Here is a 56,996-nt window from a genome sequence, read left to right as displayed (position 1 = left end):
GTTCCTGCAAAAAGGCAGTCTGCTGGAGATCGCACGCCGCGACCTGTACGAACGCCGCCCCCAGGCCATCGTGCGCACCTTCCTGCGCTACCAGAGCACGCCGGGCATCACCGGCCTGTCGGTGCAGACGCTGCGCGCGCTGTACAACGCGCGCCCGCTGATGAAGCGGGCGTTTCGCGAGGATGAGGCCAATCGCGCCTGCTTCATGCAGATCCTGCGCCAGGGCTCGGGCGTGACGCACGCGCTGCGCCTGATGAACCAGACCTCGGTGCTGGGGCGCCTGCTCGCGCCGTTTCGGCGCATCGTGGGGCAGATGCAGCACGACCTGTTCCACGCCTACACCGTGGACCAGCACATCCTCATGGTGGTGCGCAACCTGCGGCGCTTCTTCATGCCCGAGCATGCCCACGAATATCCGCTGTGCTCGCAACTGGCCACGGGCTGGGACAAGCCCTGGCTGCTGACCATCGCCGCGCTGTTTCACGACATCGGCAAGGGGCGCGGTGGCAACCATTCGCAGATCGGCGCACGCGAGGTGGCGCGCTTTTGCCGGCGCTACGCCGCGCACGGCATCACCGGCGAGGACGCGGCGCTGGTGGAGTTTCTCGTGGCCGAGCATCTCCTGATGAGCCAGGTGGCGCAAAAGCAGGACTTGAGCGAGCCGGCCGTCGTCGCCGCCTTTGCCCGGCGCGTGGGCAACGAACGGGCACTCACCGGCCTGTACCTGCTCACCGTGGCCGATATCCGCGGCACCGGCCCACGCGTGTGGACGGCCTGGAAGGGCAAGCTGCTCGAAGACCTCTACCACGCCACGCTTGCGGTGCTGGGCGGGCGCACCCCCGAGCCCGCCACCGAGATCGAGGAGCGCAAGCGCGACGCCCGCGTGGTGCTGGCGCTGCACGCGCTGCCCCCGCTGGCCCACGAGCGGCTGTGGCGCACGCTGGACGTGGGCTACTTCCTGCGCCATGACGCGGGCGACATCGCCTGGCATGCGCGCCAGCTCTGGAGCCTGGTGGGCGGGGCGCAGCCGGTGGTGCGCGCGCGCAAGTCGCTGGCCGGCGAGGGCCTGCAGGTGCTGGTGTACACGCCCGACCAGAGCGAGCTGTTCCTGCGCATCTGCGGCTACTTTGACCGCGCCGACTTCTCCATCCTGGCCGCGCGCATCCACACCACGCTGGACGGCCATGCGCTCGACACCTTCCAGGTGATCGCGCGCCACGGCAACACCGGTGTGCGCGAGCTGATGGCGCTGGTGCAGGACGGGCTGCCCCGGGCGCTGGACCCGCGCACCGCCCTGCCCGAGCCACGCCCCCGGCGCCTGTCGCGGCGCGCGCGCAGCTTTCCGATCACGCCGCGCGTGACGCTGCGCCCCGACGAACGCGGCGAACGCTGGATCCTGACCCTCTCCGCCACCGACCGCGCCGGCCTGCTCTACCTGGTGGCCCAGGTGCTGGCGCGCCACGGCCTGAGCGTGCAACTGGCCAAGGTCAGCACCCTGGGCGAACGCGTGGAAGACACCTTCGTGGTGAGCGGCGAGGCGCTGCAAAGCGCCGAGCGACAGCTGCGCATCGAACAGCAATTGCTGCAGGCCCTGGCCCAGCCCTGAGCGGGCGCTGCCCGCACACGGGCCGGCTGACGCCCACCCAATAACCCTTGGCTCCGTGCCAGTATCGTTTTGCCTGGCGCTCCGGCTGGGCTACGGTGGTCCCGTCCGATTCACCCCGCACGCAAGGAGGCCGCGCATGCCCGCAGAGAAATCCACCGCATCCCTCAAGCCGGAGGCCGGCATGCAGCGGCGCGCCCTGATCACGGGTTGCGTCATTGCAGCCATCGCTCTGGCCGCAGGCAAGGTCGAAGCCCAGCCGCGACATGACCGGCACGACCGGCGCGGCCACGGCAGGCCCGCGCCCCACCGTCCGCCGCGCGGGCCCGCCGTCAGGCACCATGGCAACGCCTACCGCCGCTGGCGCAGGGGCGAGCGCCTGCCGTCGCAATACCGCTCGCGCCACTATGTGGTCAACAACTGGCGCGCCCACCGCCTGAGCCGCCCGCCGCGCGGCTACCACTGGGTGCAGTACGGCGCGGACTACGTGCTGGTGGCCATCGCCACGGGCGTGATCGCCCAGGTCATCCTGAACCAGTGAGCTGAACGTGCCGATGCCCACAGGCCTGGCCCGCGCCGTCGGCGCGGGCACGCTGCTCGTCTGCCTGACTGCTTCGGCCCACGCAGCCTTCGACGCGGAATTTGCCAAGGGTCCCTGCCCGCTGATTGCCGACTCCGCCGTCGCCAGGACCTTCGGCTTGCCGGCAAACGCCACCATCGGCCACACCAACGTCAAGCTGGCCGGCCTCAGTTGCAGTTTCGACTGGGACGACAAGCACCAGCTGCTTGTGGCCAAGGTCCGCTTGCAGGAAAAAAAGTCCGTCAAGCAAGCCGCCGACGCCTTCGAACGCTCCACCCGCTCGATGACGAAAGAAGACATGGCCCGGGCCGCCGAGGTGCTGCGCCAGCGCATGGAGAAGTCGGGACAGAACAGCTCGACCAAGGCCGCCGGCAATGCGCTGATCGGCGCCGCGACACGCGAGCCCATCGTCTTCGAGGACGTTCGCAGCGTGGGTGACGAAGCCCGCTACGACGCAAGCGACGAAGGCACGCTGGTGGTGCGCAAAGGCAAGAACATCTACCGCATCACGGCCTACTACGGCGCGCAGATGTCGGGGTCCCGGGACCTCAAGCACCACAAGCAGTGGCTGCAGGACACCCGGGTGCAGCGCAAGCAGCAGGCCGTCGAGCTGGCCAGAGCGGTGCTGAAGGCCGCACGCTGAGGGGCGCGGCGCGGCGCGGCCGGCGCGCGCCTGAACCGCCGAAGCAGCCCCGCGGGCGGGCGCCAACCGGCCAGCCAGCGGGCGACCACGCAGGATATGCTAGGTGGCACCGGCGGCGGGCCCGCCATGCCCAGGCCAGGCAGCCCGCCGCCTTCCCGTCCACCCTGCAGTGGAGCAAGCACCATGGCTCTCGTTCAAGGCCGTCCGGCCCGTCTGCCACCCCGCACCTTACTGGCGATGCTGGGCCTCGCCCTGGCCGTCGCGCTGTGCTGGTGGCCGCGGTTCAACACCGTGGCGGACGAAGCGGTGGACGCCGGCTTCAAGCGCGCGCTGGTGAGTTTCGCCACCGCCCGCACGCTGCACGGCGTGATCGCGGTGGTGCAGGGCACGGAGGTGGCGGTGCAGCCCATGGGCATGGGCGTGACGCTCACGCCCGGTCAGATGCTGGCACCGATCAACGACCTGGCAGCCCAGGTGGCCGACTGGATGCTCTGGGCCAGCGTGGCCTTTGGCCTGCAAAAGCTGCTGCTGGCCATGGGCGGCAGCCTCTGGGTGTCGGGCGCGGTCAGCTTGCTGGCCCTGCTGTGGCTGGCGGCCCGACTCCGCGGGCATGGCCCGCCCTGGCTCACGCGGCTGCTCGTCGTGCTGCTGTTTGCCCGGCTGGTGATGCCGGTGACGATACTGGGCAGCGAACAGCTCTTTGCCCACTTTCTCGCCCAGCCCTACGAACAAAGCCAGCTGGCCAGCGACGCTGCCGCGCAAACGCTGCAGGCGGCGCAGGCGCCCCAGGCTCCGGGCGCCGTGCCGCCCGCCCCCGATGCCCAGGGCCAGGGCCTGCTGGAGCGCCTGAAGCAATGGGGCAGCGACGCGCGCGAGGCCGTGGCCAGCCCCGTGCAGACCGCGCAGGCGCAGCTGCAGCGCATCTCTGCGGCGGTCGACCAGCTGGTGCAGCAGCTGGTCACGCTGATCGTGGTGTTCGCGCTGCAGACCCTCGTGCTGCCGCTGCTGCTGGCCTGGGGCCTGCTGCAGCTCTTTCGCGGCCTGCTTCAGGCGACGTCCGGCGCGATCGCCTCGGCCCAGTCGTAGATCGCCTCCAGCAGCGCCTGGCCGCGCTCGTCGGCCTGCTCACCCAGCGCATCGAGCTGGGCAAACAGCGCGTCGAAGGTGCGCGCACCGCCCTCGCCGTCCACCAGCGTGGCGATGCGATGCTGCTGCCAGCGCTGCTGTTCTTCTTCGCTCAGCGTGTCGGGGAAGTTGCGCGCGCGGTAGCGAAACAGCAGTTCGGCCAGGCGCGCATCGTCAAAGCCCGCGCGCGCCTGGGCCAGTTCGGCCGGCGGCAGGCGGCGCAGACGCTCCAGGCGGCGGCGGTCTTCGTTGCCGAGAAAGCCGCCATACAAATCCTGGTCCACGTCCAGCGCCGCCGCCTGCGGGCGCTGGTACACCGCGGGCCAGATGGCGCTCATGTCGGGCAGGTCGCGCGCGATGGCCGCATGGCGCTCGGCGCGGGCCAGATCAATGCCCCAGCGCTCGGCCATGGCCGGCGTCAGGGTCTTGAGCTTGCCCACCACCATGGGCGACTTGTTCAGGTGCACGCCCTTGAGCGGCAGGCGGCCCGCTCCTTCAGGGAGATCTTCAGCGCGGGTAAACAGGCGCAGACGCAGCTCATCCACCGAAAGACCCGCCAGCTCCGCAGGGTCGTGCGCCAGGTCCCAGGCCAGCAGTTCGTTCTTGTTCGCCGGGTGCATGGCCAGCGGCCACATCACCGCCAGGCAGCCCTGCTGCACCGGGAACATGCCCGAGACATGCAAGAATGGCTTTGCCATGTCTTGTGTCGTTGGCAGGCACAGCTCCTGCGCCACACGCTCCTTTTTATGGAGCGAAAACGCGAAATCGAACAGCCTGGGCTGGCGCTTGCGGATGAGCCGCGCCAGCGCGATGGTGGCGCGCACGTCCGACAGCGCATCGTGCGCCGCCTCGTGCGCAATGCCGTTGGCGCGCGTCAGGTGCTCCAGCCGGAAGCTGGTCTTGCCGTCCACCTGCGGCCAGTGGATGCCCTCGGGGCGCAAGGCATGCGTCATGCGCACGACGTCCAGCAAGTCCCAGCGGCCGCACTGGTTCTGCCATTCGCGCGCATAGGGGTCGATGAGGTTGCGCCAGAACATGAAGCGCGTGATCTCGTCGTCGAAGCGGATGGTGTTGTAGCCCACGCCCACGGTGCCGGGCTGGGCCAGCTCGGCCTCGATGCGCGCGGCAAAGGCGTGCTCGGGCAGGCCTTTTTGCAGGCACTCCTGCGGCGTGATGCCGGTGATCAGGCTGGCGAGCGGGTCGGGCAGGTAGTCGTCGCCCGGGCGGCAGTACAGCATCACGGGTTCGCCGATTTCGTTGAGCCCGGCATCGGTGCGTATCCCGGCGAACTGCGCCGGGCGGTCGCGCCGGGTGTCGGTGCCGAAGGTTTCGTAGTCGTGCCAGAGGAAGGTGTGTGCGGCCATGGCGCGCAGCATACCCAAGCCCTGGGTCAGGCCAGGGCGCGTGCCAGCGCATCGAACACCGCACGCAGCCGGGGCGTGCCGCGCAGCTCGCGGTGCACCACCAGCCAGCAGGGCATGGGGCTGATCGCCAGCTCGGGCAGCACGCGCCGCACCTGCGGGGTGCGCTCGCCCACGCACAGCGGCGCGGCGCCTATGCCCAGGCCTTCGCACACCGCCTGCCAGGCCAGCGCCGAATGGTCGGTGCGGATGGCGAAGAACTCGCGCCCCACGCTGAAGCCGGCGCGCCCGAAGCCGCGCACCATCAGTCCGTGGCGGTCGTCGCCTATCCAGGCGTGCTGCTGCATGGTCTCGGGCGTCACGGGCGCGCGCCCGGCCAGGTAGTCGCGGTGGGCGAACAGGCCCAGCGGCAGGTCGGCCAGGCGGCGTGCGATCAACTCCTTTTGCGTGGGCCGGAACATGCGCAGCGCGATGTCGGCCTCGCGCGCCAGCAGGTCGGCGACCTCGTCTCCAGGGGCCAGTTCGATCTGGATTTCGGGGTGCTGCGCGCGCAGCGGGCGCAGCGCCGGCAGCAGCAGGTGCTGGCTGACCATCTCGCTGGCGGTGATGCGCACCGTGCCCGCGAGGGCCAGCGCATGGCGCTCCAGTTGCAGAGCCATGCGCGCCACCTGCGCGCGCATCTCGCGCGCGGGCTCCAGCAGCACCTGCCCGGCCACCGTGGGCACCAGGCCGCGCGGCGTGCGCTCGAACAAGGCCTGGCCCAGCACGCCCTCCAGGCGCGCCAGGCGCCGGCTCAGCGTGGGCTGGCTGTCGCCCAGCAGGGCGGCCGCGCGGCCCAGCGAACCCGCTTCGGCCGCGGCCAGAAAGGCCTGCAGCAGGCGCCAGTCCAGGCCGGTGGATGCATCGGTTTGCATGGAAAGCTATTCAAAAATGAATCGCAGCAATTCTATGGCGTGGCTTCCGCTGGCGCCGCGCGGCGCCGATGATGGCCGCATGCACCCACCCATACGACACCTGATCCTCGGCGACGGCGTGATCGGCCGCGCCAGCGCCCAGGCCCTGCGCGCGCTCGGCCATGAGGCGACGCTGGCCAGCCGCACCGCGCGCGATGAAGCCGGGCACCTGCAGCTCGATGCGCGGGACCCGGCGGCGCTTGCCCGCGCGCTGCAAGGCCACAGCCATTTGCACCTGACGCTGGGCCTGCCCTACCGCGCCAGCGTCTGGGAGCGCGACTGGCCGCGCATCATGCAGGGCGCGATCGACGCCGCACTCGCCCACGGCGCGCGCTTGCTGTGGTTCGACAACCTCTATGCCTACGGACCGCTGCCGCTGGCCGTGCCCATGCGCGAAGACCACCCGCTGGCGCCACCCTCGCGCAAGGGGCGCGTGCGCGAGGGCTTGATCGGCCAGCTGCAGCGCGCAGGCGAGCAGCGCGGCCTGCGCTGGCTGGTGGCGCGCAGCGCCGATTTCTACGGGCCGCGGGCGCACCTGTCCCTGCTGTACGCGAGTGCGCTGCAGCGCCAGCTGCAGGGCCGCACGGCCTTCTGGCTGGGCGACCCCGATCGGCGCCACAGCTTCACCTACACCCTGGACGCAGCCCGCGCCCTGGCGTTGCTGGCGCTCGACGAGGGTGCCTGGCAGCAAAGCTGGCATTTGCCCACGGCCAGCCCCGCGCCCACGGCGCGCGCCCTGCTGGCCGAAAGCGCCCGCCTGCTGGGCCTGGCGCCGCGCCTGCATGCGCTGCCGGCGGCGCTGGTGCGCCTGGCCGGCCCGCTGCACCCCATGCTGCGCGAGGTGGGCGAAATGCTCTACCAGAACCAGCAGGACTACGTGTTCTGCAGCGACAAGTTCATGGACCGCTACCCCGACTTTCGCATCACGCCCTATACGCAAGGCCTGGCTGCCACGCTGGCCTCGTTCGCCCCGGGTGGCGACCCGGCGCTCGGCTGAGCGGGACGCCCGCAGCGGCGCCGGTGGCCATCGGCGCGCCCCGGACTTGGCGACTTGGGCACAATCACTGTCCATGCGTTCCATTGCGCGCCACCGCACCCATGCACCTGCCCTGGTGCTCATGCTCGCAGCCCTGCTGGGCGGCGCCGGCAGTACCGGGTTTTGCGCCCCGGCCGAGGCGCCCACCGCCGAGCAGACCGACGATTTCAGCGCCTGGCTGGCCACCTTTGCCAAGGAAGCGCGGCAGGCCGGCATACGCCAGAGCACGCTGGACGCCACCCTGGCCAAGGCGCGCCTGCTGCCCCAGGTGCTGGAGCTGGACCGCGCCCAGCCCGAGTTCGTGCGCCCGATCTGGACTTACCTGGACGGCGCGGTGTCCACTCAGCGCATCCTCGCGGGCAAGGCACAGCGCCAGCTGCATGCGCGCGCGCTGGACAGCGCCACCGAACGCTACGGCGTGCCGGCCAGCATCGTCACCGCCATCTGGGGCATAGAGAGCAGCTACGGCACGCACTTCGGGAGCTTTCGCACCGTGGACGCGCTGGCCACGCTGGCCTGGGACGGCCGCCGGCGCGACTGGGCGCGCGGGGAGCTCATGGCCGCGCTCACCATCGCGGACCAGGGGCAGATCCCCGCGGCCAGCCTGGTGGGCTCGTGGGCCGGCGCCATGGGCCACACCCAGTTCCTGCCCTCGGTCTATCTGAAGTACGCGGTCGACGCGGACGGCGACGGCAAGCGCGACATCTGGGCCAGCGTCCCCGACGCGGTCGCCTCCACCGCCAATTTCCTCGCGCAGTCGGGCTGGCGCCCGAGCGAGCCCTGGGGCGCGGAGGTACGCCTGCCGGCAAGCTTCGACTACAGCCGCACCGAGCTGTCGGTGCGCCAGGACAGCGACGCCTGGGCGGCCGAGGGGGTACGCAGCATGGACGGCAAACCCCTGCCGGCCATGCGCGACGCCTCCATCCTCACGCCGGCCGGCCGACTGGGGCCGGCGGTGATGGTGGGCAACAACTTCCGGGTGCTGCTGCGCTACAACAGCTCGACCAACTACGCGCTGGCCGTGAGCCTGCTGGCACGCCAGATCGACGGCGGGCCTGCGCTGCTCGCACCCTGGCCGCGCCAGCTCAAGCCGCTGGCGCGCGGCGAGATCGAAGCCATGCAACTGGCGCTCAACCGCCTGGGCATGGACGCCGGCGAGCCCGATGGCGTGGTCGGCCCCGCCACGCGCGCCGGCCTGCGCCGCTACCAGGCAAGCACCGGCCAGACGCCCGACGGCTACCCCACGCAGGAGCTGCTGCAGCGGTTGCTGCAGCAAACCGAGGCGGACCCGCGATGAGCCCGGCTGCCGGCCCGCCCCTGCTGAGCAGCCAGCTGCGCGCCATCCTCGCGCGCTGCCGCACCATCGCCGTCGTCGGCCTTTCGCCGCAGTGGCACCGGCCCAGCCACTTCGCCGCCCAATACATGCAGGCGCACGGCTACCGCATCGTGCCGGTGAACCCTCTGGTCGCCAGCGCAGGCGGCAGCATCCTTGGCCAAACGGCCTACGCGAGCGTGACCGAAGCCGCCCGGGCCCTGGCCGCGCAGGGGCGCCGCATCGACATGGTGGACTGCTTTCGCCGCAGCGAGGACATCGCGCCACTGGCCGACGAGGCGATCGCCATTGGCGCTGCCTGCCTGTGGTTGCAGCTGGGCGTGGTCAATGAGGAGGCCGCCGCCCGGGCGCGCGCGGCAGGGCTCGATGTGGTGCAGGACCGCTGCGTGAAGATCGAGCATGCGCGCCTGTTCGGCGGCCTGGGCTGGGCGGGGGTGAACACCAAGGTCATCAGCGCCAGACGGCCGCGCCAGCTGCCTTACTGAAAACATAGCTGTCAACGCGCGCCCAGCAAGCGTTTGAGCCACTTTTTGCTTAAAAAAATGACCACATCCCACGGCGACCATGTCTTCGGCTTCGGCACCCGCACCATCCACGCTGGCGCCCAGCCCGACCCGGCCACCGGCGCGCGCGCCACGCCCATCCACCAGACCACCAGCTTCGTCTTCGACGACGCCGAGCACGCCAGCAACCTGTTCAACCTGGCCACCTTCGGCAACGTCTACAGCCGCATCTCCAACCCGACGGTGGCGGTGTTCGAGGAGCGCATGGCCAGCCTGGAAAACGGCCGCGCGGCACTCGCCTGCGCCAGCGGCATGGCGGCGCAGATGACCGCCCTGTTCGCGCTGCTCAAGACCGGCGACCACGTGGTGGCCGCGAGCACGCTGTACGGCGGCAGCGTCGGGCAGCTGGGCACAGGCTTCGAGCGCCTGGGCATCGAGACCACCTTCGTCGATCCGGCCGACCCGGCGAACTTCGAGCGCGCCATGCGCCCCGAAACCCGCGTGGTCTTCGGCGAGACCCTGGGCAATCCGCTGGTCAACGTGCTGGACATCGCCGCCGTGGCCGAGGTGGCGCACGCGCACGGCGTGCCCCTCGTCGTGGACAACACCGTGGCCAGCCCGTATCTGTGCAACCCGCTCGATCTGGGTGCGGACATCGTGGTGCACAGCGCCACCAAGTACATCGGCGGCCACGGCACGACGATGGGCGGCGTGCTCATCGAAAGCGGGCGCTTCCCCTGGGACAACGGCAAGTTCCCCGACATGGTGCAGCCCAGCCGGGCCTACCACGGCGTGAAGTTCTACGAGACCTTCGGCGACTTCGGCTACACCATGAAGGCGCGCATGGAAGTGAACCGCACCTACGGCGGCGTGCTCTCGCCGATGAACGCCTGGCTGCTGCTGCAGGGGGCGGAAACCCTGCACCTGCGCATGCAGGCGCATTGCCGCAATGCGCTGGCCGTGGCGCGGCACCTGAAGCAGCACCCCAAGGTGGCCTGGGTCAATTACCCCGGCCTGCCCGAATCGCCGTACCACGCACTGGCGCGGAAACAGTTTCGCGAGGTGGATGGCGCACCGGGCGCCTCTGGGCTGCTCACCTTCGGCATCCGGGGCGGCGCGGCGGCGGGCGAGAAGTTCATCGATGCCTGCGAGTTCCTGAGCCACCTGGCCAACATCGGCGACGCCAAGACGCTGGTGATCCACCCGGCCTCGACCACGCACCGGCAGTTGAGCGACGAGGAACTGAAGCGCGCCGGGGTCAGCGGCGACATGGTGCGCCTGTCGGTCGGCATCGAGGACGTGGACGACATCCTCTGGGACATCGACCAGGCGCTGGCGCGCTGCGGCGCCTGACGCTGGCCGCGTCTTCTTATTTGCGCGACGGGCTGGCGGGCAGGACCAGCAGCGGCTCGCCGGACGGCGTCACCGTCTCCACACCCTCGGAGGGCGAAGCCGCCTTCTTGTGCAGCGCTACCTTGCCAAACGTGAGCGGTATCGAGACCACCTGCCGCACCGGCCCGTCGCCGCCCTGCTGCGTGACGAAGACGTTCAGGTAGTGGCGCCCGTCCCGCACCCCGCGCAGCAGCGGCGCGTCGCTCGCCCGGCCCTGGGCGTCGGCGGTCAGGGTATTGCGGGCGGCACTTTCAAGCACCAGACCGGGCTCGGGGCGGTAGCTCACCGTGAGGGTGGCGCCGGGGCGCGCATGCACAAAGTCCAGGCTGAGCCGGGCGCTGGCGCCGCTGGCGAAGGCGCTGGCGCCCCGCACCTGCACGGCAAGCGCCGGGCCGGGCTTGGCCGTCGCAGACGTGCCCGCTTGGGCCCCGGCGGGTGCGGAGCCTGCGGCCACGCCGCAGCCGGGCAGCAGCGCCAGGGCGGTGCACAGAAAGACAACGCGGTGGATGGCGGGAAAGTCGGTCATGCTGCGGCCTTTACTGAAACACGCGAACGGAAATGCAGGAACCGGGGGGCGCGGGCCGCACCGACATGACGTAGTCGCCCGGTGCCAGGACTGCGCTGGCGGTCGTGTCGTCCAGCGCCTCGAACTCAACGTCCTCGTCGGCGGAGCGCACTTCCAGGTCTTTCGCCTGGCTCTCACTGAACGCCAGTGTGTAGCTTCCGCCGCTGGCAACCGAAAAGCGGTAGTAGCGCTGATTGCCCAGGTTGATGCCCTTGTTGCCGAACTGGCTGGTGCTGCACGAGCGTGTGGGCGCGGCGCCGACCGCCAAGGGCGTGTAGATCGGCAGCACCGCGTCCTGGTGCCGCGCGCCGTCCGCCAGGCTTTGCGGCCAGCTCTGGTGCGTGCCCCAGATGTCGAGCTGCGGGCCGTTGACGGTCTGGATGTCGGCCAGCAGCGCGTCCAGCACCGCCCGCCCCTCGGGCCCGGCCGCCTCGCGCAGGTAGCTGGCAAAGGAGAACAGGCTGGTGAAAGCCGGCGTGCTCTTCTGCGGGCCGGTCATCACGCGGTAGATGTCGTCAAAACCGAGCTGCGGCGCACGCGAGGCCTTGTAGAGCAGGGTCTGCACCGAGGCCTCGTTGAACCAGCCGCGCGGCTCGTATCCGGGGATCGCATCGAGGTCCATCACCAGCCCCGTCACCGCCTGCCCGGGGTCGCTGGTATCGATGTAGAGCGGGTCTTCGCGCACCATGCCGGCCAGCGCGTTGCCCCAGGCTTCGCCAAAGGCCAGGCGCATGTCCAGCATGTCGCCGCCGCCGTGTGGGCCGCCGGTGCTGTCCGAGCGCGACAGCCGCGACTCGAAGTAGTGCCCCCATTCGTGCACGACGACGCCGGTGTCGTATTCGTCGGTGTCCACATCCTCCTTGCCCAGGATGTACAGACCAGGCGTGTCGCCCGCGGACTGCCAGTGGCTGGTGGTGATCTCGCCCAGCGCCGGTTCGCCCGGCGCGGGGCGGTTGTGGATGCTCCAGTAGGTGTTCATCGGCGGAAAGGCCACGGACGGATCGACGGCGCGCATTTTCTCGATCGCCGAATAGAACTGGTCCAGGATGGCAAAGGGCGCGGCGGCGCGCGCCTGCCCGTAGCCATCGCCCGTCCATCCCGAGGCCGCATGCAGATCCTGGGTGAGCGTGGCCTTGCTGCCGCTGTCAAACGCCTCACCCTGCACCGCATACAGCGCGGCGTTGCCCTGGGCATAGCCGCTGGAGGTGTTGTCGCGGATGCTGAAATCCCAGCTGGCGCCTGCGCCCGGCGGCTGGTGCAGCCGCGCCTTGGCGCGCAGGCGCACCGTGGTCCTGGCCGGCACCGTGAGAGTGAAGCTGCCGTCCACCCCCGCGCGGGAGCTGGCCAGCTCCCGCCCGTCGTCGGCCACGGCCACCACCTCCACACCGCGCGCCGGCCGTGCGGTGGTGTCCGCGTAGTTCAGGCCCCTCTCGGTCGTGGCCGGCACGAAGTCGTAGCTGACCCGGCCCTGGATGGCCACCGCGCTGACATCGGGCTGTGCCCCGCCGCCGCATGACGCCAGCCACAGGGGCAGGACAAGCGCGGGCAGCCAGCGCGGGAAACGGGGTCGCAGACCGTGCGTTCGAGGGGCCATGCAGTGTGCTCCATCATTCATCGGGGGCCAGAAGCCGGCGATCGTAACAGCATGTAGATCAGCTTTCGCAGGAGTCCGGCAAAGGTCAGCGCCCAGGCCAGCAGCCCGCAGTACAGCGACAGGCGCGCCAGCGGCTGCAGCAGGCCCAGACCCAGCGCCACGTCCATCTGCCAGGTGCCGGCCGCGTACATGCCCAGCGGAAACACCAGCGCCCAGTACAGCGGCTCGTAGCGCAGCGGGTAGCGGCGCGCCCCGTGGCGCCACACCCCGAGCAGCACCAGCGCCGGTATCCACCAGCTGCCCGCGGCCCAGTAGAACAGCGTGAAGCCCTTGAGGAAAGGCAGCAGCCCGGCGAGCCAGGGCGAGGCCGCCGCACCCTGCACCAGCAGCGCGCCGGCCAGCGTGGAGATGGCCAACGCACCCATGTTGATCCAGTAGGAAGGCACCAGCGTCTCGGGCGTGAGCCGCAGGAACACGAAGCGGTAGAAGATCAGCGTCATCAGCCAGATGTAGAGCATGCCGGCCGCAAGCCACAGGGACAGCGCCAGAAACTCCAGCGCCAGGCGCGAGGGGTGCGCCGCCAGCGGCGCCAGCAGCACCGCCACCACCGCGATCGACTGCGTGGCCACCACCGCCAGCAGCCAGGAGCCGCTGATGCCCTCGGCCAGCGGCGGCTTCTCCTGCCTGACCATGAAGGCCAGGAACATCGCATAGGTGATGAGGCACCACAGCAGCAGGGCCAGCGCGCCCAGCCACCAGGCAGCGTGCACCGCCCGCGCCTGCAGCAGGCATTGGCTTGCGAGCACGCCCGTGGCGGCCACCACGGTGAAATAGCCCGGGCCAAGGGCGTGATCGAACAAATCGCCGAAGAAGCGGCGCGGGTGCCACAGCGCGCGCAGCAGGTACAGCAGCCACAGCAGCGCGTACTGCAGCAGGTTGAGCAGGAGCAGCACGCGCCCGAGCGCCGTCCAACCCACCATGGAGGCGGCCAGGGCCACGATGCCCGTGGCCATCACCAGTCCGAAGTTGGCCGGAGACAGCTCTGCCAGCGCCGCACGCCAGGCCACCCAGGTGCTCATGCTATTTTTTCGGAAGCTATCAACGCTGTATCTACGGGCGTTACAGGCAATTTTTGTTCAAATATTCAGGAAAAAGAAAACCCGCCAACGGCGGGTTTTCACTCAGCCGCGCAGCTCAATCGGCCGCGGCCGCTTCCTTGTGCTCCACGCCCTTGGAGCGCTCCTTCCTGGGCAGCGGCTCGATGTCGAGCTTGACTTCAAACGTCTCAGCGCCCTTGTCGTCCTTGCCCAGGGCGATGTCCACCGTCACGCGCCCGCCGTCGGTGAGCTTGCCGAACAGCAGCTCGTCGGCCAGCGCCTTGCGGATGGTGTCCTGGATCAGGCGCTGCATCGGGCGCGCGCCCATCAGCGGGTCAAAGCCCTTCCTGGCCAGGTGCTTGCGCAGCTCGTCGGTGAAGGTCACTTCCACCTTCTTCTCGCCCAGCTGCTGCTCCAGCTGCAGCAGGAACTTGTCGACCACGCGCAGGATGACCTGTTCGTCCAGCGCCTTGAAGCTGACGATGGCGTCCAGGCGGTTCCTGAACTCGGGCGTGAACAGGCGCTTGATGTCGGCCATCTCGTCACCCGCCTGGCGCTGCGTGGTAAAGCCTATCGTGGCCTTGTTCATGGTCTCGGCACCGGCGTTCGTCGTCATCACGATGATGACGTTGCGAAAGTCGGCCTTGCGCCCGTTGTTGTCGGTCAGCGTGCCGTGGTCCATCACCTGCAGCAGCACGTTGAAGATGTCCGGGTGCGCCTTCTCGATCTCGTCCAGGAGCAGCACCGCGTGCGGCTTCTTGCTCACCGCCTCGGTCAGCAAGCCGCCCTGGTCGAAGCCGACGTAGCCCGGCGGCGCACCGATCAGGCGGCTGACCGCGTGGCGCTCCATGTATTCGGACATATCGAAGCGGATCAGCTCTATGCCCATGATGAAGGCCAGCTGCTTGGCCGCCTCGGTCTTGCCCACGCCCGTGGGGCCGGAAAACAGGAAGGCGCCGATGGGCTTGTCGCCCTTGCCCAGGCCCGAGCGCGCCATCTTCACGCTGGAGGCGAGCACCTCCAGCGCCTTGTCCTGGCCGAACACCACGCTTTTCAAGTCGCGCTCGAGCGTGCGCAGCTTGCCGCGGTCGTCATTGGAGACATTGGCCGGCGGGATACGCGCGATTTTCGCGACGATCTCCTCGATCTCGCTCTTGCCAATCGTCTTCTTGCGCTTGCTCGGCACCAGGATGCGCTGCGCCGCCCCCGCCTCGTCGATCACGTCGATGGCCTTGTCGGGCAGGTGGCGGTCGTTGATGTACTTGGCCGACAGCTCGGCCGCCGCCTGCAGCGCGGCGGCGGCGTACTTGACCGCGTGGTGCTCCTCGAAGCGGCTCTTGAGGCCCTTCAAGATTTCCACCGTCTCGGCCACTGTGGGCTCGGTCACGTCCACCTTCTGGAAACGCCTGGAGAGCGCCGCATCCTTTTCGAAGATGCCGCGGTATTCGGTGTAGGTGGTCGCGCCTATGCACTTGAGCTGGCCGCTGGAGAGCGCGGGCTTGAGCAGGTTGGATGCGTCCAGCGTGCCGCCCGAGGCCGCGCCGGCCCCGATCAGCGTGTGGATCTCGTCGATGAACAGGATGGCGCTGGGCTTGTCCTTGAGGTTCTTCAAGACGCCCTTGAGGCGCTGCTCGAAGTCGCCGCGGTACTTGGTGCCGGCCAGCAGCGCGCCCATGTCCAGCGCGTACACGACCGAATCCTTGAGGATCTCGGGCACGTCGCCCTGGGTGATGCGCCAGGCCAGGCCCTCGGCGATCGCCGTCTTGCCCACGCCCGCCTCGCCCACCAGAAGCGGGTTGTTCTTGCGCCGGCGGCACAGGATCTGCACCGTGCGCTCGACCTCGTAGTTGCGCCCGATCAGCGGATCGATGCGCCCATCCTTGGCCGCCTGGTTCAGGTTTTGCGTGTACTGCTCCAGCGGCGAAGCCTTTTCGCTGCGCTCGGCCGCGCCCTGGCTGGCGCCGTCTTCGCCCTCGGCCTGCGGGGCCTCGGGGCGGGACTGCTCCGCCCCTTCGCCCTTGCGGATGCCATGGGCGATGAAGTTGACCACGTCCAGACGCGTCACGCCCTGCTGGTGCAGGTAGTACACCGCGTGCGAATCCTTCTCGCCGTAGATGGCCACGAGCACGTTGGCGCCGGTCACTTCCTTCTTGCCGTTGCCGGTGGACTGCACGTGCATGATGGCGCGCTGGATCACGCGCTGAAACCCGAGCGTGGGCTGGGTGTCCACCTCGTCGCTGCCAGCGACCTGGGGGGTGTTGTCCTTGATGAAATTGGCCAGCGCCGAGCGCAGGTCGTCGATCTGCGCAGCGCAGGCCTTGAGCACCTCGGTGGCGCTCGGGTTGTCCAGCAAGGCCAGCAGCAGATGCTCCACGGTGATGAACTCGTGGCGCTGCTGGCGGGCCTCTACGAAGGCCATGTGCAAGCTGACTTCCAGTTCCTGGGCAATCATGTGAGAACTCCTTTTGCTTGCGGTTGGGTCTAACTGTAGATCAGGGCGGGCCGCCTGTCATTCAACAGGCTCGGCAAGGCATTGCAGCGGGTGCCCCGCCTTGTGCGCGGCATCCATGACCTGGGTCACCTTGGTGTCGGCCAGGTCACGCGTGTAGACGCCGCAGACGGCTTTGCCATCGAGGTGGATCTTGAGCATGATCCGCGTCGCGGCTTCGCGGTCCTTGTTGAAGAATTCCTGCAACACCACCACGACGAATTCCATGGGCGTGAAGTCGTCGTTGAGCATCACCACCTGGTACATGCGCGGCGGCTGCAGCTTGCGGGTGCGCCGCTCGGCCACCACCGAACCGCCCTCGTCCCAGGACGGCTCACGCGGTGGCGGCACGGGCACTTTGGTAACCATGAAATCCATTCTAGCCATCCGGGTCCGCGCCTGAACGCACTGCATCTGGTGCTGCGACCCGGCTTTTCAAGCCATATGCCGCAAGGCCCGCCCAGGGCCGCCGGCGCATGCGCGCGGGGCGCCTGCCACCTGCTTCAAGCGCAGGCGTAAACGACCTGGACGGCGCCCTCGCCCGCCTGGGCGCTCCACGCCGCCAGCGCCGCATCCGTGGGGTAGAAGCGGCTGGCCTCGCCCAGCTGCAGCTCGACCGTGGCGGCCTCGCCTTCGGCTTCGCAGCGCAGCGCCAGGCGCACGCGCAGGCCCTGGCTCAGCACATGGCCGTCGTCAGTCTGCTCGGTGCGCGGCGGAAAGCGGCGCACGAAGTCGGCCACGTCCGGCAGCACCGCCCCCGCGCGCACGTGCAGGTAGCGGCCAAAGCGCGCGCGCGCGGCCGCCACGCTCCAGATCTGCTGGGCCTTCAGGCGCAGGCCGCCGTTGAAGTGGTCGGGCTGCACGCGTGCGCTGATCACCAGCGCCTCGTCGTCGCGCAGGGCTTCGGCGGCGGCCGCCGCCACTGCCTCGTCGGCCGACACCTCGATGCTGGCGCTCTTGTCGTCGAGCTTGAACAGCGTGAGCTTGCCGCGCTGGCCGTTGATCGCGCGCAGCTCGGCTGCGATGCCGGCCACCACCACGCTGTCGCGGCTGCCGGCCAGCTCGGCGATCGCGGTCGGGGCGAAGCGGCGCACCTCGGCCTGTACCGCATCGAAGAGGTGGCCCGAGAGGTGAAAGCCGATCGCGGTTTTCTCCTGCATCAGGCGCTCGCGCACACCCCAGGGCAGCACGTCGGCCAGCGGCGGCTCTTCGTCGCTCGCGCCCACCGCGCCCTCGCCCATCATGTCGAAAAGTCCGCCCTGGTTGGCATTGGCCAGCTGCGCCTGAGCGTAGTCGAACGCTATGTCTATGCTAGCTACCAGCGCAGCCCTGTCGCGGCTTAGACCGTCAAAAGCACCTGATTTGACCAGGGCCTCAACGGTGCGCTTGTTGATGCGCGTGCGATCCACCCGCACGCAAAAGTCGAACAGGCTCCTGAACGGCCCGCGCGTGCCACCCTGCGGCCCCTCACCGCGGCCCTCGCGCGCCGCGACGATGGCCTCGATCGCCTGCTGGCCCGTGCCCTTGACCGCGCCCAGGCCATAGCGGATCACCTGGTCGGTCACGGGCTCGAAGCGGTAGACACCGCGGTTGATGTCCGGCGGCTCGAAAGACAGGCCCTCGCGGATGGCATCGTCGTGCAACACCTTGAGCTTGTCGGTGTCGTCCATTTCGATGGTCATGTTGGCGCAGAAGAACTCGGCCGTGTAGTGCACCTTGAGCCAGCCGGTGTGATAGGCCAGCAGCGAATAGGCGGCGGCGTGCGACTTGTTGAAACCATAGCCCGCGAACTTCTCCATGAGGTCGAAGACCTCGTCCGCCTTGGCTTCGCTGATGCCCTTCTTTGCCGCCCCTTCGCGGAAGATCTGGCGGTGCTTGGCCATCTCCTCGGCCTTCTTCTTGCCCATGGCGCGGCGCAGCAGGTCGGCACCGCCCAGGCTGTAGCCGCCCAGCACCTGCGCGGTCTGCATCACCTGCTCCTGGTAGACCATGATGCCGTAGGTCTCGGCCAGCACCGGCTCCACCAGCGGGTGCGGGTAGAGCACCTCTTCCTTGCCGTGCTTGCGGTTGATGAAGCTGGGGATCAGGTCCATCGGGCCCGGGCGGTACAAGGCATTCAGGGCAATCAGGTCTTCCAGCCGGCTGGGGCGCGCCTCCTTGAGCATGCCTTGCATGCCGCGGCTTTCAAACTGGAACACCGCCTCGGTGCGGCCCTGCTGGAACAGCTTGTAGGTGGGCGCATCGTCCAGCGGAATGTTTTCAAACGCAAAATCCTCCTGCCCCTGGTGGCGCGCGACGATGAACTCCCGCGCCAGCTCCAGGATGGTGAGCGTGGCCAGGCCCAGAAAGTCGAACTTCACCAGGCCGATCGCTTCCACGTCGTCCTTGTCGAACTGGCTCACCGCCGAGCTGCTGCCCGGCTGCTGGTACAGCGGGCAAAAGTCGGTGAGCTTGCCCGGCGCGATCAGGACGCCGCCCGCATGCATGCCGATGTTGCGCGTCAGCCCTTCGAGCTTTTGCGCCATCTCGACCACGGTGCGCACCTCTTCCTCGCCCTGCACGCGCGCCATGAGCTGGGGTTCGAGCTCCAGCGCGTAGTTGTGCTTGTCGCCCTCCACCTTGGGCTCGGGCGGGTAGGCCAGGGTGTAGGTCTGCCCCGGCTTGGCCGGCACCAGCTTGGAGATGCCGTCGCAGAAGGTGTAGCTCATGTCCATGACGCGCCCCGCGTCACGGATCGCCGCCTTGGCGGCCATGGTGCCGAAGGTGGCGATCTGGCTCACCGCATCCTTGCCGTAGCGCTCCTTCACGTAGTCGATCACCCGGTCGCGGTTGGCCTGGCAGAAGTCCACGTCGAAGTCGGGCATGGACACGCGCTCGGGGTTGAGGAAGCGCTCGAACAGCAGCTTGTAGTGCAGCGGATCCAGATCGGTGATCTTGAGCGCATAGGCCACGAGCGAGCCCGCGCCCGAGCCGCGCCCCGGTCCCACGGGGCAGCCATGGGCCTTGGCCCACTGGATGAAGTCGCCGACGATCAGGAAGTAGCCGGGGAAGCCCATCTTGTTGATGATGTCCAGCTCGAAATCCAGGCGCTCCTGGTAGCCCGGATGCTGGCGCCGGCGTTCGGCCTCGTCGGGGTAGAGATGGCGCAGCCGCGCCTCCAGCCCCTCTTGCGCGACGTGGCGAAAGTAGTCCTCGACGCCCATGCCCGCGGGGATGGGAAAGTCGGGCAGCTGCGGCTTGCCCAGCTCCAGCGTGAGGCTGCAGCGCAGCGCGATCTGCACCGTATTGGCCACGGCAGAGGGCAGGTCGGCAAAGAGCTGGCGCATCTGGGCGTCGCTCTTGAAATACTGCTCGCGCGTGAAGCGGCGCACGCGCCGGCGGTCGCCCAGCGTGCTGCCTTCGGCGATGCATACGCGCGCCTCGTGCGCGTCGTAGTCCTCGGGCGCGAGAAACTGCACCGGATGGGTGGCGACGACGGGCAGGCGCAGGCGCGCGGCCAGCTGCACCGCGGCCGCCACATGGGCTTCGTCCTCGTCGCGACCGGCGCGCTGCAGCTCCAGATAAAAGCGGTGCGGAAACGCCGTCGCCAGCTGCAGCGCCTGCTCTGCGGCGCCGGCCTCGTTGCCGGCAAGCAGCGCACGGCCCACCGGGCCGGCCTGCGCGCCCGAGAGCGCAATCAAGCCTTCGGCCAGCTCCTGCAGCCATGGCCAGCGGCACACCGCCTGATCGCGCACCACGCCCTGCGTCCAGGCACGCGAGAGCAGCTCGCACAGGTTCAGATAGCCCTGGCGGTCCTGCACCAGCAGCACGATGCGCGCGGGCTCGCCGCCCGCCGTGTCTTCCAGGCAGACTTCGGCGCCCAGCAGCGGCTTGACCCCCTTGGCGCGCGCGGCCCTGTAGAACTTGAGCGCGCCGAACAGGTTGTTCAGGTCGGTGAGCGCCAGCGCCCCCTGCCCGTCGCCGGCCGCCGCCTTCACGACCTGGTCGATACGGGTGGTGCCATCGACCACGGAAAACTCGGAATGCAGGCGCAGATGGACGAACATCGGGCGATTGTAGGAAGCGCCGATGGCCGATCAGCGCTGGCGAGCGCCGGTGCAGTGATGGGGCAGCCAGGGACGCAGCAGTTGCCGGGCGCGCTCAGTAAGCCACCCAGCCGCGGCGTATCAGCGGGCCGAACAGCCGGCGGTAGGCGCCGTTCGCCGGCGCGAGTGCCAGCGCGCCCAGCCCCGGCAGCAGCAGCCGCAGCGCGAGGGCGCTGGCCAGGGCCAGCAACAGCGCGCCCGCCATGTCCAGCGGGAAATGCACCCCGAGGTAGACGCGCGCCCAGGCCACGGGCAGGCCCAGAAGCACCAGGGCGAGGCCTGCGCGGCGCGTCTGCGCATGCAGGCACAGGCTCAAGGCCACGCTCCAGATGCCGGTGAGATGGTTGCTCGGGAACGAGGGCGTGGGAGCGTGCGCCATCAGCGCGCTGCCCAGGCCGAGCACGAAGGGGCGCGGCTGCGGCCAGAGGGCGCCGATCGCGGCCGACGCCGCAAACCCCAGCGCGCTGGCCGCCAGGGCTTCCAGCAGCACGCGGCGCACGCCCTCGCGCCCGCGCAGCCAGGCCACCACCAGGTACAGCGGCACCGCCAGCACCAGCCAGGCCGCGCACAGCCGGGCAAACACCAGCAGGGTGGCTGAGGGCGCAGCCGGGGCATTGATCAGCAGGAACAGGCCGTGGTTGATTTCCTGGAGCATGAAGCGGGGGCGAGTGGGGGCAAGTGGGGGCGGGCGCGATTTTCCACGCAAAGCCGCTGGTTGCGGCGGGCGCGGTTTCATACAATGGCCGGATTCTGTCGTACGGCCCCAAGTCCACGCTTCAATGTTGCGCACTCTTGCACTCCTGTCCTCCGCCCTGCTGCTGAGCGCCGCTCTGTCGGGCTGCTCCAGCACGCCCGAGGACCCCACGGCCAACTGGAGCGTGCAGAAGATCCATGCCGAAGCCAAGGACGAAATGGGCAGCGGCTCCTGGGACAAGGCGGTGCCGCTGCTCGAGAAGCTCGAGGGGCGCGCGGCCGGCACGCCGCTGGCGCAGCAGGCCCAGCTGGACAAGGCCTATGCCCAGTACCGGGACGGCGAGCGCGCCCAGGCCATCGCCACGCTGGATCGCTTCATGAAGCTGCACCCGGCGAGCCCCGCCTACGACTACGCGCTGTACATGAAGGGCGTGGTCAACTTCAACGACGACCTGGGCTGGTTCTCCTGGCTCTCGCGCCAGGACCTGTCCGAGCGTGACCAGAAGGCGGCCAAGGATTCGTTCGAGGCGTTTCGCGAGCTGGTCACGCGCTTTCCCGAATCGCGCTATGCGGGCGACGCGCGCCAGCGCATGGTCTACATCGTCAATTCGCTGGCCCAGTACGAGGTGCACGTGGCGCGCTACTACTATGAGCGCGGCGCCTATGTGGCGGCCACGAGCCGCGCGCAGTCGGCCCTCAAGGACTACCCCAGCGCGCCGGCCAATGAGGAAGCGCTGTACATCCTGGTGCGCTCCTACGAAGCGCTGGGCCTCACGCAGCTGAGCGCCGACGCCCAGCGCGTGCTCGACGCCTCCTACCCCAACAGTGAACTGCCCCGCACGGGGTTCAAGAGCAAATCCGATCCATGGTGGAAGTTCTGGTAGCGCCGTTGCATGGACAAGCCGTTTCGCATCATGGCGGCCACCGGCACCCACAGGGGTGACCGGGACTACCAGCAAGACCGGGTGGAGTTGCTGAGCCACTCGCGCGTGAACGGTTGCGTGCTGGCCATCGTGGCCGACGGCATGGGCGGCAGAAGCGGCGGGCGCAAGGCGTCCGACCAGGTGTTGATGACCGCAAGCCAGCTGTTCGAGCGCTACGACCCGCACACCGACAACGCGCCCGTCTTCCTGCAGAACCTGGTGCAGGAGGCGCATTTGGTGATCCGCCTCACGGCGATTTCCGCCGAACAGGAGCCGCACAGCACCATCGCCGCCTTCATCATCAACCCCGAGGGCGACTGCCACTGGATACACGCGGGCGACTCGCGCATCTACCACTTCCGGCGCAAGAAGCTGCTGCACCGCACGCGCGACCATTCCTACGTGCAGGCGCTGGTAGACCGCGGCGAACTCACCGAAGAGCAGGCGCGCGACCATCCGCATTCCAACATCCTGCTGGGGTGCCTGGGCATGGACGCCGACCCGCCGGCCACCTGCTACAGCATTCCCCAGCTGGCCGTGGGCGAGACCCTGCTGGCCTGCAGCGACGGGGTCTGGCATTACTTCACGAGCAAGGAGCTGGCCGCCGCCACCGCCTCGCTCACGCCGCGCGAGGCGAGCGAATACCTGATCCAGGAAGCGCGCGAGCGCGCCGAAGGCGGCGGCGACAACCTATCGCTGGTGGTGGTGCGCATCGAAGCCCTGGTCGAAGAGCGCAAGGCCACGCGCTTTTCCGGCTTCGAAGCCAAGGCCTGAGCCGCCCGCCCCGCCTTCAGGTCAGCCGGGTATCGACCACGCGGCGTTCGAGCTGCAGGTATTCGCGCGTCTGCATCTCGTTCAGGCGCGAGACGGTACGCGGAAACTCGTGGATCAGCGGCCCTTCGGTGTAGAGCTGCTCGGGCGGCACGGCCGCCGAGACGATGAGCTTGACCCGCCGGTCGTAGAGCACGTCCACCAGCCAGGTGAAGCGCCGCGCGGCCGAGGCCATGTTCACCGGCATGTAGGGCACGTTGGACAGCAGCACGGTGTGAAACTGGCTGGCGATTTCCAGGTAGTCGTTCTGCGAGCGCGGCCCCATGCACAGCTCGCGAAAGTCGAACCAGACCACGCCGCCCGCGCGGCGCAGCGCGTGGATTTCGCGCGCCTCGATGCGCAGCACCGGGTCTTCGTCGCGCGCCTCGGCCAGGCGCTCGAACATGGCCTTCATCGCCGCCTCCGCCTCGGGGCCGAGCGGCGTGTGGTAGAGCGTCGCGTCTTCCAGCGTCTGGCTGCGGTAGTCCACGCCGTTGTCCACGTTGACGATTTCCAGGCGGTCCTTGAGCAGCTCGATCGCCGGCAGGATGCGGTCGCGGTGCAGGCCGTCCGGGTACAGGCCGTCGGGCTCGAAGTTGGAGGTGGTCACGAAGCCCACGCCATTGGCAAAGAGCGCATCGAGCAGCCGGTACAGGATCATCGCGTCGGTGATGTCGGCGATGTGAAATTCGTCGAAGCAGATCAGCTTGTAGCGCCTGGCGACGTTGGCGCCCAGCACGTCGAGCGGGTTTTGCGTGCCCTGCAGCTCGGTGAGCTGGCGCTGCACCTCGCGCATGAACTCGTGAAAGTGCAGGCGCACCTTGCGCTTGATCGGCACGGCCTCGAAGAAGCAGTCCATCAGGAAGCTCTTGCCCCGGCCCACGCCGCCGTACATGTACACGCCGCGCGGTATCGCCGGGTGGTTCAGGAACTTCTTGAGCGCGTTGGAGCGCCGCTGCTTGTAGGCGCCCCATTCGCTGGCGCAACGCTCGAGCGCGTCGACGGCGCGCAGCTGCGCCGGATCGCTCTGGTAGCCCTTGGCCGCCAGAGCCTGTTCGTAAATTCTCCGAACCGACACGCCCACTCCATTCAAGTAAAACGATAGCTGCCAGCGCTTGCCCAGCAAGCGCTAGAGGCATATTTTCCTTGCAAATCAGAAATTAAGCGTGCGCTTGTCCACGGCCAGGGCCGCCTCCTTCATGGATTCACCCAGCGTCGGGTGCGCATGGCAGATGCGCGCGATGTCCTCGCTGCTGGCCTTGAATTCCATGGCCACGGCCGCCTCGGCGATCAGCTCGGAGGCCATCGGCCCGACGATGTGCACGCCGAGGATTTCATCGGTGGCGGCGTCCGCCAGCATCTTCACGAATCCGGTGGTGTCGCCCAGCGCGCGCGCGCGGCCGTTGGCCATGAAGGGGAAGCTGCCGGCCTTGTACTTCACGCCCTCGGCCTTCAATTGCTGCTCGGTCTTGCCGACCCAGGCGATCTCCGGGCTGGTGTAGATCACCCAGGGGATGGTGTTGAAGTTCACGTGCCCGTGCTGGCCCGCCATGCGCTCGGCCACGGCCACGCCTTCTTCCTCGGCCTTGTGCGCGAGCATCGGGCCGCGCACCACGTCGCCCACGGCCCAGACGCCGGGCAGGTTGGTGCGGCACAGCTCGTCCACTTCCACCTGGCCGCGGTCGCTCAGCTTCAGGCCCACGGCCTCGGCATTCAGGCCCTGGGTGTTGGGCACGCGGCCGATCGAGACGATGACCTTGTCCACATCGAGCTTCTGCGCCTCACCCTTGGCGTTGGCGTAGGCAATGCTCACGCCCTTCTTGCCGCTCTTGACCTCGCTGATCTTCACGCCCAGCGCTATCTTCAGGCCCTGCTTGTCGAAAGCCTTCTTGGCCTCTCTGGCGACCTGCTCGTCCACCGCGCCGAGGAAGGTGGGCAGCGCTTCGAGCACCGTCACCTCGGCGCCCACGCGGCGCCAGACACTGCCCATCTCCAGGCCGATCACGCCCGAACCGATCAGCGCCAGGCGCTTGGGAACCGCAGGAATGCGCAGCGCACCGTCGTTGGAGAGGATGTTCTCCTCATCAAACGGCGCGCCCGGCAGCTCGCGCGGGCTGGAGCCGGTAGCGACGATGACCTGCTTGGCCACGAGGGTCTCCTCGGTCTTGCCCGCCACCTTGATCTCGTAGCCGCCATCGACCGCTTTCACGAACGAGCCGCGGCCATGAAAGAACGTCACCTTGTTCTTCTTGAACAGGTAGAGGATGCCGTCGTTGTTCTGCTTCACCACTTCGTTCTTGCGCCCCACCATCGTGGCCACATCCATCTTCACGTCCCGGGCGGTGATGCCGTGCTCGGCGAAGTGCAGCCGCGCCTGCTCGTAGTGCTCGCTCGACTGCAGCAGCGCCTTGGACGGGATGCAGCCGACGTTGGTGCAGGTGCCACCGGGCGCGGGGCCGCCCTTGTCGTTCTTCCATTCGTCGATGCAGGCGACGTTCATGCCCAGTTGCGCGGCGCGGATCGCGGCGATGTAGCCGCCGGGGCCGGCGCCGATCACGACGACGTCAAATGACTTGCTCATCTTCATTCCTTCGGTAAACGGTGAAAACCCACCGCGAGGGTGGGCTGTCAGGTTGAGTCTGGCGGTTCAAATATCGAACAGCAGGCGCGAGGGGTCTTCCAGCGCGTCCTTCATCGCCACCAGGCTGAGCACCGCCTCGCGCCCGTCGATGATGCGGTGGTCGTAGCTGAGCGCCAGGTAGTTCATCGGGCGGATCACGATCTGGCCGTTTTCCACCACCGCGCGCTCCTTGGTCGCATGCACGCCCAAGATGGCCGACTGCGGCGGGTTGATGATGGGCGTGGAGAGCATGGAGCCGAACACGCCGCCATTGGAGATCGAGAAGGTGCCGCCGGTGAGTTCGTCCAGGGTGAGCTTGCCATCGGCCGCCTTCTTGCCGAACTCGGCGATCTTCTTCTCGATGTCGGCAAAGCTCATCTGGTCGGCGTTGCGCAGGATGGGCACCACCAGGCCGCGCGGCGAACCGACGGCGATGCCGATGTCGAAGTAGCCGTGGTAGACGATGTCGGTGCCGTCCACCGATGCATTGACCGCCGGAAACTTCTTGAGCGCATGCACCGCCGCCTTCACGAAGAAGGACATGAAGCCGAGCTTGACGCCGTGCTCCTTGGTGAACTGGTCCTGAAACTTCTTGCGCAGCTCCATCACCGGCGCCATGTTCACCTCGTTGAAGGTGGTCAGGATGGCGTTGGTGGCCTGCGACTGCAGCAGGCGCTCGGCCACGCGCGCGCGCAGGCGGCTCATGGCGACGCGCTGCTCGGGGCGATCGCCCAGGTCGGGCACCACGGGCGCGGCCACCTGCGGCAGCGCCTTGCTGGGCACGCCGGTCGGGATGGCGGCGGCCTTGGTGCCAGCGGCGACGGCGGCCAGCGCGTCGCCCTTGGTCACGCGCCCATCGCGCCCGCTGCCGCTCACATTGGCGGCAGAGAGCTTGTTTTCCGCCAGGATCTTGGCCGCCGCCGGCATGGCGACACCCGCCTTGCTGCCACCCGCCGGCGCGGGCGCCGGGGCTGCGCCCGAAGGCGCGGGCGCTGCGGGGGCGGGCGCCGCCGGTGCCGAGGCGGGTGCGGGGGCCGGCGCGCCCGCCACCGCCTCCGTGTCGATCCTGGCGATCACCTGGCTGGCCGTCACGGTGGCTCCGTCGGCCTGCAGAATTTCACTGAGCACGCCGGCCGAGGGCGCGGGCACTTCGAGCACCACCTTGTCGGTCTCGATCTCGATCAGGATCTCGTCCTGCGCGACCGCCTCGCCGGCCTGCTTCTTCCACTGCAGCAGCGTGGCCTCTTCAACCGATTCCGACAGTTCGGGGACTTTGACTTCAACGATAGACATTTTTGATTCCGTTCAGCGATAAGCGTTATGCATCTGGCCTGCCGTGCGGGGCGCAGCGCGCCCGGGCACGGCGCCCGGGCCGGGGCTCATTTGGTCAGCACGAAGCCCTTGAGCTTGGCAAAGGCGGCCTCCACCAGGTTCTTCTGCTGCTCGGCGTGCAGGTGGGCATAGCCCACCGCCGGCGAGGCCGAGGCCGCGCGCCCGGCGTAACCGAGCTTCTGCCCCGCGAGCATGTTCTCGTGGATGTTGTGCTGGATGAAGAACCACGCGCCCTGGTTCTGCGGCTCGTCCTGGCACCAGACGAGGTCGGTGGCCTTGGAAAAGCGCTTGAGCTCGGCGGCAAAGGCCTTGTGCGGGAAGGGGTAGAGCTGCTCGACGCGGATGATGGCCACGTCCTGGGCGCCCTTTTCCTCGCGCTTCTTCACCAGGTCGTAATAGACCTTGCCCGAGCAGGCGATGACGCGCTTGACCTTGGCGGCGTTCTTGACCACCGCCTCGTCGCGCTCGGTGAGCACCGTCTGGAAGCCCCCGCCGGTGAATTCGGAGATCGGCGAGCTGGCGTCCTTGGCGCGCAGCAGGCTCTTGGGCGTCATGATGATCAGCGGCTTCCTGATCGGGCGGATCATCTGGCGGCGCAGCACGTGGAAGATCTGGCTGGCCGTGGTCGGCTGCACCACCTGCATGTTGGTGTCGGCCGCCAGCTGCATGAAGCGCTCCAGGCGCGCCGAAGAGTGCTCGGGCCCCTGGCCTTCGTAGCCGTGCGGCAGCATCAGCGCCATGCCGTTGACGCGCCCCCACTTCACTTCGCCCGAGGCGATGAACTGGTCGATCACCACCTGCGCGCCGTTGGCGAAATCGCCGAACTGCGCCTCCCAGATCACCAGGGTGTTGGGGTCGTTGGAGGCGTAGCCGTATTCGAAGGCCAGCACCGCCTCTTCCGACAGGATGGAATCGATGACGGTGAACGGCGCCTGGTTCTCGGCCACGTTCTGCAGCGGGATGTAGCTGCCTTCGTCCCACTTCTCGCGCTTCTGGTCGTGGACGACCGCATGGCGGTGGCTGAAGGTGCCGCGCCCGCTGTCCTCGCCCGACAGGCGTATCGGGTAGCCCGAGGCGACGAGCGAGGCAAACGCCATGTGCTCGCCCATGCCCCAGTCCACCGGATGTTCGCCCCGGCCCATGGCGGCGCGGTCGGCATAGACCTTCTTGACCAGGGTGTGCGGCGTGACGCTGTCGGGGATGGTGGTGATGCGCTCGGCCAGGCGCTTCCACTCGGTCAGCGGAATGGCAGTGTCTGCCGCGTCGGTCCAGGCCTTGCCCAGGAAGGGGCTCCAGTCCACCGCGTACTTGCTCTTGAAGTCGGTCAGCACCGGGTCCACGGTGTGCTTGCCGTCGTCCATCGCCGCGCGGTAGGCCTTGACCATCTCGTCGCCCAGGCCCTCGCCCAGGCCCTGCACCGCCAGCTTGTCGGCGTAGAGCTTGCGCGTGCCCGGGTGCTGGGCGATCTTCTTGTACATCAGCGGTTGGGTGAGCATGGGCGTGTCCTGCTCGTTGTGGCCCAGCTTGCGGTAGCAGACGATGTCTACCGCCACGTCCTTGGAAAACTCCATGCGGTATTCCAGCGCCAGCTCGATCGCCAGGCACACCGCCTCGGGGTCGTCGCCATTCACGTGCAGCACCGGCGAATCGATCATCTTCATGATGTCGGTGCTGTAGGTGGTGGAGCGGCTGTCGCGCGGATCGCTGGTGGTGAAGCCGATCTGGTTGTTGATGACAATGTGCACCGTGCCGCCGGTGGTGAAGCCGCGGGTTTCGGACAGCGCCAGCGTTTCCTGGTTCACGCCCTGGCCGGCAATGGCCGCATCGCCATGCACCAGCACCGGCAGCACCTGCTTGCCCTTGGGATCGCCGCGGCGGTCCATGCGCGAGCGCACCGAGCCCTCGACCACCGGATTGACGATCTCCAGGTGCGAGGGGTTGAAGGCCAGGCTCAGGTGCACCGGCCCGCCCACGGTGGACACGTCCGAAGAAAAGCCCTGGTGGTATTTCACGTCGCCGGCCGGCAGGTCTTCGGGCGCGGTGTGCTCGAATTCGGCGAACAAGTCCTTGGGCATCTTGCCCAGGGTGTTGACCAGCACGTTCAGGCGCCCGCGGTGGGCCATGCCGATGACGATCTCCTGCACGCCCTTCTGGCCGGCGGACTGGATCAGGTGGTCGATGGCCGCGATGAAGCTCTCGCCGCCTTCGAGCGAAAACCGCTTTTGCCCGACGTACTTGGTGTGCAGGAAGCGCTCCAGCCCTTCGGCGGCCGTGAGGCGCTCCAGGATGCGCTTCTTCTTGGCCGCGTCATACGCCGGCTTGCTGCGCGTGCTCTCGAGCTTTTGCTGCCACCAGCGCTTGTGGTGCTGGTCGCTCGCGTACATGAATTCGGCGCCGAGCGTGCCGCAATAGGTTTCGCGCAAGGCATTGAGCAGCTCGCGCAGCGACATGCTCTCCTTGCCGAAGAAGGTGTTGCCCACGTTGAACACCGTCTCCTGGTCGGCATCGGTGAAGCCGTAGAAGGAAGGTTCGAGCTCGGGGATGTCAGGGCGCTCCTGGCGCTTGAGCGGATCGAGGTCGGCCCAGGCCACGCCCACGTTGCGGTAGGCCGCGATCAGCTGCTGGACCGCGGTGCGCTTGCGCCCCAGGTCGGAGTCGGCGCCGAAGGCCACCACCACCTGGGTGCCGCCCTGCTTGGCGCGCTCGGCAAAGGCGTCGATGACCGGCTGGTGCGGCACGTCGCGCGCGTCGCTGCCGTCCACCGCAGGCACGTGCTGCAGCGCGTCGAAGTACTCGCGCCAGGAATCGGGGATGCTGCCGGGGTTGGTGAGATAGCTTTCGTAGAGCTCTTCGACATAGGGCGCATTGCCGCCGAAAAGATACGTGTTGGCCTGGAAGGCCTGGTAGATCGATGCTGGTTCACTCATTTCGCGCTGACTTTTGTTTCCCTGAAGGAAACACGAGCTGGTTGAAAACCTTCCGCGACACGGCTGTACCGGATGGCGGATGCGACTGTGGCTGGGGAAGGGCCTGATGTGCGAAGGGTATTGTGCCACCGATCGTCCGCCGGGCGGCGGCGGCGCGCCACCGCGCTCGCCGCGCCAAAGGTTTAGAGTTGCGCGTTCGCGCCACGCGCCCACCCTTCACAGCCCGCCCGCCATGCACCAGCCCACGACCCGCAATCGCGCCCTGCTGCTCCTGCTGTTCGCCGTCACCCTGGCCTTTGGCGCGGTGCTGGCGCCGCTGCATGGCGCCATCTTCTGGGGTGTGGTGCTGGCCATCTTGTTCGCCCCCTTCCACCGGCGCCTGCTGACACGCATGCCGCGCCGCCCGACGCTGGCCGCGCTGTTCACGCTCGGCCTGTGCCTGCTGATCGTGATCCTGCCGATCTTCGCGATCGGCGCGTCCGTGGTGCAGGAAGCGGGCGCAGTCTACCAGCGCGTGCGCTCGGGACAGATCGACTTCGGCGCCTATGCCCAGCAGATCTGGAGCGCGCTGCCCGCGTGGCTGCTCAACCTGCTCGAAAGCCTGCGTCTGGGCAGCCTGGCCGAGCTGCAGGCGCGGCTGGCGAGCTTTGGCGCACAGGCCAGTCAGTTCCTGGCCAACCAGGCGGTGAACGTCGGCTCCAACACGCTGCAGTTCATCGTCAACTTTGGCGTCATGCTCTACCTGCTGTTCTTCCTGCTGCGCGACGGGCCGCAGCTCGGTGTGCGCATCCGCAACGCCGTGCCGCTGGACGAGGCGCACAAGCGCGAACTGGCCACCAAGTTCATCACCGTGATCCGCGCCACCGTCAAGGGCAATGTCGCGGTGGCAGCCACCCAGGGCGCGCTGGGCGGGCTGATCTTCTGGATCCTGGACATCCAGGGGCCGGTGCTCTGGGGCGTGATCATGGCCTTCCTCTCGCTGCTGCCGGCCGTGGGCGCGAGCCTGATCTGGGGGCCGGTGGCACTGTACTTTCTGGCCACCGGCGCCACCTGGCAGGGCATCACGCTGGCGCTGTACGGCATAGGCGTGATCGGCGTGGTGGACAACCTGCTGCGCCCACTGCTGGTGGGCAAGGACACCAAGATGCCCGATTACGTGGTGCTGATCTCCACGCTCGGCGGCATGGCGCTGTTCGGCCTGACCGGCTTTGTCATCGGACCGGTGGTTGCGGCCCTGTTCATCGCCACCTGGGACCTGTATTCGCCGCCCGTGCGCACGCGCTGAGACGCCGCGCGCCGACAACCGGGAATGTCCCGGTTGCGCATCGCGCGGGCGCTGCCACACTTGACAGGTCTTTGCCCTTGCCCACCGCCAAGCTGCCATGTCCCAGATGCCCGACACCGTCTATGCCTGCCTCGATGGCCTGAACACCACCTCCGCCGTGGTCGAAGGCGCCTGCTGGGCCGCGCAGCGCCTGGCTGCGCCGCTCACGCTGCTGCACACGCTGGAACACCCCGAGCCGATGGCGGCCGTGGGCGACTACAGCGGCGTGCTGGGCATGGGCGCGCAGGACCTGCTGCTGCAGCGCCTGTCCGACCTGGACGAGGAGCGCGCCAAGGTGGCGCAGGAAGCGGCGCAGCGCATGCTGGACGAGGCGCGCTCCAGCGTCTGCCGCGACACCGTGCCCGAGGTGCAGACGCTGCTGCGCCAGGGCGACCTGACCGAGGTGCTGCTCACGCAGGAGCCCACGGCGCGCCTCTTCGTGCTGGGCAGCAACCGGCGCCCGCCCACGGTGCGCAAGCTGCGCCTGGACCACCGGGTGGAGACGGCGGTGCGTAACCTGCGCCAGCCGGTGATGGTGATGGACGCGGTGCCGTTTGCCGCGCCGCAGCATTTCGTGGTGGCCTACGACGGCAGCGCCACGGCCGACCGCGCCGTGGAGCGCGTGGCGGGCAGCCCGCTGTTGCGCGGCATGCCGGCTGAGCTGGTGATGGTGGGCGAATGCCCCGCGCGCCTGCAGGAGCGCCTGCGCGCGGCGCAGACCCAGCTCGCCGATGCGGGTTTCACGGTCACCACGCGCACCCTGCCCGGCCTGCCCGAGGAGGTGATTCCGCCGCTGATGGAAGGGCTCGGCCCCTCGCTGCTGGTGCTCGGTGCCTACGGCCATTCACGCATCCGCCAGCTCATCGTGGGCAGCACGACGACGGCGCTGCTGCGCCTGTGCAGCGTACCGGTGTTGGTGCTGCGGTAAAGCCCGGCCTTCAGGGCAGCGCGGCGGCCGCCACCAGCCGCCGGGTATAGGGCTCGCGCGGGTGGTTGAGCACCTGATCCCAGGGGCCGGACTCCACCACTTCGCCGTCTTTCATCACCAGCACCTGATGCGCCATCGCACGCACCACGGCCACGTCGTGGGTGATGAGCAGGTAGGCCAGGTCCTTTTCCTTCTGCAGGCGCGCCAGCAGGGCCAGCACCTGCTGCTGGATGGTGACGTCCAGCGCGCTGGTGGGCTCGTCCAGCACCAGCACCTGGGGGCCGACGATGAGCGCGCGCGCCACCGCCAGGCGCTGGCGCTGGCCGCCGGAGAATTCATGCGGATAGCGCGCGAGCAGCCCGGGGAATTGCGCCTCGGTCAGGCCCACTTCCGCCAGCATGGCCAGCACGCGGCTGCGGCGCCCGGATTCAGCGAGCTCGGGGGCGTGGACTTTCAGCCCTTCGCCGACGATCTCCAGCACCGTCATGCGCGGCGATAGCGATGAAAACGGATCCTGGAACACCACCTGCACGCGCCGGCGCAGCGCCTGGTTGTGCGCGCTGTTGTGCTGCGCCGGCTGGCGCCAATGCTGGTCGGCCAGGGCCAGTTCGCCGGTGCTGGGCAGCAGCCCGAGCAGCGCCTGTGCCAGAGTGGATTTGCCCGAACCCGATTCGCCCACCACGCCCAGCGTGCGGCCTGCGGGTATCTGGAAGTCCGCCCCCTTGACGGCGAGGAACTCGCCCCTGGTGAACCAGCCGCGCACGCCGGGCAGGGTTACGGGGTAGCCCACGCGCAGGCCACGCGCGCGCACGGCAACCGGGGAATCACTGGCCAGCGCGCCCTCCACCACATCCCGGCGCGGCGTGCTGGCCATCAGCCGCCGGGTATAGGCATGCTCGGGCGCGTCAAAAATTTGTGCCGTCGGCCCTTGCTCGACCAGGTGGCCCTGCTCCATCACGGCCACGCGGTCGGCGAAGCGGCGCACCATCAAGAGGTCGTGCGTGATGAGCAGCACCGCCATGCCGGTCTGGCGCTGCAGGTCGGACAGCAGATCGAGAATCTGCCCGCGCAGCGTCACGTCCAGCGCAGTGGTGGGCTCGTCGGCCAGCAGCAGTTGGGGGCGACTGGCCAGCGCCATCGCAATCATCGCGCGCTGGCGCTGGCCGCCGGAGAGCTGGTGCGGGTAGCTGGCGGCGCGGCGCTCGGGCTCGGGGATGCCCGTAGCTGCCAGCAATTCAATAGCTGCTTGCGCAGACTGGGTGCGGCTTAGCGCCTGTTTGAGTACCAAAACCTCGGCCACCTGTGCGCCCACGGGCATCAGGGGGTTGAGCGCGGTCATGGGCTCCTGAAAGATCATCGCGACCTCGCTGCCGCGCACGCCGCGCAGTTCACGCTCTGATAGTTGAAGCAGGTTGCGCCCGCCCAGCATGGCTTGGCCGGCGATTTTTGCCTCAGACGCCAAGCGCAGCAAGGCGAGCGCACTCACCGTCTTGCCCGAACCCGACTCACCCACCAGCGCGAATTTCTCGCCCGCGTCGATGTCGAAATCGATGCCGTGCACCACCTCCTTGGCACCGAAGGCCACGCGCAGATCGCGCACAGCCAGCAGAGGAGCGGCGGCATTCATGCGTCGGCCTTTCGCGGGTCGAGCGCGTCGCGCAGCGCGTCGCCCATGAAGGTGAGCAGCAGCAACGTGAGCACGAGCACGGCGAAGGTGAAGATGGAGATCCACCAGGCGTCGATGTTGTTCTTGCCCTGGCTGAGCAACTCGCCCAGGCTGGGCGTGCCGGGTGGCACGCCCAGGCCGAGGAAGTCCAGCGAGGTCAGCGCCAGGATGGCCGCGCTCATGCGAAACGGCAGGAAGGTAACCACCGGCACCATGGAGTTGGGCAGGATGTGGCGCCACATGATCTGCCCGTTGGAAACGCCGAGCGCACGCGCCGCCTTGACGTAATCGAGCTGGCGGTTGCGCAGGAATTCGGCGCGCACGTAGTCCGACAGGCCCATCCAGCCAAAGAGCGAAAGCAGCACCAGCAGCAGCGCGATGCTGGGCGCGAAGATGGCGCTGAAGATGATGAGCAGGTAGAGCTCGGGCATGGAGCCCCAGATTTCGATGAAGCGCTGGAAGGCCAGATCGATCTTGCCGCCGAAAAAGCCCTGGATGGCACCGGCCAGGATGCCCAGCACCACACCCACGGCCGTGAGCGCCAGGCCAAACAGCACGCTCACGCGAAAGCCGTAGATGAGCTGCGCCAGCAGGTCGCGTCCGCGGTCGTCCGTGCCCAGCCAGTTCTGGCGCGAGGGGCCGGAGGGGAAAGGCGCATCGGCAAAGTAGTTCAGCGTGCCCGCACCGGAGGGGTTCAGGGTGTAGATCGCCCAGTTGCCATCCGCCGACAGTTTTTGGCGCACGTAGGGGTCCAGGTAATCGGTGGGCGTGGCGAAGTCGCCGCCAAACGTGGTCTCGGGGTAGTCGTGCAGCATGGGCAGATAGAACTGCCCCTCGTAGCGCACCAGCAGGGGGCGGTCATTGCTGACCAGCTCGGCCCCCAGGCTCAGCAAGGTCAGCGCACAGAACAGGATCAGGCTCCAGTAGCCCAGCCGGTTGCGCTTGAAGCGCTGCCACGCGCGGCGGGCGGGGGAGAGGCTGTCTGCCAGTGCTTCAGCCATGCCCCCCCCCCGGCCAGCAGGTTCTGAAACGGCGCATGGCTCTTGAAACGGTAGGCGCCAAAGTCGCGCTCATCGGTCGTCAGGATGCGCCCATGCCCCAGGTGCTCGGCCAGCAGCACCAGGGAGCCGTCGGCCAGGTCCATGGGCAGCTTGGCGTAGCGCTGCATCAGGTGCGCCAGCCGCTCGGTTTGCGCTGCTTCCCACTGCCAGACGGCAATGCCACCCGCGGCCACGTCGCCCAGCAGGGCGTGCGCGGCATCCACGCCTATCCAGTGCTGGATCAGATGCGTAGCTTCGGTCAGCACCGGCCAGGTGGTGATCCAGCCCTCTTCCTGCGTGGGCAGCGCCCGTACGGCGCGCGCGTGCCAGGCGTCATCCGCGTCCGCCAAGGCGTAGAAAAAACCGGCGTCGGCAAGGATCACGCGTCACCCTTTTTTGGGGGGGTGGCACCGGCAGCATGGGGCGGTGCGGGCTCATGCACCGCTGGCGCGTGGCCCTGGTGCTTGGCTGCCCAGCCCTCGGCCAGGCGTGCCTTGTAGCTGCCAGCCACATCGCTGCGGCCGCTGCGACCCTTGCCGATGAAGGTGGCGAAATGCGTCAGCCCACCGCGCTGCGCGCGCAACTGCTCGTAGTAGTGCTGCACGCTGGTGCGCAGCACCTCGCTCACCCCCAGGCCAGTGGCCTCGGCCAGGTAGTTGAGCTGCTGCTCGGCGTCGCCTTCAAAACGTGCGTTGACGCGCATGGCGAGGCTCCTTGAAATGAATGTCATGCATTGTATGACAAATCATCTGGTCATGGGTTCCGTCGCGCCGTCTCGGCCGCCGTCAATCAAACTTCACCCGTGGATCGACCCAGACGTAGCAAAGGTCGGAAATCAGCTTGGTGAACAGCCCGATCAGCGTGAAGAGATACAGCGTGCCCAGCACCACGGGGTAGTCGCGCCGGATCACGCTCTCGTAGCTGAGCAGGCCCAGGCCGTCGAGCGAGAACAAGGTTTCGATCAACAGCGAGCCGGTGAAGAACGCGCCGATGAAGGCCGAGGGAAAGCCGGTGACGATGGGAATGAGCGCGTTGCGAAACACGTGCTTGTAGAGCACCTGCCGCTCGGTGAGGCCCTTGGCGCGCGCGGTGAGCACGTACTGCTTGCGGATTTCTTCGAGGAAGGCGTTCTTGGTCAGCATGGCGGTGACGGCAAAGCTGCCCGCCACCATGGCAATCACCGGCAGCGTGATGTGCCAGAGGTAATCGACGATGCGCGCGCCCCAGCCCAGGGTCTCCCAGTTGCTGGAGGTGAGGCCGCGCAGCGGAAACCACTGCAACTGCCCGCCAAAGACGACGAGCAGCGCCAGGCCGAGCACGAAGCCCGGGATGGCGTAGCCGATGAGGATCAGGATGGTCGTCGCCAGGTCAAAGCGCGAACCCGCGCGCACCGCCTTGGCCACGCCCAGCGGCACCGCGACGAGGTAGCTGATGAAGAAGGTCCACAGCCCCAGGCTGACGGAGACCGGCATCTTCTCCTTGATGAGCTGCCACACGTCCTTGTTCTGGAAGAAGCTGCGCCCGAGATCAAAGCGCGCAAACTGCCCGAGCATCTTGAAGAAGCGCACATGCGCCGGCTCGTCAAAGCCGTAGAGCTTCTTGATCTGCGCCAGGCGCTGGCTGTCCACCCCCTGCGCGCCGCGGTAGGCCATGCCCGCGCCCTCGCCCCCGCCGCCATGCCCGGCCATGCCGGCCTTGGCCTCGGCCAGGTACTGCTCCACCGGGCCGCCGGGCACGAACTGGATCACCACGAAGGTGAGCAGCAGCACCCCGAGCAGCGTGGGCAGCATCAGGAGGATGCGCTTGAGGACGTAGGCGGTCATGGCAGGCCATTATGTCGCCCGCCCACCCGGGCACGCGCCCTCTTCAAGCGGCGCGGCAATGACCATCCTTGACAATTCAAGGGCAACAAGATCGACGCGGGGCGCTAGGATGATCGCCGCCATGTTCGACCCAGCCCCCTGCGCGACGCGTCGGCGCGCCTTGCTGGCCCTGGGCGGCGCCTGCATCCTGCCCTGCGCCCACGCCAGCACCCCCGTATTCGTGATGCAGAACGAGCCCCATCTGCGCCACGCGCGGGCGCTGGTGTTCGCCGCCCTGGACGCGGCCGGCCTGCGGGCCCGGTTCAGCGACGCACCGCTGGGCAACGAACAGCGCAACGTGCACCAGATCAGCAGCGGCCTCACGCATCTGGACATGATGCCCGCCACCCCCAAAAGGCTGGAGCTGGTGCGCGAGGGCAAGCTGCGCATGATCCCCATACCGCTCGACCGCGGCCTGCTGGGCTGGCGCGTCAATCTGCTGCTGCAGTCGCGCCGAGACATGCTCGCCCAGGTGCGCGGCGCGGGCGATCTGGCGCAGTTCACCATGGGCCAGAACGTCGGCTGGATGGATACGGCGATCTACCGCGCCGCCGGCATCCCGGTCAAGGAAATCAAGACCTGGAGCAATGGCGAATTCACCGAGCAGATGGAGGCGGGCTTCCTCGACCTGTTCCCGCTCGGGCTGGAGGAGACGCTGAGCTACTTCCTGGCGCATTTCCAGCGGCGCTACCCCCAGCTCACGACCGATCCGCACATCCTCATGCGCTACCCCTGGTTTCGCTTTGCGTGGCTGGCCCCGGGCGCATCCACGGCCGCGCTGCACGATGCGCTGCAGCAAGGGTTTGACCGCATTGTCGCCAATGGCAGCTTCGTGCGCGTCTGGCAGAAACACCGCAAGATCCCACCGCCATCGGTGCTGCGCGGGCGCGTTCCGATCGACATCCCCAACCCGTTCTACGACAACACGCTGGTGCCGGCGCGCTACCGCCACCTGCTGGCGCAGCCCGCCCGCTCATGATGCCCGCCGCGCCCAGGCAGCCGCGCCGCCGCAGCCTGCATGCGCAATTCGTGCGCAGCCTGCTGGGGCCGCTGGTGCTGGCCTTCGCGCTGGCCGCCGGCACCAGCCTGTGGGTGAGCTACCGCAGCAGCACTGCGCAAGCGGCGGAGCAGCGAATCCTCACGCTGCAGGCCTTCAGCCATTCGCTGACCCAACCCCAATGGGACTGCGACAAGACCACCGCGCAAGGCATCATCGACACCCTCGCGCGCATGCCGCAAGTCGATGGCGTGCGCCTGCACGACACCTGCAGCGACACCCTGCTGCACGCCGGCCGAGCCATGGCGGGCCCGCCGCCCGCGGGGCCTGATCACCTGGAAAGCCCCGTGGTCTACCGCGACCCACAAGGGCGCGACTACACCGTGGGGCAATTGCAAATCAGCTACCACCCCTTGTCTGCGCGCGATGCCGCCATGCAGAGCCTGGTGCCGCAGCTCGGCATCTTCCTGACCATGCTGGCCGTGGTGCTGGTGGGCGCCGCCCGGGTGTTCGAGCATGCCGTCGGCCAGCCCCTCGCGCGCTTTCGCGCCGCCATCCTGGCATCGCGGCCGGTGCACGCGGCGCACGCACCCGCGCCGCGCTGGCTCGACGAGCTCGGCGACGTGACGCAGGCCTACGACAAGCTGGTGCACGAGCTCAAGCGCCTGGCGCGCCACGACCCGCTCACCGGACTGGCCAACCGCCGGGCGCTGGAGGAACACCTGGAGCATGCGCTGCACCAGGGCGCGCCGGGTCTGCACGTGCTGCTGCTGGACCTCGACGGGTTCAAGCCCGTCAACGACCGCTACGGCCATGCCGTCGGCGACGCGGTGCTGCAGGGCGTGGCGCAGCGCCTGCGCGCGGCGCTGCGTCAGTCCGATCTGGTGGCGCGGCTCGGCGGCGATGAATTCGTCATCGTCGCGCCCGACCGGGGGGCGCCCGAAGCACTGGAGCGTCTGCTGGACAAGGTGGATGAGGCGGTGCGTGCCCCGCTGGTGTGCGATGAGCACGTGCTGCGCGTACACGCCAGCATGGGCATGGCGCTGTTTCCGCGCGATGGACACAGCGCCGCCGCGCTGCTGGCACATGCCGACGCGGCAATGTATGCGGCCAAGCAAGCCGGCACCCCGTCCGGGCAAGGCCCGGCTTGAGGCCCGGCGGGGAGCGGGCCCGTCGCGCCTGCTAGAATTTGAACGAAAAACGGCTCTATCCCTTATGCAGCGGGCGCAAGCAGCTATGGTTTTTTAGACCACCAGGTGTCCACCACCCACATCTCCCCGGGCGAGTAAGGCGGCACCGCCTCGGGCCTGGCCAGGCGCCAGGCGTCATACACCATGCGGTGGGTGCCGGCGAACCACTGGGGAATCAGATAATGCTCGGCCGCAATGATGCGGTCCAGCGCGTGGCAGGCGGGCAGCATCTGCTCCAGGCTTTTGGCCGACACCATGGCCTGGATCATCGCGTCCACCGCCGGGTTCTTCACTCCGGCGAAGTTGCCTGAATCCTCCTGATCGGCCGCAGCGCTGCCGAACAGGTCGGCAAACTCCTGCCCCGGGTTGTTCGTGCCCTGGAAGGCGATGGTGGTGATGTCGAAATCGAACTTCTGCAAGCGCTGCTGGTAGAGCGCGAAATCGACCGAGCGATAGTTCAGCGTGATGCCCAGCTTGGCCAGGTTGCGCTGCCACGAGAAGATGGTGCGCATGCCGCCCTCGCTGCTGTCCATGTATTCGAGCACGAAGGGCTGGCCCTGGGCGTCTTGCAGCACGCCGTCCCTCACCTCCCATCCCGCCTCGCTCAACAGCTTTTGCGCCTGGCGCAGGTGCTCGCGCAGCGCCATCGCATCGGGCGTGACCGGGGGCTCCACCATGGGGCCGAAGGCAGCGGCAGGCAAGCGGTCGCGCCAGGGCGCCAGCAGCGCGCGCTCGGCCGCCGTCGGCGCGCCGTGCGTCTCGCAGCGCGTATTGCCGAACAAGCCGTGCACGCGCTGGTAGGCACCGTAGAACAGGTGGCGGTTCATCCATTCGTAGTCGAAGGCCAGTCCCAGCGCCTGGCGCACGCGCCGGTCCTTGAGCAGCGGACGGCGGGTATTGAGCACGTAGCTCTGAAAACCCGCGGGCAGCTTGTTGGCGAACTCCGCCTTCACCAGCTCGCCGGTGTCAAAGCGTCTGCCGTTCACCCGCCGCGCCCAGTCGCCCGCGCTGAAGAAGCGCATCAGGTCGAATTCGCCCGCCTTGAGCGCCTCCAGCCGCGCGGTGTTGTCCTTGTAGATCTTGACCTCGATGCGGCCGAAGTTGGCCGTGCCCTTTCGCACCGGCAGGTCGCGCGCCCAGTAGTCGGGGTCGAGCACGTAGGTGATGTCCTTGCCGAAATTCACCGGGCCGATCCGGTAGGGGCCGCTACCCATGGGCGTGTCCATCACCACCTGGTCGAAGGGCTTGCCCGCGCCCCAGTCGCGGCTGAAGATGGGCAGGCCGCCGACGGTCAGCGGCAGCTCGCGGTTGGGCGCCTTGAAGCGAAAGCGCACGGTGCGCTCGTCGATCACGTCACAGCCCGCCACTTCCCAGAGCATGGTCTTGTAGCCCGGCGAGACGTGGGGGCCCACCAGCGTGTCGTAGCTGTGCTTCACGTCCTCGGCCGTCACCGGCTTGCCGTCGTGAAAGCGCGCCTCGGGCCGCAGGCGGAAGGTGGCGGAGAGGCCGTCCGGGGCCACGCTCACGTCCTCGGCCAGCAGGCCGTAGCCGGTGGCGGTCTCGTCGAGCGAGCCGGTCAGCAGCGTGTCGAACATCAGCGCGCTCAGGTAGGCGGGGGCGTTGCCGCGGACCGTGAAGGGGTTGTATTTGTCGAAGGTGGAGGCGCGCGAATTGCTCACCAGACGCAGCTCGCCGCCCTTGGGCGCGTCGGGATTGACGTAGGGGAAGTGGGTGAAATTGGCCGGCTCTTTCACATCGCCCCACATCGCGTAGGCGTAGTCGGCGCGCGCGGGCAGCGCCAGCAGGCACAGCGTCAGGGACAGGGCGGCGGACAAAACACGCATGCGACAATTCTGCATTACCCCGCACCGCACACAGGAGAAGAACAATGGGTTTCCTCGCTGGCAAGAAGCTGCTGATCACCGGCGTGCTGTCCAACCGCTCCATCGCCTACGGCATCGCGCGCGCCTGCCGCCAGCAGGGGGCCGAGCTGGCCTTCAGCTACGTGGGCGAGCGCTTCAAGGACCGCATCACCGAATTCGCGGCCGACTTTGATTCCAGGCTGGTGTTCGACTGCGACGTGGGCGACGACGCCCAGATCGAAAAGCTGTTTTCCGACCTGCACGCCGTCTGGGGGCGCTTTGACGGCTTCGTGCACTCCATCGGCTTCGCGCCGCGCGAGGCGATCGCCGGCAACTTCTTCGACGGCCTGACGCGCGAGAACTACCGCATCGCGCACGACATCAGCGCCTACAGCTTCGCCGCGATGGCCAAGGCCGCGCTGCCGCACCTGAACGACCAGTCCGCGCTGCTCACCCTGACCTACCTCGGTGCCTTGCGCTCCATCCCCAACTACAACACCATGGGTCTGGCCAAGGCAAGCCTCGAAGCCAGCGTGCGCTATCTGGCAGAGGCCATGGGCCGCACCGAGGACGGCCGCGCGATCCGCGTCAACGGCATTTCCGCCGGCCCGATCAAGACACTGGCGGCCAGCGGCATCAAGGACTTCGGCAAGCTGCTCTCGCGCGTGGCCGACGCAGCGCCGCTCAGGCGCAACGTGACGATCGAGGACGTGGGCAACGTCGCCGCCTTCCTGCTGAGCAACCTGGCCGGCGGCATGACCGCCGAGATCACCTACGTGGACGCGGGCTTCAGCCAGACCGCGGGCCTGTCGGCCGACCAGGTCTGAAGCCGCGCGCGGGCGCCTTCAGGCGCCGGCCGCGCCCGGGCTGCTGCCCAGCGCGCTGCGGATGGCATTGGCCAGCTCGGTGGCCTCGAACTTGGCCACGTAGCCATTGGCGCCCACCTTGCGCACCAGGTCTTCGTTGGTCGTGCCCGAGAGCGAGGAGTGGATCAGCACCGGCACGCCGGCAAAGCGGGCGTCGTGCTTGATGTTGCGCGTGAGCGTGAAGCCGTCCATCTCGGGCATTTCCAGGTCGGTCAGCACCAGGCCGACCTTGTCGTGGATGGACTTGTTCTCGGCCTCGGCCACCTCGGCCAGGGCGTTGAGCCGCTCCCAGGCTTCGCGCCCGGACTTGACCAGTTCGTAGGACGCGCCCAGGGCCTTGAGCTCCTGCTCCAGCAGCGCGCGGGCGACGAAGGAATCGTCGGCCGCCAGCACGATGGCCTCGCCCTGCATGCGTACCTTGGCGCCCAGTTGCTTGCCTTCAACGGTGTGGCGCTCGGCTTCGGGCGTGACCATCTGCACGATGGCTTCCACGTCCAGCACCTGGGCCAGGCGCTGCTGGCCGCTGCCATCGTCGTCCAGCCGCGCGAAGCTCGTCACCAGCGACTTGACGTTGCCGCTGGCCTCGGCGGGAATCACCTGCTTCCAGTCCAGACGCGCGATGTCCTCGACCGACTCCACCGCGAAGGCCTGGGTGGTGCGCCCGTACTCCGTCACCAGCAGGATGTTCAGCCCCGTCTCGGGCGTGCAGCCGACGATGTGCGGCAGGTCGAACACCGGTATCACCTGGCCGCGCAGGTTGACCACCCCCAGCGAGCACCTGTCCGCCCCGACCACGGGCGTGATCGCGGGCATGGCCATGATCTCGCGGATCTTGAAGACGTTGATGCCGAACAATTCGGACTGGCCCAAGGCCTTGTCCTTGCCCAGACGAAACATCAGCATCTCGAACTTGTTCGAGCCGGCGAGGTTGGTGCGTTCATCGACTTCGGACTGTGGTTTTGCCATGGTGGATCATCCTCTGTGAGCAACGGCAATGCCGGCTGCGGCCATTCTATAAGCCGCCCGCGTGCCCGGGCGGCATCGACGGGCCGCCGGCCTGTTCGCCACCGCGCAAATGCCGCAGCACCCCCTGGGCCGCGCGCACGCCGCTGGCCAGGCAGGCCGTGAGCAGGTAACCCCCCGTCGGCGCCTCCCAGTCCAGCATCTCGCCGGCGCAGAACACGCCCGGCATGCCGCGCAGCTGCAAGTCGTCCGTGAGCGAGGCAAAGCGCACGCCGCCGCCGCTGCTGATGGCCTGCGCCACCGGCCTGGGCGCGCGCAGCGTGACCGGCAGGGTTTGCAGCGCCGCCGCCAGCCGCAGCGGATCGCGCAGCGCCTCGCTGTCGATGCACTCATGCAGCAAGGCGAGATGCACCGCCTGCAGTCCCAGGCGGCTCTTCAGGTGCGAGGACAGGCTGCGGCTGCCGCGCGGATGCGCCACCGCCGCCAGCACCTGCGCGCGCGTGCGGTCGGGCTGCAGATTCAGGTGCAGCGTGGCGTGGCCGTGTGCCGCAATTTCGTCGCGCAGCAGGCTGCTGGCCGCGTAGACCAGGCTGCCTTCCATGCCCGTGGCCGTCAGCACGCATTCACCGCGCCGCTCAAAGCGCCGGCCCTGTCCATCGACAAAGGACAGCACCACGTTCTTCAAGGGCACGCCGGCAAAACGCTCGGCCAGATGGGCGGACCAGCCCACGTCGAAGCCGCAGTTGGCCGGCACCAGCGGCGCCACCTCGGCCCCCGCCTGCGCCAGCCAGGGCGCCCAGGCGCCATCCGAGCCCAGGCGCGGCCAACTGCCACCGCCCAGCGCCAGCACGGCGGCACGCGGGCGCACGGCCACGGCGCCGGCAGGTGTTTCAAAGCAAAAAACGCCTCCAGCGCTTGCTGGGCAAGCGCCAGCAGCTATTGAATCGGAAGTATCCGCCGCCCACCCCGCCCAGCGGTGGCGCATGTGAAAGCGCACCGGCGCCGCACCCGGCGCATCCGGCTGACGCAGCCGCAGCAGCCAGGCGCGCAGCAGCGGGGCGGCCTTCATCTCCGTCGGAAACACCCGCCCGGACGAGCCCACGAAGGTCTGCACGCCCAGCCCCGCCGCCCAACCGCGCACCGCCTCGGGCCCGAAGTCGCGCAGCCACGACGCCACCGCATCCGCCGCCCCAACGCCATCGCCCTGGCGAAAGCGCCCGGTGAACGGCGCCAGCGGCTCCGAATGCGTCAGGTTCAGCCCGCCCTTGCCCGCCAGCAGGAACTTGCGGCCCGCCGAGGGCATGGCGTCAAAGACATCCACCGCCACGCCGGCGCGCGACAGCACTTCGGCGGCCATCAGGCCGGCGGGGCCGGCGCCGAGGATGGCGACTCCTGTCTGCGTCAAAACGCTCACTCGCACGCCACCACCGTGTCATACAGCCCGTAGCGGGTCAGCCCTTCGTGGCTCTCGATCCCCGTGTAGCGCAGCGACGCGTCTTCGTAGCGGCGCAAGGCAAACACCGCCTCCATCCGCGCCAGCTCGGCCACGGTCATCGACGGATACTCCCTGACAGGGGTGAAGATTTCATGCTTGCCGAGGTGGGCAAACAGCGAGTCTTCGGCGCTGAAGGCCGATGAATGCGTGAGCACGTCGAACCGGAAGTCGCGCCGCAGGAATTTGCCCTTGCCCAGGTAGCCCCATTCGGCAAAGGTGATGGGCTGCCTGCAGGCGCTTTGCATGGTCAGGGCGTCGCCATGCACCAGGTTTTGCGTCAGCACGAAGCTGGCCGCGCGATAGAGGTCGTCGTCCTCGTCCAGCCCCAGGTATTGGGCAAAGATTTCCAGCAGGTTGCCGCGGCATTCGGCGATGTTGTCGGGCAACAGCTCGATGCCGTAGATGCACATCAGGCCGTGCAGGGCGAAGTGGCGCTTTTCGAAATCCGATCTGCCGTACTTGAGTTCGACGGCAGCGAGCTTGCGCCGCAGGATCTGCACCAGGAAGTTGCCGCTGCCGCAGGCCGGCTCCAGAAAGCGGCTGTCGATGCGCTCCGTCTCGCCCTTCACCAGGTCGAGCATGGCCTGCACCAGCCACGGCGGGGTGAAGACCTCTCCGTGGTCGGCGACGCGCTGTTTGGATTTGACGAGGGTCATCGGGATGTTTGGGCTGGAGTCCGGTCCACGCGGATCGCTGGATTCTCCCCCCTTGCGAGCGGCGCTGGATTTTTCACACCTTGACCACCCGACCCTCCCCGCTCAAGAACGCCACGCGCACTGTCTGCCCCGGGTGCAGATGCTCGACGGCGGCGCGATAGAGCTGCAGTTGCGCCTGCAGCGCTTCGTCGCGCTCGGGGTGCGCGGCGCTCTTGTAGTCCAGCACCCACCAACCCTCGCTCCCGTGGGCACCGGCGCGCCGGCGCACCAAGCGGTCGATGCGCAAGCGCCGGCCTTCATGCACCAGTTCCACTTCATTGAAGGCTTCGAGCACCTCCTCTGCCGACCAGGCCCAGGCGGCCTCGCCGGTGAGGATGCGCCGCGCCGTGGTCTCGGCCTGCTGCATCTGCGCGGCGCACAGCGCAAAGCGCTGGCGCGCGAGCACGATGCGATCGCTCGGCCAGCCGCCTTGCGCCTCGTCCGCATGTTCCAGCAGCCAGTGCATGGCCTGGCCGATGCGGGAGACATCGCTGTCGGCTTGCGCTTCAGATTGGATAGCTGTTGGCGCTTGCAGGACGGGCGTTTGAGCCCGATTTTGCTCATGGATTGCGCCCCCACCCTCATCCTCGCCCAAGGGGAGAGAAGGCAAATCCAGCAGCGTGAGGCTTGGTGCCAAGGACGCGGCGCAAACCACCTCTTGCGGCAGGTCCAGGACCTGCGCCAGCGGCTCGATGCGCTGCCACCAGCTGCCGCCCGCGCTCTGGTGCGGCTCGAAGCCCGAGAGCACCAGGCGCGCGCGCGCGCGGGTCATCGCCACGTACAGGGCGTTGAGCTCTTCGCGCGCCTGCGCGGCGGCTTCCTGGTCGGCCAGGCCTTGCTCGCTCGCCGGCGGGTTGCCGCCCTTGGCGAGGAAGACCAGGCGAGTGGGCAGCGGCGCATCGCCGGGCCAGTCGATCAGCACCTCGGGCTCGCCGCGGTTCTGCCGGATGCTGGCGCTGTCCAGCAGCAGCACCTCGTCCGCCTCCAGGCCCTTGGCGCCGTGCACGGTGAGCAGGCGCACCGCCTCCGGCGCGGCCTGGGGCGGCAGGGCGATGCGTTCGCGGCGCAGCACGCGCAGCCACTGGTAGGCGGTGAGAAAGCGCCCGCCCTGCACCGACAGCGCGGCCGAGAGCAGCGCGCGCAACTGGCGCAGCACCTGCGTGCCTTCGGCCGGAGGAGCCGCGGCATGAAAGCGCGCGAGCACATCGCGGTGGCGGTAGATGGCCTGCAGCGCGTCGTGCGGGGGCAGGCTCAGCAGCCAGCCGCGATACATAGCCAAATCGGCCGCCAGCGCTTGCTCATCAATCGTCTCCAGCTCCACTTCTGAGAGTACCTCCAGCCAGCAGGGACGGGCTTCACCCGCGGCGCGCACGGCCAGGGCGATGCGCGCGAGGTCTTCATCCGTACAACCAAACAGCGGCGACTTGAGTGCGCGCGCCAGCATCAGGTCGTGCCCGGGCGAGACCAGCGCATCGACCAGCGCGAGCACGTCGCGCACTGCCGGCTGCTCGGCCAGCAGGTTCTTTTCGGGCTGCTCGCAGGCCACGCCCAGGCGACGCAGCTCGGCCTGCAGCACACCGAGCGGCTCGCGCTTGCGCGCGAGCACCATGATCTCTTTGGCCGCCGTACCCGCACCGATGCGCGCGGTGATCCAGCGCGCGGCCTGGCGGCACTCGAGCGTGCGCAGGGTTTCCTCTTCTTCCAGCCGCGCCGTGGTGAGGCTGTCGCGCCAGCTTTCCGGCTCGGCCAGGTCTTTGGTCGCTTTGGGCGGGCGCGGGATGAGGGGCAGCGCCAGCGCGTCGCCAGCGGCGGTGCTTTCGGTGGTGTGCGCGCGATAGTCACTGAACTCGCCCGCCTGCTGCGCGGCCTGCATCACGCCATTGACCAGCGCGAGCACGCCGCGCGCACTGCGCCGGGTGTGGTCGGTGGCAAGCCAGACGCCGCCCAGCGCCTGCACCACGAAGTCGCGCGCGGCGCTGAACACCTTGGGGTCGGCACGGCGAAAGCGGTAGATGCTCTGCTTGGGGTCGCCGACGATGAAGACGCTGGGCGGGCTGTGCCCGCCGCCCGCGCCCGCGTAGCCCGAGAGCCAGGCGTGCAGCGCCTGCCACTGCAGCGGGTTGGTGTCCTGGAATTCGTCGACCAGCAGGTGGCGCGTGCGCACGTCCAGGCGCTGCTGCACCCAGGCCGACAGCGCATGGTCGGCCAGCAGACGCATGGCGGCGCGTTCCACATCGTTCATGTCCACCCAGCCGCGCTCGCGCTTGAGCCGGGCAAAGCACGCGATCAGCACGCGCGCGAGGCGGGTCATGCGCTGCTGGTGCAGGCGTGCCTGGCGCTGCTGCTCGGCCGCAAGCACGGCACGCACTTCCTCCTGCGCGGCGCGCACCTGCTCCAAGCCCGCGACCTTGTCGCTGAACTTGCGCGCCTCGCCTTTCTGCGTGAACAAGGCCGCGCGGGCCGCTTCGAAGTCGGCGGCCTGCAGCGCCGCCAGCAGCTGCTCGCCGCAGGCGGCGAAGGTCTTGGCACTCGCGCCCTGCAGCGCCCGGGCGGCGGTCCGCAGCAGCTCGCGACCGCTCTCGCGCAGCAGCAGCCAATCTGCGGGCTGGGCCACCCCGGCCATGCGCGGGTAGACGGCGTCAAAGTCAGGCACCGCGTCCTGCACCCGCCCGGCCTCATCGGCCAGGCCGAATTCTGTGCGCCGCGCCAGCGCCCCGGCCAGGGCATCGTGCGCGCGGGTGCGGCCCAGCGCCAGCACCAGCGCGCCGTAGTCGGCGCGCAGGGTTTCGTCGCCGGCCACCTCGCGCAGGAAGGGGCGCCAGACCTCGGCCACCGCCTGGGCGTCGTCTTCCAGCAGCTCATGGGCGACGGGCAGGCCAAGCTCATCGAGCACCGACAGCGGCGCCGTCTGCAGCAGCGCGGCAAACCAGCCATGAAAGGTGCGGATCTGCACTGGGCGGCCGTGGGCCAGCAGGGTTCGATACAAATTGCATAGCTGTTCACGCAGTTCCGGCGCGCGCTGCGGCTCGATTCCCCTTGAAACCAGCTCATCGAGCAGGCGCGCCTGCCATTGCGCCGCGGTTTCGGCGGGCTTGCCCTCGTCCGGCGCCGCGGCCTTGGGCTGGGCGAAGTCCTGCAGCCATTGCATCAGCCGCTCGCGCATCTCGCCCGCGGCCTTCCTGGTGAAGGTGATGGCCAGGATCTCGTGCGGCGCGCAGCCGTCGAGCAGTGCGCGCAGCATGCGCGAGACCAGCATCCAGGTCTTGCCCGCGCCGGCGCAGGCTTCGACCACCACGCTGCGGCGCGGGTCGCAGGCGATGGCGTAAAAGCGTTCGCGCGTGCAGGGCGCGCCATCGAGCTGGTAGGCCGCGCGCTGCTCATTCATGCCAGAAGTCCTTGCGGCACAGGCCGCGCACTTCGCACCAGTCGCAAACGCTGCCTTCTCCCAGCGCGGCCAGCGGCATGCCCTCGGCGATGCGCCGCATGTCCTCGGCCATGCCCACCTGCAAGGCGGCGGCCAGGCGCTGCAGATCAGGCAGTTGATGCAGGCTGGGCTGCTCGCGCTCGGCCAGGTTGAGGTAAGCGGCGCGCGGCGCCTCGGCGTCCGAGAGCAGCGCGTAGAACGGCAGCTGCGTCTCTTCACTGCCCGCCTTGGCGCGCGCCCTGGTCTTGCCGAGCGCTTCGGTCTTGTAGTCGATCAGCAGCGCCGCGCCATCGGCGAGCGTATCCATGCGGTCGATGCGCCCGCGCAGCTGCAGCGGGCCGCGCTGCACGCGGATGTCCACCTCGGCGGCGCTGAAGCGCGCGCCGGCCGCCTCGTGCGTCTGCAGCCAGGCGAGATAGGCATCGCGCAGCGGCGGCCAGGCCACCTCGAAGGGCAGGAACTCGCCCCCCTCGCCCTCCAGCCCAAGCGTGCGCGTAGCCTCATGCGCGGCGGCCTCCATCAGCGCCAGGCGCTCGGCCGAGGGATCGCGCTGCAGCGCTTCATGGAAGTGGCGCAGCAGCGCATGCACCCAGATGCCCCAGTCGCGCTTGTCCACGTCCACGTCCAGCTCGCCCTCGTCCTGCAAGCCGAGCTGGCGCAGCGCGAAGAAGCGGTAGGGGCAGCTGCGTAACTGCTCGTAGCTGCTGGCCGAGAGCGGCTGCATCGGCAACTGCCTGCCCACGGCGCGCGGGCGCGGGGTCGGCAGGGGCACCAGCGCCCGCGCGATGCGCGCATCGCTGCCCTCCTGCAGGCGCAGGCCGGGCGTGAGCCGCAGCGCCTGCACGAGCGGCGAAGCGAGCACCGGCTCGCCGCTGTCATCGGCGCAGCGGTGCAGCACGTCCACCTGGCCGGCCGACAGCGCCAGGGCCCAGGCCAGCGCCTGCTCGCGCTGCAGCTCTTCGCGCACGGGCAGGCCCAACGCTTGGCGCTGCGCCGCGCTCCACGGGCCGGGCGGCTCGGGCGCGGCGGGCAGATGGCGCTCGTCGGCGCCCGGCAGCACCAGCGCCGCAAAGCTGCGCCCCAGCAGCTGCGCCAAGGGCAGCACCACCACGCGCGCCGTTGCGCCCACGGCGGGCTGGAAGTTGGCCTGCTCCAGCACCTCGCCCGTCCAGTGCGTGAAGCCGGCACAGGACATCGGCGCCCGCGCGCCGGCCCAGGCCTGCCAGCGCTCCAGCGCCCCATCGTCCAGGCCCAGCGCCTCTATCACCCCCGCGCCCGCCGCGTCGGCCTGCAGCAGGGGCCAGAGGCCACAGGTCTGCAGCGCGGCGCGCAAGTCGCCGAGCCACTGCGTGAGCGGCCGGCGGGCAAGCAGGCCGGTGCGCAGCGCCTGCACCTGCTGCACCAGGGGGTCGTCAGGCAGCAGCGCGGCGGCGGCGCGCCAGTCGCGCACCGCATGCTTGCGCAAGTGCTGCTCCAGCCGCCGGTGGTCCAGCAGCGCCCAGGCGGGCGCAAGCTTGATCCAGTCGAGCACCTCGTCGCTGGATGCGCGCGGCGCGCAGGCGCGCAGCAGCACCAGCACGCAGGCGCCCGCGTGCGTGGTCGAAAGCTTCCAGCCCGTCTCGTCGCGCAGCCCGGTGCCGGCGTGCACGCCGGCACTGCCGAGCAGCGCATTGATGCGACGCACGAGCAGACGGTCGACGGCGACGAGCGCCACCGGCGCGCGGCCGGCGCTCAAGTGGCTGAGCACGCAGGCGGCGGCGCGCTCGGCCTCGTCCTCCGCGTCCAGCGCCAGGTGCAGCGCCACCGCGCCCGCGGCGGCCGGCGCCTCGTGCTCCAGCGTCAGCGTCTTGTCGCCCCAGTGCGCGCCCAAGGCCTGGAGCAAGGGCTCACGGCGCAGGCCGGGCACGATGACCAGCAGGTCGACCTGGCGCGCCAGCGCGGGGGCAAACAACACGTCGGTGGCATGGCTCGAGGTCGCGACCCAGGCGGCCGCGACGCGCCCGAGCACGCCCTCCAGGCGCAGCGGCCCCTCGTGCACGGCGGGCAGCAGCGCGTGGGTGCGCTCCAGCCAGTCGGCGCGCCGGTCAGGGGGTTGCGCCGCGGCCAGCGGGGCCAGCTGCCGCGCCAGCTCCAGCAGCCGCCCGGCCAGCGCCGGCGCCTGCGCACCCAGGCCGGCGTGCTCGAGCAGTTCGCGCGCAGTCAGGAGGTCGCGCGCGTGGTCGAAGCACAGATCGCGCGCGCCGGCAATGAAGGCGCCGGCCTCGGCCGCCCAGCTGCGCGTGGTCTGAAAGCGCGGCATGTAGCCCGCGAAACGTGCGGCCCAGGCGGCGCTGGCCACCGGCAGCAGGTGGGCATAGGGCAGCAGCACCACGGTGCGCGCCAGGTGCGCGCCGCGGCCGCGGGCCTGCGCATGCACCTCGCCCAGCCAGTGCGGCCAGGGTCCGGTCAGCGGCGCCGGCGCGCCCTGGCGGGCAGCAACCATGGCGTCATCAGGTATGGCTGTTTCTGTCACAATCAAACGAATTTACCCCGTGTGCAGCGTCCGGCGCCAGCCCCCTGCTGCCAACCGCCGTACAGGAAAACCATGGCCAGCGCATTGATCAAACACGTCTCGGACGCAAGCTTCGAAGCCGACGTCCTCAAGTCCTCTTCCCCGGTGCTGGTGGACTACTGGGCCGAATGGTGCGGCCCCTGCAAGATGATCGCACCGGTGCTCGACGAAGTGGCGGGCACCTATGAAGGCAAACTCACCATCGCGAAGATGAACGTGGACGATAACCGCGAAGTGCCCGCCAAATTCGGTATCCGCGGCATCCCCACGCTGATGATCTTCAAGGACGGCCAGCTCGCCGCCACCAAGGTGGGCGCGATGAGCAAGGCGCAGCTGACCGCCTTCATCGACCAGACCCTGGCCTGAGCGGCTTCGTGCCGGGCGCATGCCCGGGCGTCGGCCGGCCTGCGGGGGTGCCGGCTTTTCCTGTCATAATCTCTCCCGATCACCACCGCGCAACACCCGATGCGCAGCTGGTTTGCCATCACCGGCCTGCCCCCGCATTCCGAACCCCCGCGGATGCTTCCTGCGGCGCACGGCCAACCCCTCCTTGACCAGACATTGCCACTCCCTGACCGGAGTCTTTTCATGCACCTTAACGAATTGAAGGCCCTGCACGTCTCCGAAGTGCTCAAGCAGGCCGAAGAGCTTGGCGTCGAAAACGGCGGCCGCATGCGCAAGCAGGAGCTGATGTTCGCCATCATCAAGAAGCGCGCCAAGGCCGGCGAGCAGGTGTTCGCCGACGGCGTGCTGGAGATCCTGCCCGACGGCTTCGGGTTCCTGCGCAGCCCCGACACCAGCTACACCGCCAGCACCGACGACATCTACATCTCGCCCAGCCAGGTGCGCCGCTTCAACCTGCACACCGGCGACATGATCGAGGGCGAGGTGCGCATCCCCAAGGACGGCGAGCGCTACTTTGCCCTGACCAAGCTGGACAAGGTCAACGGCAACCCGCCCGAGCAGAACAAGCACAAGGTGATGTTCGAGAACCTGACGCCGCTGTTCCCCAAGGAGCAGATGAAACTCGAGCGCGACATCAAGGGCGAGGAGAACATCACCGGCCGCATCATCGACATCATCGCCCCCATCGGGCGCGGACAGCGCGCGCTGATCGTCGCGCCGCCCAAGAGCGGCAAGACGGTGATGATGCAGCACATCGCCCATGCCATCACCTCCAACTATCCGGACGTGATCCTCATGGTGCTGCTGGTAGACGAGCGCCCCGAGGAAGTGACCGAGATGCAGCGCTCGGTGCGCGGCGAGATCATCGCCTCCACCTTCGACGAGCCGGCCACGCGCCACGTCCACGTGGCCGAGATGGTGATCGAGCGCGCCAAGCGCCTGGTCGAACTCGGCCAGGACGTGGTCATCCTGCTGGACTCCATCACCCGCCTGGCGCGCGCCTACAACAACGTCGTGCCGTCTTCCGGCAAGGTGCTCACCGGCGGCGTGGACGCCAATGCGCTGCAGCGCCCCAAGCGCTTCTTCGGCGCGGCGCGCAACATCGAGGAAGGCGGCTCGCTCACCATCATCGCCACCGCGCTGGTCGACACCGGCAGCCGCATGGACGAGGTGATCTTCGAGGAGTTCAAGGGCACGGGCAACAGCGAGCTGCACCTGAACCGGCGCCTGTACGAAAAGCGCGTGTTCCCCGCCATCGAGCTCAACAAGAGCGGCACGCGCCGCGAAGAGCTGCTGCTGGCGCCCGAGGTACTGCAAAAGACCCGCATCCTGCGCCAGTTCATGTACAACATGGACGAGATCGAATCCATGGAGCTCATGATCAAGAAAATGCGCGAGACCAAGAGCAACGTCGACTTCTTCGAAGCCATGCGCCGCGGCGGTTGATTGAGGGCGCTTTCTATATAATGCGCGGTTTCTCGGAAAGTACGCCAGAAGCGCTGGCGCGGCTCCCGGCTTTTACCCCCATAGGATTTCATCATGCGTGAAGGCATACACCCCGACTACCGCGAAGTGCTGTTCGTGGACCTCTCCAACGGCTTCAAGTTCGTCACGCGCTCGTGCGTCACGACGAAGGAAACCGACACCTTCGAGGGCAAGGAGTACCCGCTGTACAAGCTCGACACTTCCAGCGAGTCGCACCCCTTCTACACCGGCACGCAGAAGTCGGTGGACAGCATGGGCGGGCGCGTCGAGAAGTTCCGCAACCGCTTTGGACGCACCAGCGCCCGCTGAGCGCAGCACCCGCACACCGCGTTCTGTGGGCATGCTGCCCCGGCGCAACCAGGCAGCCCGGCACGCCGCGCTGCCTTTTTTGTTCACGCTTTCCGCCTGATGCACCCCAGCCCCGCCATCGTCGCCCAAGCGGCAGTGCGCCCGCTGCCCCGCAAGGTGCTGTGGTTGCTGTGCGCGGTCTATGTGCTGGCCGGCTTCTTCGGGCGCGACCCCTGGCGCGGCGACGACATGCAGGCCTTTGCCTTCATGCGCGAGATCGCGCTCGGGCAGACGAACTGGCTGCAGCCCACACTGGCCGGCCTGGGCCCGGACACTCCCGGCCTGCTGCCGCTGTGGCTGGGAGCGGGCGCGATCTGGCTGGGCCAGGGCTGGCTGTCCATGGAGGCCACGTCGCGCCTGCCCTTCGTGGCGCTGCTGGTGCTGGTACTGGCAAGCACCTGGCGCGCCGCCTGGCGTCTGGCGCAGAGCCCGCAGGCCCAGCCCGTGGCCTTTGCCTTCGGCGGCGAGGCGCGCGCGGTCGACTATGCCCGCGCCATGGCGGACGCCGCGCTGCTGGCGCTCATCGCCACGCTCGGCCTGGCACAGTTCTCCCACGAGGCCACCAGCTACCTGAGCCAGCTCGCGGGCACGGCGCTGCTGCTCAGCGGCAGCGCCGCCTGGCTGCACCGCCCGGGCGGGCGGGCACTGGCGGCCACGCTCGGCGGTGTCGCGCTGCTTGCGCTCAGCGGCGCGCCGACCATGGCTCTGCTGCTGGCGGCAGGCGCGGCGGCCGTGGCGAGCAGGGCGCGCACGCCCGACGGCACGCCGATCGGGCTTTCGCGCACGCTGATCGCCTTCGCGGCACAGACCGCCGCGATTGCCGTGCTCGCCGGGTGGACCCAGGCCTGGCAATGGCGCCTGGCCTTGCCGGCCAACGCGCAAAGCTGGGCCACGCTGGTGCGGCTGCTGGTCTGGTTCGCCTGGCCGACCTGGCTGCTGGCGCTGTGGACGCTGTGGCGCTGGCGCCACCCGCTGCGCCACGGCGCGAGCCACATCGTGCTGCCGCTGTGGTTTGCGCTGGTCCCGGTGGTGGCCGCCTTCGCCACCGAGCCCGCCGACCGCGCGCTGCTGCAGGGCTTGCCGGCGCTGGCCATCCTGGCGGCGTTTGCGCTGCCCACGCTCAAGCGCGGCGTCGCGGCCGCCATCGACTGGTTCACGCTGCTGTTCTTCAGCGTCTGCGCCATCGCCATCTGGGTCATCTGGCTGGCGGTGCAGACCGGCTTTCCGGCGCAGCCGGCCGCCAATGTGGCGCGGCTGGCACCGGGTTTTCAAAGCCGCTTTGAACCGCTGGCCTTCCTCCTGGCTCTGGCCGCCACGCTGGCCTGGTGCGCGCTGGTGCGCTGGCGCACAGCACGCCACAGGCCGGCCATCTGGAAGAGCCTGGTGCTGCCCGCCGGCGGCGCCGCGCTGGGCTGGGTACTCTTGATGACGCTGTGGCTGCCGCTGCTGGACTACGGACGCAGCTACGCGCCCCAGGTGCGCCTGCTGCGCGAGGCGGTGGACAAGGTCGAACCGGCCAGCCGCCTGCGGTCCGGCGACTGTGTAGCGGGCTACGGGCTGGACCAGCCGCTGGTGGCTGCGCTGCGCTATTACGGCCAGCTGCCCATGGCTACGCCCGAGCAGGCTCCGACCTGCCGCTGGGCCATCGTCGATCCGGACGGCGACTGGGCCGCGGGCCAGGTGTTTGCGGACGCGCAGTGGCAGCAGGCGGCCATCGTCACGCGCCCGACGGACAGGCGCGACCAGCTCGTGCTCATGCTGCGCCACCCGGCGCACTGAAAGCATGGCGGCGCGCTCGGGCATCGCCCACCACGCCCTCACGGTGCTGGTGGGGCAGCTGGCAGTGATGGCCTTCGGGGTGACGGACACCATCGTGACCGGCCGCTATTCGCAGGACTCGCTGGCAGCGCTGTCCATAGGTTCGGCGGTGTTCGTGAGCGTCTACGTCGCGGTGATGGGGCTCTTTCAGGCGCTGTTGCCGATCTGGGCCGAACTGCACGGCGCACGGCGCCCGCAGGCCATCGGTGCCAGCGTGCGCCAGACGCTGTATCTGTGGCTGGCAGCGAGTGCGCTCGGCATGGCCATCCTGCTGCACCCGGGCGCCGTCCTGCGCGCAACCGAGGTGCCGGGCGCCCTGCAGACCGAGGTGCGCAGCTACCTGGCGATACTCGCCTTCGCGCTGCCGCCGGCGCTGCTGTTTCGCATCTACAGCACGCTCAGCCAGGCGGTCGACCGGCCGCAGTTCGTCACCTGGCTGCAGCTGGCTTCGCTGCTGCCCAAGCTGCCGCTGTCGCTGTGGTTCACCTTCGGCGGCGCCGGTCTTGCGCCCCAGGGCGCGCCGGGCTGCGCCTGGGCGACGCTGGTGGTCAACTACCTGCTGCTCGGCGTGGCGCTGGCGATGCTGGCGCGCCACCCATCGTTTCGGCGCCTGGCGCTGTGGCACCGGCCGCAGGCGCCCGACTGGGCAGAGCTGCGGCAGTTCTTGCGTCTGGGCCTGCCGGCGGCGCTGTCCATCACGGTAGAGGTCACATCCTTCACGCTGATGGCGCTTTTCATCGCGCGCCAGGGCGCGCTCGCGGCCGCGGCGCACCAGATTGCCGCCAATCTTGCGGCGGTGCTCTACATGGTGCCGCTGTCGCTGGCGATAGCGGTCAGCGCCCATGTGAGCTTCTGCCGCGGCGCCGGCGAGGAAACTCAGGCTGCCAAGCTGGCTTTGCAAGGTTTTATGGCCTCAGCCCTTATCGGGTGTGCGTTGGCAGCTATCCTTTTTTTATCCCGTACACCTTTGGCGGCGCTCTACACCACGAGCACCGATGTGGCCGCGCTGGCCACTGCCCTGCTGGCCTGGGTAGCCGTCTACCACGTGGCGGACTCGATGCAGACGCTGTGCATCTTCGTGCTGCGCAGCTACCGCATCACGCTGGCGCCGCTGCTGATCTATGGCGTGCTGCTCTGGGGTCTGGGTCTGGGTGGCGGCTACACCATCGCCTATCGCGGCTGGCAGGGTTACGGGCCATGGCCTTCTCCGCTGCCGTTCTGGGGCGCAAGTACCGCCGCGCTGGCCATCACCGCGCTGGTGCTGCTGTGGCTGCTGACCCGCGCCCTGCGCTGGCATACCCGGTCTCCGAGCCAGACCCGCAGGACTGCGGGCGCTTCAAGGATGGACAGCGCTTGAACCTGCAAAAATCGGAGCGAGCAAGCGGCGCTTTCGCCCCCGGCCTTGGTGTGTCGCTACTGCCGAATCGACGGGCTGCAGTGGACCAAAGAAGCGCTTGCCCCGGGCAAGTATCTGATCGAAATGTTCGCCAGCGACCCGCAGCGCCACACCATTTGGGGCTTCGACACCATCACGCTCGAGGGCGCGCGATGGTTTGGCGTCCATGGTATGAACATGCCCGGTGCAACGCCGTGCAGTTGGGGGCCAAAGCGCGTTTCTGCAGCCCGAACAGACTACAATTGCGGGCTTCGCGGAGAGGTGGATGAGCGGTTTAAGTCGCACGCCTGGAAAGCGTGTGTGGGTTAATAGCCCACCGCGGGTTCGAATCCCGCCCTCTCCGCCAGCATTTCTGGCTCATGGCCGCTGATCCCGGCAGGGGCCCCGACGGGCCCGCCGTCGTACACCCTCGTTCCTGTTTCACGGCACAGTGACTGCACCCTCCCCCGGCTGGCGGCTGCGCAGCATTGGTCTGCGCCGCGGCCAACGCACGATCTTCCAGAACCTCAGCCTCGACCTGGATGAAGCGCGCATCGCCCTGATCGGGCACAACGGGGCTGGCAAATCCAGCCTGCTGCGCCTGCTCGTGGGCCTGGACGCGCCGCAACAAGGCAGTCTGAGCTGGGCTGGACAAGCCGCCGATATGGCCCGTCGCGCCCATGGGTCTCCAGGCGGGCGGCTCGCGAGCCTGATGTTCCAGAACCCGGACGACCAGATCATTTTCCCGACGGTTGCGGAAGAGCTCCAGTTGTCATGGCGCAGCGCCCATGACGGCAATCGCAAGGGGGCTCGCAGCGGAGCGCTCCAATTTCTGGAGCAACACGGCCTGCTGCACTGGGCCGACAGGGCCATGGGCACGCTGAGCCAGGGCGAGCGCCAGTGGGTGTGCTGGCTGGCGATGCTGCTCGCCCGGCCCCGGGTGCTGCTGCTTGATGAACCCTACGCCAGCCTGGACTTGCCAGGCCAGCTGCGCCTGGCGGCCGACATACGCCGCTGCACGCAACAGGTGATCATCTCT

The 56,996-nt window shown here is 68.7% G+C and carries 45 protein-coding genes and 1 tRNA gene (2 of these 46 running past the window's edge); 22 read left to right on the top strand and 24 right to left on the bottom strand.

Annotation, left to right across the window (positions count from 1 at the left end; all coding sequences use genetic code 11):
- The 4 genes from FOZ74_RS11455 to FOZ74_RS11440 all read left to right on the top strand — a co-directional run.
- Positions 1-1,606, top strand: partial view of a [protein-PII] uridylyltransferase gene (locus FOZ74_RS11455; RefSeq protein WP_146913189.1) — the 3' portion only. Its footprint begins 986 nt before the window's first position; the window shows 1,606 of its 2,592 coding nt (coding positions 987-2,592); the start codon falls outside the window, past its left edge; its stop codon occupies positions 1,604-1,606.
- Between the two features lie 136 nt (positions 1,607-1,742).
- Complete coding sequence (locus tag FOZ74_RS11450; protein ID WP_255437580.1) at positions 1,743-2,144, top strand: RcnB family protein; 402 nt, start codon at positions 1,743-1,745, stop codon at positions 2,142-2,144.
- A gap of 7 nt (positions 2,145-2,151) precedes the next feature.
- Positions 2,152-2,826 carry a hypothetical protein gene (locus FOZ74_RS11445; RefSeq protein WP_146913188.1) on the top strand — a complete coding sequence of 225 codons (675 nt, stop codon included), beginning with the start codon at positions 2,152-2,154 and terminating at the stop codon, positions 2,824-2,826.
- 183 nt (positions 2,827-3,009) lie between these two features.
- A complete protein-coding gene (locus FOZ74_RS11440; RefSeq protein WP_146913187.1) occupies positions 3,010-3,912 on the top strand; it encodes a hypothetical protein in 903 nt (300 codons plus the stop codon).
- Here the strand turns inward: FOZ74_RS11440 and sbcB are convergent.
- Together sbcB and FOZ74_RS11430 are read right to left on the bottom strand one after the other, a co-directional pair.
- Positions 3,873-5,315, bottom strand: a complete 1,443-nt coding sequence (gene sbcB / locus FOZ74_RS11435) for an exodeoxyribonuclease I (RefSeq protein WP_146913186.1) — start codon at positions 5,313-5,315, stop codon at positions 3,873-3,875. The two genes, FOZ74_RS11440 and sbcB, sit on opposite strands and share 40 nt — an antisense overlap.
- 26 nt (positions 5,316-5,341) lie before the next feature.
- Positions 5,342-6,226: a LysR family transcriptional regulator gene (locus FOZ74_RS11430; protein WP_146913185.1), complete on the bottom strand. Its 885-nt coding sequence runs from the start codon at positions 6,224-6,226 to the stop codon at positions 5,342-5,344.
- A gap of 79 nt (positions 6,227-6,305) precedes the next feature.
- Here FOZ74_RS11430 and FOZ74_RS11425 point away from each other — a divergent pair, with 79 nt between their 5' ends.
- The 4 genes from FOZ74_RS11425 (at position 6,306) to FOZ74_RS11410 (ending at position 10,490) form a co-directional block, all read left to right on the top strand.
- Positions 6,306-7,262, top strand: a complete 957-nt coding sequence (locus FOZ74_RS11425) for an NAD-dependent epimerase/dehydratase family protein (protein WP_186764587.1) — start codon at positions 6,306-6,308, stop codon at positions 7,260-7,262.
- Between the two features lie 73 nt (positions 7,263-7,335).
- On the top strand, positions 7,336-8,598 hold the full coding sequence (locus tag FOZ74_RS11420; protein ID WP_146913183.1) for a lytic murein transglycosylase: 1,263 nt from the start codon (positions 7,336-7,338) through the stop codon (positions 8,596-8,598).
- A complete protein-coding gene (locus tag FOZ74_RS11415; protein WP_146913182.1) occupies positions 8,595-9,119 on the top strand; it encodes a CoA-binding protein in 525 nt (174 codons plus the stop codon). The genes FOZ74_RS11420 and FOZ74_RS11415 overlap by 4 nt, the downstream gene beginning before the upstream one ends.
- A gap of 57 nt (positions 9,120-9,176) precedes the next feature.
- A complete protein-coding gene (locus tag FOZ74_RS11410) occupies positions 9,177-10,490 on the top strand; it encodes an O-acetylhomoserine aminocarboxypropyltransferase/cysteine synthase family protein (protein ID WP_146913181.1) in 1,314 nt (437 codons plus the stop codon).
- 16 nt (positions 10,491-10,506) lie between these two features.
- Here FOZ74_RS11410 and FOZ74_RS11405 read toward each other — a convergent pair whose 3' ends face one another.
- From FOZ74_RS11405 to FOZ74_RS11375, 7 genes are all read right to left on the bottom strand, one after another.
- A complete protein-coding gene (locus tag FOZ74_RS11405) occupies positions 10,507-11,055 on the bottom strand; it encodes a hypothetical protein (protein WP_146913180.1) in 549 nt (182 codons plus the stop codon).
- Between the two features lie 10 nt (positions 11,056-11,065).
- The gene (locus tag FOZ74_RS11400) at positions 11,066-12,688 is read right to left on the bottom strand and encodes a gluzincin family metallopeptidase (RefSeq protein WP_146913179.1); all 1,623 of its coding nucleotides are present in this window, start codon (positions 12,686-12,688) and stop codon (positions 11,066-11,068) included.
- Positions 12,689-12,705: 17 nt separating this feature from the next.
- Positions 12,706-13,767: a tellurite resistance/C4-dicarboxylate transporter family protein gene (locus FOZ74_RS11395; protein ID WP_146913178.1), complete on the bottom strand. Its 1,062-nt coding sequence runs from the start codon at positions 13,765-13,767 to the stop codon at positions 12,706-12,708.
- Positions 13,768-13,882: 115 nt separating this feature from the next.
- A complete protein-coding gene (clpA, locus tag FOZ74_RS11390; protein ID WP_146913177.1) occupies positions 13,883-16,237 on the bottom strand; it encodes an ATP-dependent Clp protease ATP-binding subunit ClpA in 2,355 nt (784 codons plus the stop codon).
- Positions 16,238-16,294: 57 nt separating this feature from the next.
- On the bottom strand, positions 16,295-16,651 hold the full coding sequence (clpS, locus tag FOZ74_RS11385) for an ATP-dependent Clp protease adapter ClpS (protein WP_146913176.1): 357 nt from the start codon (positions 16,649-16,651) through the stop codon (positions 16,295-16,297).
- 125 nt (positions 16,652-16,776) lie between these two features.
- The gene (dnaE, locus tag FOZ74_RS11380) at positions 16,777-20,319 is read right to left on the bottom strand and encodes a DNA polymerase III subunit alpha (protein ID WP_146913175.1); all 3,543 of its coding nucleotides are present in this window, start codon (positions 20,317-20,319) and stop codon (positions 16,777-16,779) included.
- A 94-nt stretch (positions 20,320-20,413) separates the two neighbouring features.
- The gene (locus FOZ74_RS11375; protein ID WP_146913174.1) at positions 20,414-21,013 is read right to left on the bottom strand and encodes a phosphatase PAP2 family protein; all 600 of its coding nucleotides are present in this window, start codon (positions 21,011-21,013) and stop codon (positions 20,414-20,416) included.
- Between the two features lie 124 nt (positions 21,014-21,137).
- Here FOZ74_RS11375 and FOZ74_RS11370 point away from each other — a divergent pair, with 124 nt between their 5' ends.
- On the top strand, positions 21,138-21,935 hold the full coding sequence (locus FOZ74_RS11370; protein WP_146913173.1) for an outer membrane protein assembly factor BamD: 798 nt from the start codon (positions 21,138-21,140) through the stop codon (positions 21,933-21,935).
- Between the two features lie 9 nt (positions 21,936-21,944).
- Complete coding sequence (locus tag FOZ74_RS11365; RefSeq protein WP_146913172.1) at positions 21,945-22,748, top strand: PP2C family protein-serine/threonine phosphatase; 804 nt, start codon at positions 21,945-21,947, stop codon at positions 22,746-22,748.
- A 16-nt stretch (positions 22,749-22,764) separates the two neighbouring features.
- Here the strand turns inward: FOZ74_RS11365 and zapE are convergent, their stop codons facing one another.
- The 4 genes from zapE to FOZ74_RS11345 form a co-directional block, all read right to left on the bottom strand.
- Positions 22,765-23,862 (bottom strand): cell division protein ZapE, encoded by a 1,098-nt coding sequence (zapE, locus tag FOZ74_RS11360; protein WP_146913171.1) that lies wholly within the window; start codon positions 23,860-23,862, stop codon positions 22,765-22,767.
- Positions 23,863-23,937: 75 nt separating this feature from the next.
- Positions 23,938-25,365, bottom strand: coding sequence for a dihydrolipoyl dehydrogenase (gene lpdA / locus FOZ74_RS11355; RefSeq protein ID WP_146913170.1), 1,428 nt, complete (start codon positions 25,363-25,365; stop codon positions 23,938-23,940).
- A 66-nt stretch (positions 25,366-25,431) separates the two neighbouring features.
- Entirely contained in the window at positions 25,432-26,697 is a 1,266-nt protein-coding gene (odhB, locus tag FOZ74_RS11350) for a 2-oxoglutarate dehydrogenase complex dihydrolipoyllysine-residue succinyltransferase (RefSeq protein WP_146913169.1), read from the bottom strand.
- 86 nt (positions 26,698-26,783) lie between these two features.
- Entirely contained in the window at positions 26,784-29,663 is a 2,880-nt protein-coding gene (locus tag FOZ74_RS11345; RefSeq protein WP_146913168.1) for a 2-oxoglutarate dehydrogenase E1 component, read from the bottom strand.
- Between the two features lie 232 nt (positions 29,664-29,895).
- Between FOZ74_RS11345 and FOZ74_RS11340 the strand changes: the two genes are divergently transcribed.
- Entirely contained in the window at positions 29,896-30,948 is a 1,053-nt protein-coding gene (locus FOZ74_RS11340) for an AI-2E family transporter (RefSeq protein WP_146913167.1), read from the top strand.
- 97 nt (positions 30,949-31,045) lie between these two features.
- Positions 31,046-31,915 carry a universal stress protein gene (locus FOZ74_RS11335; protein WP_255437579.1) on the top strand — a complete coding sequence of 290 codons (870 nt, stop codon included), beginning with the start codon at positions 31,046-31,048 and terminating at the stop codon, positions 31,913-31,915.
- 10 nt (positions 31,916-31,925) lie between these two features.
- Here FOZ74_RS11335 and FOZ74_RS11330 read toward each other — a convergent pair whose 3' ends face one another.
- From FOZ74_RS11330 to FOZ74_RS11310, 5 genes are all read right to left on the bottom strand, one after another.
- Entirely contained in the window at positions 31,926-33,542 is a 1,617-nt protein-coding gene (locus FOZ74_RS11330; protein WP_146913166.1) for an ABC transporter ATP-binding protein, read from the bottom strand.
- A complete protein-coding gene (locus FOZ74_RS11325; RefSeq protein WP_146913165.1) occupies positions 33,539-34,582 on the bottom strand; it encodes an ABC transporter permease in 1,044 nt (347 codons plus the stop codon). Before FOZ74_RS11325 ends, FOZ74_RS11330 begins: the two co-directional genes overlap by 4 nt.
- The gene (locus FOZ74_RS11320) at positions 34,495-35,004 is read right to left on the bottom strand and encodes a type II toxin-antitoxin system VapC family toxin (RefSeq protein WP_146913164.1); all 510 of its coding nucleotides are present in this window, start codon (positions 35,002-35,004) and stop codon (positions 34,495-34,497) included. Before FOZ74_RS11320 ends, FOZ74_RS11325 begins: the two co-directional genes overlap by 88 nt.
- On the bottom strand, positions 35,001-35,324 hold the full coding sequence (locus FOZ74_RS11315) for a hypothetical protein (protein ID WP_146913163.1): 324 nt from the start codon (positions 35,322-35,324) through the stop codon (positions 35,001-35,003). Before FOZ74_RS11315 ends, FOZ74_RS11320 begins: the two co-directional genes overlap by 4 nt.
- 82 nt (positions 35,325-35,406) lie before the next feature.
- Entirely contained in the window at positions 35,407-36,444 is a 1,038-nt protein-coding gene (locus FOZ74_RS11310) for a microcin C ABC transporter permease YejB (RefSeq protein ID WP_146913162.1), read from the bottom strand.
- A 121-nt stretch (positions 36,445-36,565) separates the two neighbouring features.
- On the opposite strand from FOZ74_RS11310, the gene FOZ74_RS11305 reads away from it, so the two are divergent.
- Both FOZ74_RS11305 and FOZ74_RS11300 read left to right on the top strand, forming a co-directional pair.
- Positions 36,566-37,462 carry an amino acid ABC transporter substrate-binding protein gene (locus FOZ74_RS11305; RefSeq protein ID WP_186764585.1) on the top strand — a complete coding sequence of 299 codons (897 nt, stop codon included), beginning with the start codon at positions 36,566-36,568 and terminating at the stop codon, positions 37,460-37,462.
- Positions 37,459-38,631: a diguanylate cyclase domain-containing protein gene (locus FOZ74_RS11300; protein WP_146913161.1), complete on the top strand. Its 1,173-nt coding sequence runs from the start codon at positions 37,459-37,461 to the stop codon at positions 38,629-38,631. The genes FOZ74_RS11305 and FOZ74_RS11300 overlap by 4 nt, the downstream gene beginning before the upstream one ends.
- A gap of 83 nt (positions 38,632-38,714) precedes the next feature.
- On the opposite strand, the gene FOZ74_RS11295 is transcribed toward FOZ74_RS11300, so the two are convergent.
- Positions 38,715-40,514, bottom strand: coding sequence for an extracellular solute-binding protein (locus FOZ74_RS11295; protein WP_146913160.1), 1,800 nt, complete (start codon positions 40,512-40,514; stop codon positions 38,715-38,717).
- A gap of 44 nt (positions 40,515-40,558) precedes the next feature.
- Here FOZ74_RS11295 and fabI point away from each other — a divergent pair, with 44 nt between their 5' ends.
- Positions 40,559-41,359 (top strand): enoyl-ACP reductase FabI, encoded by an 801-nt coding sequence (gene fabI / locus FOZ74_RS11290; protein ID WP_146913159.1) that lies wholly within the window; start codon positions 40,559-40,561, stop codon positions 41,357-41,359.
- A gap of 18 nt (positions 41,360-41,377) precedes the next feature.
- On the opposite strand, the gene FOZ74_RS11285 is transcribed toward fabI, so the two are convergent.
- The 5 genes from FOZ74_RS11285 to FOZ74_RS11265 form a co-directional block, all read right to left on the bottom strand.
- Entirely contained in the window at positions 41,378-42,364 is a 987-nt protein-coding gene (locus tag FOZ74_RS11285) for a chemotaxis protein (protein WP_146913158.1), read from the bottom strand.
- Between the two features lie 46 nt (positions 42,365-42,410).
- Complete coding sequence (locus FOZ74_RS11280; RefSeq protein ID WP_186764697.1) at positions 42,411-43,718, bottom strand: TIGR03862 family flavoprotein; 1,308 nt, start codon at positions 43,716-43,718, stop codon at positions 42,411-42,413.
- A 53-nt stretch (positions 43,719-43,771) separates the two neighbouring features.
- Entirely contained in the window at positions 43,772-44,512 is a 741-nt protein-coding gene (locus FOZ74_RS11275; protein ID WP_146913156.1) for an N-6 DNA methylase, read from the bottom strand.
- Between the two features lie 73 nt (positions 44,513-44,585).
- On the bottom strand, positions 44,586-47,936 hold the full coding sequence (locus tag FOZ74_RS11270) for a UvrD-helicase domain-containing protein (protein ID WP_146913155.1): 3,351 nt from the start codon (positions 47,934-47,936) through the stop codon (positions 44,586-44,588).
- A complete protein-coding gene (locus FOZ74_RS11265) occupies positions 47,929-50,457 on the bottom strand; it encodes a PD-(D/E)XK nuclease family protein (RefSeq protein WP_146913154.1) in 2,529 nt (842 codons plus the stop codon). The genes FOZ74_RS11270 and FOZ74_RS11265 overlap by 8 nt, the downstream gene beginning before the upstream one ends.
- 102 nt (positions 50,458-50,559) lie before the next feature.
- On the opposite strand from FOZ74_RS11265, the gene trxA reads away from it, so the two are divergent.
- The 7 genes from trxA to FOZ74_RS11230 all read left to right on the top strand — a co-directional run.
- On the top strand, positions 50,560-50,892 hold the full coding sequence (gene trxA / locus FOZ74_RS11260) for a thioredoxin TrxA (RefSeq protein ID WP_146913153.1): 333 nt from the start codon (positions 50,560-50,562) through the stop codon (positions 50,890-50,892).
- A gap of 222 nt (positions 50,893-51,114) precedes the next feature.
- On the top strand, positions 51,115-52,377 hold the full coding sequence (gene rho / locus FOZ74_RS11255; RefSeq protein WP_146913152.1) for a transcription termination factor Rho: 1,263 nt from the start codon (positions 51,115-51,117) through the stop codon (positions 52,375-52,377).
- Between the two features lie 93 nt (positions 52,378-52,470).
- Entirely contained in the window at positions 52,471-52,725 is a 255-nt protein-coding gene (locus FOZ74_RS11250; protein ID WP_146913151.1) for a type B 50S ribosomal protein L31, read from the top strand.
- A 96-nt stretch (positions 52,726-52,821) separates the two neighbouring features.
- Complete coding sequence (locus FOZ74_RS11245; protein ID WP_146913150.1) at positions 52,822-54,543, top strand: hypothetical protein; 1,722 nt, start codon at positions 52,822-52,824, stop codon at positions 54,541-54,543.
- Positions 54,544-54,547: 4 nt separating this feature from the next.
- A complete protein-coding gene (locus FOZ74_RS11240; protein WP_146913149.1) occupies positions 54,548-55,939 on the top strand; it encodes an MATE family efflux transporter in 1,392 nt (463 codons plus the stop codon).
- Between the two features lie 294 nt (positions 55,940-56,233).
- Positions 56,234-56,324 (top strand) — tRNA-Ser (locus FOZ74_RS11235).
- Between the two features lie 84 nt (positions 56,325-56,408).
- Positions 56,409-56,996 carry the 5' portion of an energy-coupling factor ABC transporter ATP-binding protein gene (locus tag FOZ74_RS11230; protein ID WP_146913148.1) on the top strand. 150 nt of this gene lie beyond the right edge of the window, so the window shows 588 of its 738 coding nt (coding positions 1-588); it begins with the start codon at positions 56,409-56,411; its stop codon lies off the right edge, out of view.

The sequence above is a fragment of the Comamonas flocculans genome, assembly GCF_007954405.1.
Taxonomy (GTDB): domain Bacteria; phylum Pseudomonadota; class Gammaproteobacteria; order Burkholderiales; family Burkholderiaceae_C; genus Comamonas_C; species Comamonas_C flocculans.
Note: the sequence above shows the minus strand (reverse complement) of the source record. Positions and strands in the feature narration are given on the sequence as shown.

What these genes read in the sequence shown, in the direction of transcription:
- FOZ74_RS11415 (WP_146913182.1), top strand. Translation starts at nt 8,595, where the DNA reads ATGAGCCCGGCTGCCGGCCCGCCCCTGCTGAGCAGCCAGCTGCGCGCC.
- FOZ74_RS11340 (WP_146913167.1), top strand. Translation starts at nt 29,896, where the DNA reads ATGCACCAGCCCACGACCCGCAATCGCGCCCTGCTGCTCCTGCTGTTC.
- clpS (WP_146913176.1), bottom strand. Translation starts at nt 16,651, where the DNA reads ATGGATTTCATGGTTACCAAAGTGCCCGTGCCGCCACCGCGTGAGCCG.
- FOZ74_RS11370 (WP_146913173.1), top strand. Translation starts at nt 21,138, where the DNA reads ATGTTGCGCACTCTTGCACTCCTGTCCTCCGCCCTGCTGCTGAGCGCC.
- FOZ74_RS11275 (WP_146913156.1), bottom strand. Translation starts at nt 44,512, where the DNA reads ATGACCCTCGTCAAATCCAAACAGCGCGTCGCCGACCACGGAGAGGTC.
- FOZ74_RS11450 (WP_255437580.1), top strand. Translation starts at nt 1,743, where the DNA reads ATGCCCGCAGAGAAATCCACCGCATCCCTCAAGCCGGAGGCCGGCATG.
- FOZ74_RS11410 (WP_146913181.1), top strand. Translation starts at nt 9,177, where the DNA reads ATGACCACATCCCACGGCGACCATGTCTTCGGCTTCGGCACCCGCACC.
- clpA (WP_146913177.1), bottom strand. Translation starts at nt 16,237, where the DNA reads ATGATTGCCCAGGAACTGGAAGTCAGCTTGCACATGGCCTTCGTAGAG.
- lpdA (WP_146913170.1), bottom strand. Translation starts at nt 25,365, where the DNA reads ATGAGCAAGTCATTTGACGTCGTCGTGATCGGCGCCGGCCCCGGCGGC.
- odhB (WP_146913169.1), bottom strand. Translation starts at nt 26,697, where the DNA reads ATGTCTATCGTTGAAGTCAAAGTCCCCGAACTGTCGGAATCGGTTGAA.
- dnaE (WP_146913175.1), bottom strand. Translation starts at nt 20,319, where the DNA reads ATGTTCGTCCATCTGCGCCTGCATTCCGAGTTTTCCGTGGTCGATGGC.
- FOZ74_RS11265 (WP_146913154.1), bottom strand. Translation starts at nt 50,457, where the DNA reads ATGGTTGCTGCCCGCCAGGGCGCGCCGGCGCCGCTGACCGGACCCTGG.
- FOZ74_RS11310 (WP_146913162.1), bottom strand. Translation starts at nt 36,444, where the DNA reads ATGACCGCCTACGTCCTCAAGCGCATCCTCCTGATGCTGCCCACGCTG.
- FOZ74_RS11300 (WP_146913161.1), top strand. Translation starts at nt 37,459, where the DNA reads ATGATGCCCGCCGCGCCCAGGCAGCCGCGCCGCCGCAGCCTGCATGCG.
- FOZ74_RS11365 (WP_146913172.1), top strand. Translation starts at nt 21,945, where the DNA reads ATGGACAAGCCGTTTCGCATCATGGCGGCCACCGGCACCCACAGGGGT.
- FOZ74_RS11330 (WP_146913166.1), bottom strand. Translation starts at nt 33,542, where the DNA reads ATGAATGCCGCCGCTCCTCTGCTGGCTGTGCGCGATCTGCGCGTGGCC.
- FOZ74_RS11345 (WP_146913168.1), bottom strand. Translation starts at nt 29,663, where the DNA reads ATGAGTGAACCAGCATCGATCTACCAGGCCTTCCAGGCCAACACGTAT.
- rho (WP_146913152.1), top strand. Translation starts at nt 51,115, where the DNA reads ATGCACCTTAACGAATTGAAGGCCCTGCACGTCTCCGAAGTGCTCAAG.
- sbcB (WP_146913186.1), bottom strand. Translation starts at nt 5,315, where the DNA reads ATGGCCGCACACACCTTCCTCTGGCACGACTACGAAACCTTCGGCACC.
- FOZ74_RS11425 (WP_186764587.1), top strand. Translation starts at nt 6,306, where the DNA reads ATGCACCCACCCATACGACACCTGATCCTCGGCGACGGCGTGATCGGC.
- trxA (WP_146913153.1), top strand. Translation starts at nt 50,560, where the DNA reads ATGGCCAGCGCATTGATCAAACACGTCTCGGACGCAAGCTTCGAAGCC.
- FOZ74_RS11395 (WP_146913178.1), bottom strand. Translation starts at nt 13,767, where the DNA reads ATGAGCACCTGGGTGGCCTGGCGTGCGGCGCTGGCAGAGCTGTCTCCG.
- FOZ74_RS11420 (WP_146913183.1), top strand. Translation starts at nt 7,336, where the DNA reads ATGCGTTCCATTGCGCGCCACCGCACCCATGCACCTGCCCTGGTGCTC.
- FOZ74_RS11305 (WP_186764585.1), top strand. Translation starts at nt 36,566, where the DNA reads ATGTTCGACCCAGCCCCCTGCGCGACGCGTCGGCGCGCCTTGCTGGCC.
- FOZ74_RS11440 (WP_146913187.1), top strand. Translation starts at nt 3,010, where the DNA reads ATGGCTCTCGTTCAAGGCCGTCCGGCCCGTCTGCCACCCCGCACCTTA.
- FOZ74_RS11240 (WP_146913149.1), top strand. Translation starts at nt 54,548, where the DNA reads ATGGCGGCGCGCTCGGGCATCGCCCACCACGCCCTCACGGTGCTGGTG.
- FOZ74_RS11325 (WP_146913165.1), bottom strand. Translation starts at nt 34,582, where the DNA reads ATGGCTGAAGCACTGGCAGACAGCCTCTCCCCCGCCCGCCGCGCGTGG.
- FOZ74_RS11250 (WP_146913151.1), top strand. Translation starts at nt 52,471, where the DNA reads ATGCGTGAAGGCATACACCCCGACTACCGCGAAGTGCTGTTCGTGGAC.
- FOZ74_RS11405 (WP_146913180.1), bottom strand. Translation starts at nt 11,055, where the DNA reads ATGACCGACTTTCCCGCCATCCACCGCGTTGTCTTTCTGTGCACCGCC.
- FOZ74_RS11270 (WP_146913155.1), bottom strand. Translation starts at nt 47,936, where the DNA reads ATGAATGAGCAGCGCGCGGCCTACCAGCTCGATGGCGCGCCCTGCACG.
- FOZ74_RS11315 (WP_146913163.1), bottom strand. Translation starts at nt 35,324, where the DNA reads ATGCGCGTCAACGCACGTTTTGAAGGCGACGCCGAGCAGCAGCTCAAC.
- FOZ74_RS11375 (WP_146913174.1), bottom strand. Translation starts at nt 21,013, where the DNA reads ATGCTCCAGGAAATCAACCACGGCCTGTTCCTGCTGATCAATGCCCCG.
- FOZ74_RS11335 (WP_255437579.1), top strand. Translation starts at nt 31,046, where the DNA reads ATGTCCCAGATGCCCGACACCGTCTATGCCTGCCTCGATGGCCTGAAC.
- FOZ74_RS11280 (WP_186764697.1), bottom strand. Translation starts at nt 43,718, where the DNA reads ATGGCCGCCGAAGTGCTGTCGCGCGCCGGCGTGGCGGTGGATGTCTTT.
- FOZ74_RS11400 (WP_146913179.1), bottom strand. Translation starts at nt 12,688, where the DNA reads ATGGCCCCTCGAACGCACGGTCTGCGACCCCGTTTCCCGCGCTGGCTG.
- FOZ74_RS11295 (WP_146913160.1), bottom strand. Translation starts at nt 40,514, where the DNA reads ATGCGTGTTTTGTCCGCCGCCCTGTCCCTGACGCTGTGCCTGCTGGCG.
- fabI (WP_146913159.1), top strand. Translation starts at nt 40,559, where the DNA reads ATGGGTTTCCTCGCTGGCAAGAAGCTGCTGATCACCGGCGTGCTGTCC.
- FOZ74_RS11285 (WP_146913158.1), bottom strand. Translation starts at nt 42,364, where the DNA reads ATGGCAAAACCACAGTCCGAAGTCGATGAACGCACCAACCTCGCCGGC.
- FOZ74_RS11430 (WP_146913185.1), bottom strand. Translation starts at nt 6,226, where the DNA reads ATGCAAACCGATGCATCCACCGGCCTGGACTGGCGCCTGCTGCAGGCC.